Source organism: Neomelitea salexigens DSM 19753 (assembly GCF_000422345.1).
Lineage (GTDB): Bacteria > Pseudomonadota > Gammaproteobacteria > Pseudomonadales > Spongiibacteraceae > Spongiibacter > Spongiibacter marinus_A.
In genome coordinates this window covers 1-57,671 of record NZ_AULP01000007.1, presented here as the reverse complement: position 1 = coordinate 57,671, position 57,671 = coordinate 1, and the positions used below count along the sequence as shown (strand labels likewise).

Genomic DNA, 57,671 nt, shown 5'->3' with positions numbered 1-57,671 from the left:
AGCCTGAAGTCGGTCATTGGTCTGCGCGGCGAGAAGGAAGGCCCAATCCAGGCCAGCGACCCCGATGGCGGCCCCGCGCTGTGGAGCAGCTATATCAACACCGAGGACAGTGACCGGCGCTCCTATAGCTTTGAATTGCAGCTCAATGGTTCCGCCTTTGAGCAACGCCTGCGTTACACCGCCGGGCTATTTGCGATGCAGGAAACCAACAGCGAGAACTTCACTGTATCGAACGTGTTTCGCGGCATCGATTCGCAAACCTTGGCTGAGCTGGCCTTGGGACAGTCGCCCACGCGCCCGGCACCAGGCGGCACCGTGCCATTGGTCGGCTTTGTCGGCGCGCCCCTTGTTGTCTCTGATTTCGAGCTGGAAAACACCACCCTCGCCGCCTTTACTCAAGCCTCCTTTGATATCAGCCAACAGCTGGAACTCACACTGGGCTACCGCATAACCGAAGAGCACCGTCAGTCCGAGCTGACCACCACCGAGGCCGATATGGCGGCAATCGAGCAGCGCCTACTCGGTAGCGGCTTGTTCGGCAACGGCACGAGCGTCGGCGTGTTTGGCCCCGGTGCCGGCGGCTTTTTCCCCTATCTCGGTCCCCTGGGCTGGCGAGACGACCCAGTGAGCATTGCCGCAGCCCTGTTCCCGGACGCCAATGGCGATGCCCTGCACGACTACCCCTTGGACCCGAGTACCCGTCGCAAAGATATTGGCGACGAAACCTTTAGCCAGGCAACGCCAATGGTGTCTTTGGCATATACCCTGCCCGAGCAATGGCTGGACGGCGAGCTGCTAAACAGCGCGATGCTGTATGCCACCTGGAGCCGCGGCTTTAAGTCGGGCTTTTTCGAACCGCGCGGTATTGATGGTCTGCAAAGGATCAACCCAGAGGTCGTCACCAACCATGAAGTTGGCTTTAAAATCGATGCCTTTGAGCGCAGCCTAAGGCTCAATGGTGCACTGTACCATATGGACTTTGACGACCAGCAACTCATTGCCGTCGGATCAGACTCTGCCCAAAACGTTGTTGTGGTATTCGGCAATGCTGGCCAGTCTGAAATTCGCGGCGCGGAGCTGGAATTGTTATGGCTTCCCAGCTCGGCGCTGCAAATTAACGCCAGCCTCAGTATCAATAATTATCGGTATATAGAATTCACCGAGCTGGATCTGCAGTCGGCCATTGTTGGCCAAGAAAAATTTGTTGATCGCAGCAATGAGACCTTTCCTGTCTCCCCAGACAAGTCAGCCTCGCTTGGCGTGCAATACACCTGGTCCGGCGACATCGGCATAGTGACCTCTCGCCTCGACCTCAGCTACAAAAGCGACGTTTTCTACGGTTTTGATCCGGCATCCTATGCCGCCTACAAGGACTCGCCGGAAAAAGCCGGGCAGCCCGCGTATGCATTGCTGGATGGGCGCCTTACCTGGCAAAACGCAGCGGGTGATCTCACCGTTTCGGCCTGGGCAAAGAACCTCACTGACGAGCGCTATCGCATCGGTGTCGTCGCCGTTGCCGACTCATCCGGCACTTACAACGAGGCCTGGGGCGAACCCCGAATGTTCGGCCTAGATCTTCGACAATTGTTCTAACACTGTCAGCACACTATCTATAACAAGGAGAAAACCATGCAAAGCTTCAAAGAAAAAGTCGTTGTAGTTACCGGCGGCGCCAGCGGCATTGGCCGCGCACTCGCCAATGCATTTTTAGAGGAAGGCGCCAAAGTGGTGATCTCCGACGTGGAGAAAACCGCACTGGATAAAACGGCAACCGAGTTAGCCGCCAAAGGGGGCGTGGTGCGCGCGATTGTCACCGACGTATCCAAACCCGAATCCGTCAACGCACTGGCCGATGCGGTGTTCAGCGAATTTGGTGCCTGCCACGTGCTGTGCAACAACGCCGGGGTTAGCGTGCCCAATAACAATGTGTGGGACACCACGCCCAACGACTGGCAGTGGGTATTAGGCGTGAATCTGCGCGGCATCGCCCACGGCGTTCAGGCCTTTGTGCCACGTATGCTGGAGTCCGGTGAAGAAGGCATTATTATGAACACCAGCTCTGGGGACGGCGGCATTTCACCGCTGGCAGACCAATCTGTCTACGCCTCGAGCAAGGCCGGGGTGTCGATCATGACAGAGTGCCTGAACGCGCAGCTTGTCGGCCAGGAAAGCAAATTACGCGCCTGCATCTTCTATCCGTCCGGCGGTATCTTGCCAACGGGCATCTGGACCACACGCCGCAACCGCCCCGCTGAGCTCGCGCGAGAAAAGCCTGCCCCCGAAGGCGCAGAAATGACCTTCGACGAGTTTATGGAGGGCATGAAGCAAATTGGCGTAGACCTGCCGGTGCAAGACCTGGACGAATTGGCACGGTTTGCTCTGGATGGGCTGCATCAGGGCGACTTTGTGATTATGATTGGCCGCGAGTCGATGGAAGAGACACTGGTGGAGCGCGCGCGCAAACTCGCTCGTGGGGAGTGCCCGATTGAGCACGGCTTGCACGCATAGTTACTGAAACCACGCCCACCCCACGTGTAAGAATACCCCATGTGGATGCGCCGCCGGTGCGCCCACATGGGAAACCACAGCAACCGGGAGGGCGCCATGTTAACGCGCGTAGAACACAATTTTGGCCGCGGCCCCGCGGCCTGGCTACACGGCGGAAAGGGCGAGCAGCCGCTGCATTTCGCTGCCGCAAACGGCTTTCCCGTTGCCAGCTACCAGTTCTTTCTACGCCACTTTGCCGATGACTTTTCTCTGCTTGGCATGGAAAACCGCGGAGCCTGGCCGCACGCGCAGCCACCGCGTGGTTTTAACTGGCAAGATCACGCCGACGACCTGATTGCCTTTCTCGAGCACCAACAAACAGCCCCGGTCGTGGCACTGGGACATTCCATTGGCGCATCGGTAAGCGCCCTTGCCGCCGCGCGTCGGCCGGATTTATTCAAGGCACTGGTGATGTACGACCCCGCCACCTTGCCCGGCCGCCTACTACCTAAGTTTCCAAAGCTGATTTCCCCGTGGGTCACACGCCATACCGCCCTCGTCAAACGCACACGCGGGCGGCGGCAGCAGTGGACTGACCACCGCGAATTCATCGACTACCACGCGCAAAAATCTGTATATAAGCGTTTTTCGGAGCAGGCTTTTATCGATTACGCAAACGCTGTACTTAGCCCTAGCGACGATGGCTACCAACTGAATTATTTACCCGAGTGGGAAGCGCATAATTTCAGCCATGTAGACTCCCCCTGGCAGGCGTTAAAAACCATTAAGGTGCCAACGCTGTTGCTACGCGCCGAGCACAGTTACCTCTACCCACCCAGCGTATTTGAGTTTCACGCGCGGCGGTGTTCGCCCAGTGTCGACCACTCTGTGATCGCCGGCGTCGGCCATATGGCCCTCCAAGAGGATGACGAACAAGTTGCCGCCATAACCCGGCGCTGGTTGAGCGAGCAACAACTGCTGTAGATCAACGCTGTCCGCACTCGGCATTCATTTTATCGCACTGGCCTTGCTACACTGAGCCCCTTTCCACAGCGAGGTGAACCATGACGACCATCATTCCGCAGTTCATTAACGGCGAGTACCTGCCGGGACAATCCGCCGAGTCGCAAAGCATTGTCGACCCCGCCACACAGCAGCACCTTGCTACCCTTCCCTACAGCAGTGAGGCCGACATTGAACGCGCTATTGAAGGCGCCGAAAAGGCCTTTGCATCGTGGCGGAAAGTGCCAGTACCCGAACGCGCACGGCTTATGTTGCGCTATCAGCACCTGCTTAAAGCCCACCACGATGAACTAGCCGAGATACTGGCCCAAGACAATGGCAAAACCTTTGAAGATGCCAAAGGCGATGTCTGGCGAGGCATTGAAGTTGTCGAGCAAGCCTGCAATATCCCCAGCTTGCTGATGGGCGAAACCGTTGAGAATGTCGCTCGCGATGTCGACACCTACAGCATCACCCAGCCACTGGGTGTTTGCGTAGGCATTACGCCGTTTAATTTCCCGGCGATGATTCCACTGTGGATGTTCCCCTTGGCAATCGCCTGCGGAAACACCTTCATTCTCAAGCCCTCTGAACAAGTACCGATGACCGCGCTGCGACTTGTTGAACTCTTTGAGGAGGCAGGCTGCCCTGCAGGCGTCTTGCAAATGGTTCACGGTGGCAAACAACAGGTCGACGCACTACTTGATGCGCCGCTGACCCGAGCGATTTCCTTTGTGGGCTCTGTCCCCGTCGGTGAGCATATTTATCGCCGCGGCTGCCACCAGCTCAAACGCGTGCAGTGCATGGCCGGTGCCAAAAACCACATGGTGATCATGCCCGATGCCGACAAAAATACCGTGATCAATAATTTGCTGGGCGCCGCTGTCGGTGCTGCGGGTCAGCGCTGCATGGCGATAAGTGTGGCGGTATTCGTGGGCGATGCCATTCAGTGGCTGGACGAACTTACAGAGAAACTCCGGGCCATTCGCCCCGGACATTGGAAAGACCCCGAGGCCGGCTACGGGCCCTTAATCAGCCCGGCGGCCAAACAGCGCGTGGAGGCCTTAATTGCCGCCGGCGTGGATGAGGGTGCAAACCTGAAACTCGACGGCCGCCAGTGCCAGGTTGCGGGCTTCCCCGACGGCAACTGGCTTGGCCCCACCGTGTTTGCCGATGTCACCACCGATATGCGCATCTATCGGGAAGAAATTTTTGGCCCGGTACTGTGCGCCATGCAGGTCGCCAACCTCGACGAAGCCTTGGCGCTGGTCAACAACAGCCCCTTTGGCAACGGCACGTCGATCTTCACCGCTTCTGGCGCCGCCGCTCGACGCTATCAAAGTGAGGTTGAAGTGGGCCAAGTGGGTATCAACATTCCCATTCCCGTCCCATTGCCATTCTTTTCATTCACCGGCTGGAAAAAGTCATTCATGGGCGACCTGCATGCCTACGGCAAACAAGCTGTTCGGTTTTACACCGAGACAAAAACCATTACCGCGCGCTGGCCCGAGGATGACGCCAGCTCAAGTGCGCCGAATATGACCATTTCTCTGAAATAATTGGCGGGGTCGCCAAAAAAGGCGGCCCCGCTAAAACAAGATGAGCTTTACTTGATTTTCAAACTCAGCGAGCAGGCGGTCGCCGTCGCTGGGTGAGTCCCGCGACACATCGAGAATATCAGGGATCAGGCTAAGGCCCAGCGAGACAATGGCAGCCACGGCGGCATACTTGCTATCGAGATCGAAACGCTCAAACAGCCCGCGTCGATGGAAATCGGTCGCCATATCTTCAACAATTTCACGAACCTCGTTGCGAATTGCCCCTCGCAACAGCGAAGAGCTACCGGCGCGCTCCCTCGCAATAAGAATAAACAGTGGCTCGTTACCGCGGATATACCCAAAGGCCGCTTGCACAGAAGCCTCGATAACCGCCTCTTCTGACTCAGCATCGCGAACACCCTTCAAGACTTGGCGCAACGTGCTACCTACCTCGCTAACCAAGGCCAACCCCAGCTCCTCCACCGAGGAAAAGTGGCTGTAAAACGCCGGGGGACTCAAACCACAGGCCTTGGTGATCTGTCTCAGACTGATACCAGACAAACCACTCTGATCTTCCGCCAATAGGTTCAGGGCCGCATTCATCAACTTTTCCTTGTTCCCCTTGCGACTCTGTTTGGGCTTGCTCTCGCTCATTTTCTCCTCAACTGTGAACGCATTTTTACAAATGTTAACACCATCACACGACTACCGCCCAACAACATTCACACAAACCGTTGATAACACAACAAAAATAGCCCATTTCACGTAACCACCAGTGCCCCGCACAAAATCTTGACACCCGTTAAGTTAATGAACTAAAGTCCATCTTAACACTTGTTAACTTTAATAAGAGGCGATTTCGGATGTCTGCAAACACTTCAAAATGGCGCGACCCAAAGCGCTACCTGTGGGCCATAGGCCTTTTGGTTCCTCTGTTCCCCATCGTTGGCGCGGCCATCTACCTACAAACGGGGCAAATCTGGGGCTGGTGGTTTGCGCCAATAATGGTGTACCTGGTGATACCCGCCATGGACTTCATTATTGGCACTGACCGCTCCAACCCACCAGAGAGCGCTGTCGCGCAGCTCGAGGCAGACCCCTACTACCGCTATATCGTGTATGCCTACATCCCTCTGCAGTATGCCGGTACTCTGATCGCGGTGTGGTTTGCGTGCACCGAACTCGGCCCCTGGGGCATTGCTGGCGCCCTGCTAAGCTGTGCTTACGTGAACGGTATCGGTATCAACACCGGCCATGAGCTCGGTCATAAACGCGATGCGCTTAGCCAGTTCCTGGCAAAGCTGGCCCTGGCTCCAGTCGCCTACGGCCACTTTTATGTCGAACATAATTTCGGTCACCACCGCAAAGTAGCGACACCCGAAGATCCTGCCAGCTCGAAGATGGGTGAGAGTTTTTGGCGCTTTCTGCCCCGTACCGTCATTGGCAGCTTGCGCTCAGCATGTGAAATTGAAAAACAGCGCCTGGAGCGCAAAGGCTACGGATTCTGGACTTGGCGCAATGACGTACTTCAAGCATGGTCGATGACCATTGTACTGTTCGCGGCATGCACCCTCTGGCTGGGCTGGCCTGCCCTGGCGTTTTTGGTGATTCAAGCGGCCCTTGGCGCGTCGCTATTGGAAGTCATCAACTATGTAGAGCACTATGGCTTGCTGCGACAGCAAGACGAGAAGGGTCGCTATGAGCGCTGCCTGCCCAAGCATTCGTGGAACAGCAACCATATCGTCACCAACCTATTGCTCTACCAACTGCAACGCCACTCCGACCACCACGCCCACCCCAACCGTGCATTTCAAGCGCTGCGCCACTTTAACGATAGCCCGCAGCTGCCCTCTGGCTACGCCTCGATGATGATACTCGCCTATTTTCCACCGCTGTGGTTCCGCGTGATGGACCCTAAAGTTGTCGCCCATCACCGTGGCAATCTGAGCCAAGCGAACCTGCACCCACGCAAGGCGCAGAAGCTGAAGCAGCGCTACCAGAGTACTCAGGGCCTCGCCGCCTAACACAATACGAAAACAACCGTCGCCGCCGCACAGGCGGCGCCTTGGTTTTTAATTATGGAGAATCATAATGATAAGAAAGACAGCACTATATAGCGCGCTATCTATCGGACTCTGCCACAGCCCGCAGCTTTTTGCCGCACAGCTGGAAGAGGTAATCGTTACCGCACAGCTGCGTGAACAAAGTCTGCAGGATGTACCAGTTTCAGTCAGCGCTATCGGTGGCGAAAAACTGATGGAAGCCGGGCTGGCAAAAATAGAAGACCTGCAAGCCTACGTCCCCAACTTTACGATGACCGAATCCAGCATCGGCACCGATATTTATATTCGCGGTATCGGTTCAGGTGAAAACCAAGGCTTTGAGCAATCGGTTGGTATGTACGTGGATGGTGTGTACTACGGCCGCGCCCAGTTGGCGCGCGCGCCCTTCCTCGACCTCGAGCGTGTCGAGGTATTGCGTGGCCCACAAAATATCCTGCTGGGTAAAAACAGCATTGCCGGCGCTATCAATGTCGGCACCGCCTCGCCCAGCCAGGAACCCGAGCTGTTTATCCAGGGCACCTACGAGCCTGACCTCGGTGAGCGAGTGATTGACTTTGTAGCCTCTGGCCCACTGACCGACGCACTGAGCATGCGCTTTGCAATGCGCCAGCGCCAGATCGACGGCTTTGTGGAAAACCAGGTTCTCGACCGCGATGAGGCCGAGCGCGACGAGGCAACCTATCGACTGAAAGTCGGCTGGGATCCCGGCGATGACTTCAAGGCCATGCTGAAACTGGAAATTGGCAGCTTCGATGTGGTGGGGCGTCAGTCGGAGATTATTAACGACACGCCCTCTGACTCAGACATCTTTATCTTCACCGGGCGCACCTATGGTGAGATTCTCAACAACACCGTATTCCCGGACTTCGGCGCCGCCAGCGGCGTTTTCGCTGCCCTGCCAGCGCCGGTGCGCAACCTGCTGCAACTGCAGGACAACGGCTCTATTCTGAATATGCAGGCCGATGACTCGGTGCTCGACACCAAGGCCGATCGCAAGCGCCACGCCAATGGCGACTTCAGCTATAACGATACGCAAAACGTCACCCTGAATATGGACTGGTATAAAGATGGGCACACCTTCTCGTCGATTACCGCCTACATGGCTTACCAGTACGATGAGGAGTGTGACTGCGACTTTACCGGCTCACCCCTTTTTCAGGTGGTCATGGAAGAGGAATACGAGCAGTTCAGCCAGGAGTTTCGCTGGATATCCCCCGCGGGCGAGAACTTCGACATGATCGCTGGCACGTACTTCCAGTACAACGATGTCTACTTTTTCGACTCCATTGTTCTGCCCTCAACGTTGGTTCCCCAGCTGATCAATGCTGCCGACCTACTTGAAGGCGGCGCACGCGGCGACATCGACCCCGGTGCCAATGGCAGCAGCGGCTTTGAACTACTGGGTATTGGCGATGCGGGTAACTCGCTGATCGATATTCGCTCACCGCGCGATTTTAAAAGCGACTCGATTATTGCCTCGGCCTTTATGCAAGGCACCTGGATTATCAACCCGAGTTGGCGCCTGACGTTGGGCGGCCGCTATACCTACGAGAAGAAAAGCGGCAGCAGAAAGCTAGAGTTTGGACTGCCGGATGGCTCTCGCCTGCCCATCGGTGAAACCGACACCGCCGCCGCCGTGACCTTTGCCGCCGAGCGCCACGACTTAAAAGGTAAGCGCACCGAGTCACAGTTTGCACCACTGGTAAATATTCAGTGGGATATCAACGACGCGGCAATGAGTTATTTCTCCGCTCGCCGAGGCTTTAAATCGGGCGGCTACGATGCCCGCTCAAACTCCTCGCCTAGTGCCGACCCCACACCGAGTAACCCCAGTGCCGTTGGGCCTAACCCGCAGGTGTTAATCGGTAGCTTTGAGTATGAGGAAGAGCGCGCCACGTCCTACGAGTTAGGTTTAAAAACCACCTTGTTCGACGGTGTTGCCGAGCTAAATACCGCACTGTTTTACACCCAGTTCGACGATCTTCAGGTCAGTGTGTTTGACGGCACCCTGGGCTTCAATGTCGGCAATGCTGCCAGTGCGGTGACCCAGGGTATTGAGTTCGACGGCCGTATCGCACTGAGTGAAAACCTAATGCTTGCCGGTGGCTTAGCGTTTTTGGACTTCGAGTTTCAAAACCACGAATTCGGCACCTGTATTCAGGATCAGGCCCCCGACAACCCCAATGGCATCAACTGCGATTACTCCGGTAAAACCAACCAGTATGCCGCCGACTTCTCGGGCAACTTATTGCTCGCGTACGAAAGTGCACTGGGTGACAGTTTAATGCTGCGGGCAAACCTGGATGCCATCTTCAGCGACGAGTACCACCCATCGCCAAACCTGGATGAGCGCGTAAAACAAGACGCCTTTATTCAGTACAACGGCCGCGTATCACTGTCTGCGGCAGACGGCACCTGGGAGCTGGCGCTGCTGGGCAAAAACCTCACCGACGAGCTGGTAGTGCTGTACGCGGTTGACACCCCCGTGGCCAAGAAAGTCATCGCAGGCACCACCAGCCACCACGGTTTTACCAACCCACCCCGGACGCTTGCCCTGCAAGCCTCTTACCGCTGGTAAGCCGCCGACAAGCTCAGCGCAAACTGTCGTTGAGCTTGTCTAACACCTTCTGACCGGGGCAAAGCTCAGCCTCGGTCAAAGCCTGCAACGGTGTCTTGCTGGTACCGATGATTTCATGCAGGTCCTGGGAATCCTCATCCATATACAACAGCCCGGTGAGAATTTGCTCTTTGGCTCGGTAATCCTTTATCAAGCGCAACGCTGAGCGTCGACTGTTTAAGTCCAATTCTGGATCTGCCTTACGAAGCTGTACCACTGAGCCGTCGTGCAGCGTTACCGCCTTGCTCTCACCTTCGGCATAACTGGTCGAAATTTCCTGCTTAAAGGGAACATAATCCACCGTCCCCGTTGCCGCCAAGTGATCGCGCACATACTCATAACCCTTGGTCGAAGCCGGATTATTATTAAAGGTGACACAGGGTGAGATCACATCGATAAAGGCGAAACCACGGTGACTGATCGCTGCCTTGATCAGCGGCACGAGTTGCTCGCGATCCCCCGAGAAGCTTCGCGCAACAAAACTGGCACCGAGCTGCAAAGCGATGCTGGCCAGGTCGATGGCCTCAAAGGGATTGGGCTCACCTTTTTTACTGGCCGAGCCAACATCGGCGGTCGCGGAGTCCTGCCCCTTTGTCAAACCGTAGCAGCCGTTGTTCTCGACCACGTACATCATATTCACATTGCGACGCACGGCGTGGGTGAACTGGCCCATACCAATGGATGCCGAATCGCCGTCCCCGGAGACGCCAACGTAGATTAAGTCGCGATTCGCCAGATTGGCGCCGGTCGCGACTGATGGCATCCGGCCGTGAACCGAGTTGAAGCCGTGGGAATTCCCGAGAAAGTAGGTGGGTGTCTTCGAGCTGCAGCCAATACCGGAAAGTTTGGCCACCTTGTGAGGGGCAATGGACAACTCGAAACAGGCCTGCACAATCGCTGCGCTAATCGAATCGTGACCACAACCCGCACAGAGTGTCGACAGCGCGCCTTCGTAATCCTTGCGAGTAAAACCCAGCTCGTTAATCGGCTGCTCTGGGTGGCGGAAACTCGGGCGTAAATACGTCATTACACAGTCTCCTTTGCGGCGCGCAGCGGTTGTACTTTGTTCTCGTCAAGGTGGCGGCAAATATCGCTCTCAATCTGCCGAGCGGTAATCGGCATGCCGCCATAGTTTAAGATAGGCACTAAGCGGCGCGGTGAGACCAGGCATTCGTTGACGATTAAGCTGCGCATTTGTGCGTCACGATTTTGCTCAATAATAAAAAGTTGCTTGTGGCTATCAATGAACGCGACCACACCATCGTCGAAGGGAAAGGCCTTTAACCGCAGCGTGTCGACGGCTATACCTGCTCGCGACAGACTGTCTACCGCCTCTCGCGCCGCCTCGTGGCTGGTACCGTAGTAAATCACTCCCACATCCGCAGCGCCGCTCGCGTTGCACACCTCCGCACAGGGAACCTTGGCGGATGCCGTTTGCCATTTCTTAAGCAGGCGCTGCATATTCAATTCGTATTGCGCACTGTCTTCGGTGTACACAGCGTACTCGTCTCGGGAGGTGCCGCGAGTGAAGAATGCGCCCTTCTCCGGATGGGCTCCGGGATAGGTGCGATAGGGTATACCATCGCCATCGGTATCGAGATACCGGCCAAAGCGCTCAGACATCGCCTCTAGTTGCTCGCCGCTATACACCTTGCCACGGCGGTATTCGCGCTGGTCATCCCAACTCAACGGCGGCGACATACTGTCATTCATACCCAGATCCAAATCGCTCATCACAATCACTGGGGTCTGCAACTCTTCGGCTAAATCGAAAGCCTCCGCCGTCATGGAAAAGCACTCCTGCGCCGTGGCCGGAAACAGCAGCACGTGTTTGGTATCGCCGTGGGAGGCATAGGCGCAAGCCATCACATCCGATTGCTGCGTTCGGGTCGGCATACCTGTAGATGGCCCGGCTCGCTGAACATTAATGAGCACACAGGGAATTTCGGCAAAATACGCCAGTCCCAAAAACTCACTCATTAGCGAAATTCCCGGGCCACTGGTTGCCGTAAATGCGCGGGCACCGTTCCAGCTGGCGCCAATCACCATGCCAATTGCCGCCAGCTCATCTTCAGCCTGCACGATGGCGTAGTTTTTATTGCCGCTGGCGGGGTCAATGCGCAAGCGCTTGCAGTATTTATCAAAACCATCGACGACCGAGGTCGAGGGCGTAATGGGGTACCAGGCCGCAACACTTGCGCCACCATAGATGGCCCCCAACGCCGATGCCGTGTTCCCGTCGATAAGGATCGCGTCTCCGACGGCGTCGCGACGCTCCACGCGAATGCCCAGCGGGCAGTCGATGTTCTCCGCAGCGTAGTGGTAACCCAACTCCAGGGCCCGCACATTGGAAGTAATTAGCTTTTCCTTGCCCTGAAACTGGTCGGCCACCAGGCCGGTAAGCACATCAAACTCGATATCCAGCAGCGCGGCGAGCGCCCCCACGTAGACCACATTACGAAACAGTTGCTGCTGACGCGGGTCGCTAAATTCTCGGCGGCACAAATCGCGCAGCGGAATACCAATGAAGGTAATATCACTGCGCAGTAAACGCAGGTCGAGAGGCTTGCTGGAGTCATAGAGGAAGTAGCCCCCGGACTCTAATTCTTTGATGTCTTTCGCCATGCTCTGCGGATTCATGCAGACCATCATATCGATGCCGCCACGGCGACCGAGAAAGCCCTTCTCGTTCACCCGCACCTCGAACCAGGTTGGCAGCCCCTGAATATTCGAAGGGAAAATGTTTTTCGGGCTCACCGGCAGTCCCATACGGAACAGCGCCTTGGCAAACATATTGTTGGCACTCGCCGAGCCGGTACCGTTCACGTTGGCGAACTTGATGACAAAATCATTGACCGCTTCGATACGCTTCATGGCTGTGCTTCCTCGCCGGCTTTGCTAACGCTGTAGTAAAACTGCTGCATATCCCAAGCCGCAGTAGGACAGCGCTCAGCGCACAAACCGCAGTGCAGACAGACATTTTCGTCTTTAACCATGGCCCTGCCAGTTGCGAGGTTGTCGGATACATAAATGGCCTGATCAGGATTGTTCGCGGGCATCCGCAGTTTCTGGCGCAGTGCGCTTTCTTCGTCGTCGTTAACAACAAAACTCAGGCAACTGGTGGGACAAATATCCAAGCAGGCATCACATTCAATGCACAGTTTCTCGGTGAAGACGGTTTGCGCATCGCAATTCAGGCAGCGCTGCGCCTCGTGAAAGGCTGTTTCGGCATCAAAGCCTAACTCGACCTCCAAGCTGCGGTCGGACAATGCTTGATCCAGGTTGGCATGAGGAACGCGATAACGTGCGTCATCCTCAATTTGATTGTCGTAGCTCCATTCGTGAATACCCATCTTCTGGCTGACTAGGGTCACCCCCGGCGGCGGGCGCTGTGTCACCGGTTCGCCACGGCAAAACAGGTCAATGGAGATCGCCGCTTGATGGCCGTGGGCAACCGCGGTAATGACATTTTCCGGGCCAAAGGCGGCATCGCCACCAAAAAACACATTGGGCAGCGTCGACTGGAAGGTGTCCTTATCAACAACGGGCAGTTGCCACTGATCGAACTCAAGACCAATATCGCGCTCAATCCAGGGAAACGCATTCTGCTGACCGATGGCGACCAGCACATCGTCGCAAGCCATATCGACTGGCGGCTCGCCGGTGGGTATCAGCTGCCGCTTGGCGTCTTCGTACACGGCTTTCACTTTTTCAAAGCGCATGCCAACCAGCTTGCCATCTTCAACAAGAAACGCCTTGGGGACATGGTTGTCGTAGATCGGAATGCCTTCCTGCTGGGCGTCTTCCTTTTCCCAGGGTGAGGCCTTCATCTCTTCAAAGGGGCTGCGCACGACCACGCGCACGTCTTCGCCTCCCAAGCGACGGGCTGTTCGGCAGCAGTCCATGGCGGTATTCCCGCCGCCGAGTACCAGCACTCTGCGCCCAACTGCCTGCACATGACCAAACGCCACACTGGCCAGCCAATTGATACCAATATGGATATTCGCGTCGGCGGCTTCGCGACCAGAGATATCTATATCGCGTCCCATGGGCGCGCCGCTGCCAACAAACACAGCATCGTAATCGCTCTGTTCAAGCAGCGCCTTCAAACTGTCAACATAGTGCGTAAAGTGGCTGACCACCCCCATATCTAAAATAGTATCGACCTCTTCATTCAGCACCGACTCAGGGAGCCTGAACGCCGGGATCTGGCTGCGCATGAATCCGCCACCCGCTGGCTGCTCGTCAAATAAGTCGATGTTGTAACCAAGAGGCATGAGATCGCGGGCAACCGTCAGCGACGCTGGCCCGGCCCCCACCAAGGCAATTCGCTTGCCGTTTTTCTTTTTCGGGATAACCGGCAAGCGGTCCTGGATATTCGCCTTATTATCGGCAGCAACGCGCTTCAACCGGCAAATGGCAACAGGTTCCTCTTCCACCCTGCCGCGCCTGCACGCGGGTTCACAGGGGCGGTCGCAGGTGCGCCCGAGCACACCGGGAAAGACATTCGACTCCCAGTTGACCATATACGCATCGGTATAGCGCTGAGCGGCGATCAGGCGAATATATTCGGGAACGGGGGTATGAGCAGGACAGGCATATTGGCAATCTACCACCCTGTGGAAATACTCTGGGTCGTTTACGTCGGTCGGTTTCAATGTTCCCCCTAAATACTATTCTTATTCGGGTTTGAGGAAGCGAAAACGTCTTGTTAGTGGCGATTACAGCATAGCGATATCAAAAATTCATTAGAAAAATGGCGCCATAAATATAATAGAAGGGTAAATTTTTGAGTCAGAGTCCACACACTTCACCGAAGTGACAGAAAAGGTGAACTTTTTGAACTACGGTATTACTAAACCGGTATGACGCGGCAAACCAACTCCGCGATTAATAGCAAGGAGGCGACAATAATACCCACGCAACGCTGGAGAGCACGATGAAGAGACAAGACGATAAAGCGCCCTTTTACAAACCCCTAGCCATTGCCATCACCAGCGCCATTATGTTGAGCGCTTGCGGTGGAGGTTCTAGCAGTTCTGGCGGCTCAAGCACCACCACATTTTCCGTGACCGATGCCCCGGTCGACGATGTCGAGGCAGTAAAAGTCACTTTCACACGCATTGACCTTAAGGCCGCGTCTGGCACCGAAAATGACGTCTCCATCACCTTCGATGAGCCCGTCACCATTGAAAACCTGCTCGACCTGACCGGTAACGCTTCAACACCTATTCTCTCAGATGCGAGCATTCCTCCCGGCGACTACAACCAGCTGCGTATTTTTGTTGATGGCGGCTTCCCCAACTCAACGGTCACCCCAGAGGGCGGCAATGAAACCGACCTGTATATTCCAGGCCAACAAAATGGCAATAGCAACGGCAACCCACAGTTTCTGCGCCTTGTGTCAGGTTTCACGGTCGCCGCGGGAAGCAAGTCAGATTTCACTATCGACTTTGTTCTACGCAAGGGCCTGACCAAACCAGCCAACCAAGACTACTACTTACTCAAGCCAGCCATGCGCTTAGTAAATAACCTCGAAGTGGGCAGTATCAGTGGCTCCGTCAGCTCGACCGTAGTCAATCACCCCGAATGCTTGCTAAACGAGGGCAATGGCGCGGTCTACCTTTACGACGAAGACCTGACCACGGGTGAGGCTATGCCGGAGGACTACTTCGATAGCGAATTGGCAACCGGCGCACGACCTATTGCCAGTGCCGAAGTGGGACAGAACGAAAGCGGCGAATTCACTTTCACCATCGGTTTTGTTGAGGCACGCGAAGCACCCTACAGTGTCGCCTATACCTGCGAACCCGCAAATGACGAGCCAAGTACTGATGACGATATCAACTTCACGGAAGTGCAATCGACCACGGTCACTGCCGGCGAAGAAAGCACGGTCAGCTTCACCGTGGAGCCCGAAGTCGTCGTTGAAGAGCAGCCCGCTCAGGAAGCGGAATCTAACCCTGCTTAGGATAGGAACCAACCCCGTGCTCTTGGCTTCTAACCCGGAGCACGGGGAGAGACTCAGCTCGACTTCTTAACAAACTTACTAATGATCACAATGCGCGTGCCATTTACACGCCCTTCAATATGCTCGGGGTTGTCGCTAAGGGAGATATTGCGAACGGCAGTGCCGCGCTTGGCAGTAAAGCTGGTGCCTTTGACGTTAAGGTCTTTAATCAGGGTAACGCTATCTCCGGCCTGAAGTACCGCACCGTTGGCGTCGACGGTTGCCACTTGGTCGCTATCGGCTAGCCCTGCGTCGGCCCATTTCTGAAGGGGCTCATCAAGAAACACCATATCCAGCAGGTCTTGCGCCCAGGGCTCACTACTCAGGCGATGTAACATCCCGTAGGAGAGCACCTGCACAGCGGGCTCAGTGCTCCATATACTTTGATTCAGGCAGTGCCAGCGCGCCGCTTGCAGGGCATCTTCACCGGTAATCTGCGCATGGCATTCACCACAAACCACCACCGACGCCGGCTGCTCTGAACCGCTGAGCTCATACGCGCTGAGCCCATCACTACTGCCGCACAGCTCGCACTGTCCCTGGCTGCGCTGCATTAACGCCTGATCGATTGCCATGATTGCCTCCAAGCAAAAGCCGCGCATTATAAACGATCTGCAACAGCTGCGGTGAAGGCGACGACAATCAGCCAGCGGCGCGGTCGCTACTGTCTGCGTCAGCACTGCCGTCGACGGGTGTCAGCACCGGCGTGTCGTGTTTTTTAACATGGCTGGCGCCGATAAACTGGCCTCCCGACTCAATGGCCAGCTCGCGCACCCGGATATCGCCATTCACCTGCCCTGACGCCACAATTTCAATGTAGTCAGCATCGACCTTGCCATCGAGCCTGCCACTCACCAGCACGCGCTTGGCTTTTATATCGCCCTTAAAATGCCCGCTCACACCAATGGTTACATCAGCCTGCGAGGTGATATTGCCGTCTACCGAGCCATCTAGGTGAAAGCTGTCTGTTAACTCGAAGTCCCCGACGAAATGGGTCCCCGCAGCGATAATCGTCGCTCGGGTAGGGCTATCTGATCTCTTACTGTTTTTGCTAATGAGTCCCACTTTATCCTCTCCTCGCGCGTGAAAAGCCCGTCATAATTTTCCAGCGACCACTCCATAAAACTTCTCGGAGCGAGACGCCGATGCAAGTGGCGAACTTCGTAGTGCAAATGGGGAGCGCTGGACAAGCCTGTATTCCCGCTGTAACCAATTAGCTCTCCCTGCTTTACATAGTCGCCAACGGCCACTGTCGACTTACTTAAATGCCCGTATACCGTGGTAAAGCCAAAGTTATGGCTCAATTTCACCATCTTTCCGAAACCGCCATCATTGTACCCTGACCACTCCACGACACCATTGGCCGTGGCATACACTGGGGTACCAACGCGGGCGCGCAAATCTGCCCCGCCATGCAACTTCATTTTCCCTAATACGGGGTGCTTTCGCATACCGTAGAAGCTCGTGACTTTGGCTTCCTCCAGAGGGTAGCCACTGGGGATGGCGGTGAGCATATAGCGCTTTTCCTGCGCTGTTTGGCTTGCAGTGTCTAAGCGAAATTCAATCTCCGCATCCGGATTGGGAGACAGCCCCATCATCGCCTCAATGCTGCCTAATTCTTCGCCCATCATCGACAGGGCTGCCACTTTTTCCTCAACGGAATTTTGCAGTCGTTGCTGCTCTTGCAGTAAGGCGGTATTCTCTGCGCGAATTTCGGACTGCTGAACATGAAGCCGAGAAAGCTCCTGGTCCATTGCATCGAGCTTATTGCTGAGTACGTAGATAGACAGAACACCGCCGGCAAATAACAGCCCAAGCACAGCAACAAAGCCCGTGGCAAAATGCCTAATAATTTGTGGTACGCGATAATGCCGCGTTCGCTCAAAACTCGTAACGGTTATTTGGTAGTGATCCCGCATAGCCAACCTGTCATCGCTGCACCGATTTAGGGCGCAATTAGTCGGGGCGCCCCAGCGTGTCCACCTGCTCAAAAACCGCGAGCAAGATCCGAAAAATGAGGCAATACTACACAAAGACTGACCATCGGGACAATCTTCGCGACCACCGCCCGACAGATCCAAGGCCGTTGCGGTGCGCCTTCGCTCACCAGCAACGCACGATATGTGCCAATAATGACAGAACGATTACCCTTCCCTATGAAGCAACTGCCATTGGTCACCAACCCTGTCTACAGCTATTCCTTTGATCAAAAGCACCGCTTTCCGATGGAAAAGTTTGGCCTGCTAAATCAGTATTTGGCCAATCAACATATACTCTCTCCAAGCAACGTCTATCGTCCGGGAAAAGCCCGGCCTGAGCTGTTGCAACTCGCTCACTGCGGGGAGTACATCACCCGTTTCACCAAAAATACCCTGGACAAACAGGCCGCGCGGCGCCTGGGGCTCCCCTGGAGTGAAGGCTTGGTTACGCGCAGTTGGATCTCGCCGAATGGCAGCTTATTGACTGCGCAGCTGGCCCTGCGCCACGGCATCGCCTGCCACCTCGCTGGAGGCACTCACCATGCCCATCGCGACTTCGGCTCTGGCTTTTGCGTATTCAACGACTTGGCTGTCGCCGCTAAAGCCCTGCTCGCCCAAGGCCGGGTGAAGCGGCTGTTGATCTTTGATTGCGATGTTCATCAGGGCGACGGCACGGCAACCATTCTCGCTGACGAGCCCGCCGCCTTTACCTGCTCCGTGCACGGCGCAAAAAATTTTCCCGCTCGCAAAGCCCGCAGCGACCTGGACGTCGAGGTGGCCAGCAACTGTGAAGATGATCAATACCTGAGCACTGTCACCGACACTCTGGAAACGGCATTGGCCATCGCCCGCCCGGAGTTGGTGCTTTACGATGCTGGAGTAGATATCTATGCCGGCGACCCATTGGGCCTGCTAAAGGTCAGTGAAAACGGCATTCGCCAGCGCGATCGCATGGTCATCGAGCGCTGCCGCTCGGCGGGCATCCCGGTGGCAACAGTGATTGGCGGTGGTTACGACGACGACCGCCAGGCGCTGGCCAGACGACACGCCATCGTTGTTGAAGAAGCCCACCGCCGCTTTTTGCAAGAGCAATAAAAAGGGCGGCTAACAAGCCGCCCTGCAGAAGGTCGCTGAAAAGCTTACGGGATCAAACCACCCAGTAGGCCTTGCAGGGTATCCGTCAGCAGCGCCAGCGGGTCTGCCCCCGGCTGCTGAGAGACTGCCGACTGAAGCTGATCCACTGCTGAACAGAGTACAGCCAGCGGCGTCCCCTCAAGCGGGCAGGCGCCACCACCACTTAACGCCGACGCAATGGGGTCCAGCAGCAAGTCCAGGGGCGTGCCAGTCAGCCCACCGTCACTACCGCCGCCCTGCAACGCCGCCGCCAGCGACTCGAGTGGAGCAAGCAGAGCATCGAGGGGCGTACCCGTGGGACCAGCGCCAGAACCGCCGTCATTCACACTGTCGCTCAGCACGTCACCCAATGGGGTCAAAATAGTATTCACACCATCGAATAGCTGCGCCGCGGCACCGCCAAACAACTGATCAAAGGTGGGTGCCAGCACAACCGCCAAACCACCGAGAAGCTGTGAACTTAGCGCCTCAACACCGCTATTAATCTGATCGGACACAACCCCTTGCTGCCCGGCCTGCTCTTCGATAAACGTGACCGGAACAATGCCGGTCAGTACATTTTTTAGCAGGTGCTCAACGGTCTGCGACACGCGAAATGCCGTCAATACGCCGTTGCCACTGTCCAGGGCCACCACGGTATTATCAAGGTCGGCGAAGGTCACACTCAGGGTTGTCAGCGCGCCACCCAAGACAGGCGCCGACATCACCTCGGCCGGCAAATTGCTCAAACCTTCTTCGAATGCATCGCTTAACTGGCCGGTGAGTACGGTCAGTGCAGTCAGGTCGAGATCGCCATCACCACTGCCGCCGCCACCGGCATTCAGCAGGGGTGCAAGGGCTTCACCCAAGGGCGCCAGAGGTGTTCCGGCAAGTGGGTTGTCACCGCCCGGGCTGGCGCTACCGTCGCAATCACCCTGCCCTGCAAGCGACATTAACAACCCCGGCAAATCAGCCAGTAGCTCGTTGCTCGCCAGCTGCACATTCTCCGCCGCTGCCGCAAAGGCTTGCTGCGGATCCGCCGCCGACTCGGGGTTTACTGCCGCGAGCACCGCGTCGAGGATATCGACGGTATCTTGCGCGACGACTTGATCCAGGCAACTGATGCTGGCTTCTAACGGTGTGCCTTCAGCTGCCGATGCCAAGCCACCAAACACCTGCTCAGATAGGGGCTGCTGAATCACGTCCAGCGGTCCTTCTACTCCCTGATAACGGGCCGCTTCATCTCCGCCATCATTCGAGCCGCCGTTGTCGGAACCCGAGCCGCCGCCATCAGGCCCACCATCATTGCCGCCATCACCCGAACCGCCGTCACCGGCGCCATTACCACCATCTTGAATACTACCGGGGTTATTACTGCTACTGCTGCTCGAGCCTCCGCAGGCACTGAGTGCCAGACTGACACTGAATGCGAACACAAAGGCGCGATTGAATGAGGATAATTTCAACATAGGCTTTACTCCCTTAAGTCGCCATTAGGTACAGAAAGGCTCTGCACCCGGCGCCGATCATTGTTTTCCCTTCCCGACGCCACACTGTATTCAACCAATACGGCACTGTTTTCGATGTACGGAAAAACCGAGTTATTCATAGTCGCGGGCAAAAAAAAGGCGACCTGTTGGCCGCCTTTTCATCATTGACGCGAAGCGCCTAGCCCAGGCCGCCCAACAAGGGGCCCAGAATGGTGTCGAGCAAATCTGTCAACAAATCCAGCGGGTTACCGCCACCACTAAGGCCGGATAACAGCCCGTCAACCACGGTGCAGAGCGGGTTCAGAGGCGTTTCTGCCACGGGGCAAGAACCACCACCGCCCAACGCTGAAGCCAGCGGGTCGAGCAACAGGTCAAGAGGTGTGCCAGTCAGGCCTTCGCCACTACCGCCACCAGTCAGGGCAGCAAATACACCTTCCAGGGGTGCCAGCAAGGCATCTAGAGGTGTGCCAGTTGGGCCAGCACCTGAACCACCGCCTGAAGCCAGACCGCCAGTAATCGCCTCACCAATCGGTGTCAGCAGCATGTTCAAACCACTAAACAGCGGATCCAAAGCACCGCCGAACAGCGCACCGAAAGCAGGATCCAGCACCGCGCCAAGACCGTTGTCCAACTGCGCCGTTACCTGACCGATACCATCTTTAATTTGGCTACTAACCGCACCCGGTTGACCAGCTTGCTCTTCGATGAACTCAACGGGAACAACCTGGGTCAGCAAGTTGCTGAGCAAGTTATCCAGAGTCGTCGCGATAGCACCAGCCGTCTCGTCGCCGGAGGCATCGTCGAGGGCTCCGATAGTCGTATCCAAATCGTTAAAGGTCGTTTGCAGAGTGGTCAGCAGACCGCCAAGAACTGGCGCGCCGGCCACTTCTGCGGGCAGGTTGGCCAAGCCTTCGTTAAACGCTGAAGACAGTTGGTCTGTAAGCGCCTGCAGCGCCGTCAAATCCAGGTTTTCACCATTGCCAAAACCGCTGCCGCCTGCTGCAGTTAGCAGCGGAGCCAGCGCGTCACCCAGCGCAGCTAAGGGAGTGCCTGCCAGCGGGTTGCTGCCCATCGGTGCGCCACTCGGGCCGGTACAGTCGCCCTGTCCTGCCAGGGAAGTCAGTAATGCAGGAAGGTCAGCTAACAGCTCGTTCACAGCCAGCTGAATATTGGTCGCAGCATCTGTAAACGCTTGCTGCGGATCGTTAATAGAGTCTGGGTTAACTGCTCCCAAAATACTATCGAGCACGTCAACCGTGTCTTGAACAACGACTTGATCCACGCACTGCACAGCCCCCTCCAAAGGGGTACCCTCAGCAGCGGAGGCAATTTGCCCCAGCACTTGCTCAGACAGCGGCTCTTGAACCATGTCTAATGGGCCTTCTACACCTTGGTAGGTCGCTTGCTCGCTCGAGCCACCTGAGCTCGATCCACCACCGCCGCCACCGCAAGCGGTAAGAAGTACCGCTGCGCTTAGGCCGAGCAGGCCAGCGCGATTAAATTTATTAAGTTTGAACATGTTCTGTAACTCCGTAAAAACAGGTATCGAGGTGCCTGCCAACAATAGGGGGAGAGTTGCGCATTCACACCGCCATGCCAACGCCGAAGCGCCTCATCCACTGATGGGGCATGTGCGTACATTGAATCAGTAGTGGGAAATAGGCGAAGTAAGGGAAAACCGAAGTAGACGCGGAAAACCCCGTACTTTTTGAGACCTGCATCACAAAAAAACGAGTTAACTCAGCTGCCACTCCGCTCACTGTGACACAAACCCACAGCTCACACGCTTCCCTTCTTCGCGGCAGCCGCCATAATACCCTTTTGGCAAAGGGAAGGGCTATGACCATTAGAAACACCGTCTGGGATCTGCCCACCCCGTTCACCCAAAGGCTGAGTGTTGGCCGCGATGATATTGATGGCCTCGGCCATGTGAACAACGGTGTGTACGTGAGCTGGTGCCAGCGAGTTGGCTGGCAACATTCCGTGGAGCTTGGGCTAAACCTGGACGACTACCACCAGCTCGATGCCGCAATGGTTATTCGGCATGCGGCGTATGACTATATCGCCGCAGCTTTTTTAGATGAAGAGTGCGAAATGGCCACGTGGTTAACGGCTAACGACCAGTGCCTGACGATGGAGCGACGCTTTCAATTAAGACGCTCTCGCGACGGCGTTACCCTTCTTCGGGCCCGCTGGCAGCTGGTATGCATTCGGTTGAGCAACGGCAAGCCGCGTCGCATGCCGCCAGTATTTAACGAGCGCTACGGGCCAGCGGTTATCACCACAGAAACGTAATTCACAGCCTCCAGATAGCGTGTAGAATGTAGCAACCCCACACAATAAAGAGAGACACAAGTGAGCCAACAATACGCAGAACACCCCGCTATGTTTCGTAACAAGCCATTCGGCTTCATTCTCGCGCTGCTGTTGGTGCCCGTTGGGATTGGCATTTTGATCCTGCTGTATTGGTACCTTAAGTGCAAAGCCACTCGCCTTGAAATCAATGGCAACGAGATCGTGCTTGAGCAGGGCCTGCTGAACAAAGACCGCACCGAGCTCAACATGTCGAGTATTCGCACCGTTAAAATCAGTCAGTCTCTAATGAACCGTTTGTTCGGCGTTGGTACCCTGAGCATCTTTACGGCGGGTGACAAGGCCGAGGTACAGGCTAGCGGTATGCCCCGCCCTGAGGTATTCAGGGAGCTGGTAAAAGCCGGCCAAGTTGACGAACAATGAGCGCAGACCGCCAGCAAGTCTTAAAAATTGGCGGCCTACTACTTGGATTGCTGCTCCTGCTGGGCGCTGCGACAGCCATGATGCTGCCATTAGTTGCTGGCTTCATTGACCAGCACTTCACCCCAGGCCTCGACTTGCGCAATGCCGCCGTCATCGCTTTTTTTGTCACGGTGGCCACCTTAGTCGTGTTCGCTTTTGCGGCAGGGGATGGCCTGCTCGGTGAGCTGCAATTCATTCTCGGCGGCTTTGTGAGCTTCTTCCTGATATTTTGGTTATTCATTGCCTGGATATTTTAGTGTTGCAACTCAGCGACCTGATCGCCCTTATTATTCTCTGCATCGTGCTCTACCACCTCTGGGCATCGGTTGGCATACGAGAGCGCTGCCTGATCGCGGTGAAGCGACACTTGGTCGCACAACACCTGCAGTTACTCGATGAAAATATTGCGCTCCGCGCACTGTGGTGGAAGCGCAACCGCAGAGGGCGGATCCAAGTGTGGCGACGCTATCATTTCGAATTCAGTGCTCAAGGTGACGAGCGCTATCAGGGCCGTATCATTACTCTGGGCAAGCACATCGAAAATATTGAGCTCCAGGCACACCGGCTTCCTGACGAGAGACTCCACTAGCTATGCACGGGCACACACCCTATTCTGAAGACCAACGGGTAAGCGCCCGCACCCTGCTAGAGCTAGTGCCCTACCTCCGCCCCCATATGCCGCGCATAGGCCTGGCACTGCTGTGCCTCATCGCGGCAAAGCTGGCCAGTGTCGGCCTGCCCTTTGCCTTAAAACATATTGTCGACTACCTAGACACCAGCGGGCTGAACGCACTGACACTCGCGCCCATAGGCCTGCTCTTGGCCTACGGCGGCCTGCGCTTTGCCAACGTATTATTCGGTGAGCTGCGCGACACCCTGTTTGGTCGCGTTACTGAGCGTGCGATGCGGCGCATTGGTCTGTCGGTATTCAAGCACCTGCACCAACTGGATCTGGATTTTCACCTAAACCGCCGCACTGGCGGCCTGTCTCGCGATATCGAACGCGGCACCAATGGCATCAGTTTTTTACTGCGCTTTATGGTGTTTAACATCGTGCCGACATTTATTGAGATCGGCATGGTATTGGTACTACTGGGCTGGCAGTACAGCGTGTATTACGCCCTGATCGTATTCCTCGCCGTGGTGAGTTATGTCGGGTTTTCCGTGGTTGCAACGGAGTGGCGCACCGGCTTTATCCGCCGCGCCAATGTTGCCGAATCGCGCAGCAGCAGTCGCGCTGTCGATAGCCTGCTCAACTTCGAAACCGTGAAATACTTTGGCAATGAAGACTACGAAGCCCAGTGCTACGACAACGAGCTGGCGCAGTGGGAGCGCGCGAGACGACAAAATCGTCTCAGCCTGTTTGCCCTGAACGCCGGACAGGCCTTTATCATTGCAACCGCGATGACATCGGCAATGCTGCTGGCCGCCAAACACACCCTGTCCGGCAGCATGACCATCGGCGATTTTGTGTTGATTAACGCCTTTATGATGCAAATCTTCATGCCGCTGAATTTTCTGGGTTTTGTCTACCGCGAAATGAAAGGCTCAATGGCGAATATTGAAGCGATGTTCGCCCTGCTGCGCCAACGTGCCAGCGTTACCGATACGGCCGACGCACCCGCACTATCCATTCGTGATGCGGAGCTCGAATTCAGCCAGGTTTGCTTTGCTTACGACCGCGATCGGCAGATTCTCCGCGATATCAGTTTCCGCCTGCCGCCCCGCAAAAAAGTCGCCATCGTCGGCAGCAGCGGCGCGGGCAAATCCACCTTACTGAAGCTGCTATTTCGTTTTTACGATGTCGACAGCGGGCAAATTTTAATCGATGGCCAGAACATCGCCACTATCAGCCAACAGTCGCTGCGCAGCGTTCTCGGCATCGTCCCCCAGGATACCGTGCTATTCAATCAGAGCATCCGCGACAATATTCGCTACGGTCGGGTCGATGCCTGCGACGAAGACATCGACGAAGCCATTCGCCTTGCCCACCTGGAAGACTTTATTCAAAGCCTACCCGCTGGCGCCGACACCCTGGTGGGCGAGCGTGGCCTAAAATTATCGGGCGGCGAGAAACAGCGTGTGGCCATTGCCCGGGCACTACTCAAGGGCGCGCCGATTATTGTCTTTGATGAAGCCACGTCATCACTGGACAGCAAATCCGAACAAGCCATCCTAGCCGCTATGCGAGACATCGCCAGACAACACAGTATGCTTGTGATTGCACACCGGCTGTCGACCATTGTCGATGCCGACACCATTGTAGTGCTGCACGAGGGCCGTATTGTCGAGCAGGGTAATCATCAACAATTGCTTGCAGCCGAGGGCCACTATGCTCAACTATGGGCACTACAACAACGCCAACGGCAAGGCGACTAAGGGCCGAGAAAAGGCTCGATACACAACAATAAAATTCAGCAAGGGGTAGCACTATGCACCAGCTTTCCGGCCAAGATGCCATGTTCATCCATACCGAGGCAGCGGGCATACCGCAGCATATCAGTAGCCTCGGCATCTACGATCAATCCAGCGCCGATGGCGGCTTGGTTCGCTTTAAGCAGATTATTGAGTTAATTAGCGCCCGGGCGCCGCTGTCACCGATCTTCACCCGTCAACTGCAGCGCGTGCCCTGGGGCTTGGACCAGCCTTGGTGGGAGGAAGTCGAAGACCCCGATGTCGAACGCCATATCCACCACATGGCGCTACCCAAGCCAGGTGACTGGCGGCAGCTGTGTATTCTCGCTGCCCGTATCCACTCGCGTCCGCTTGATATGGAAAAACCGCTCTGGGAAATGTACGTCATCGAGGGCCTGGACAACGTCCCCGGACTCCCGGAGAACTGCTTCGCAGTGCTGCTAAAAGTTCATCACGCTGCTATGGATGGCGCCACGGGGGCGCGTCTGTTGCCCTTGCTGCATGACCTCAGCCCAACCGTTGAAGATATCCCCGTGCCCGACGCTGAACATGAATCCATGCTTTCTCGCGGCGACATACTTAAGAAGGCCGCGGCAAATAATCTGCGCAAACCGCTTAAGACCGCCAAATTGGTGGGCAATTTGGTGCCCGCTTGGCAGCGTATACGTCGCGGCAGGAAAGAGAATGACTTCCGAAGCCTCGACGACAAGCAGCGCACGCGCTTTCAGGGGAAACTGTCCCCTCACCGCGTGGTCGACTCTGTCAATTTTGACTTCGCCGAGCTACGCAGCATCAAACAGCGCTGCGAGGGCGCCACGATTAATGATGTGATGCTGTGCATCGTGTCGGGCGCGCTGCGTCACTACCTCAGTGCCAAGGGGGAATTGCCGGAAAAAACCCTGGTTGGCGGCTGCCCCATTGATGTGCGCAGCGCCGCCGAGCAAAACAGCGGCGGAAACATGGTCGGCTTTATGACCGTGTCACTGTGCAGCACTATCGCCGACCCCATGGAACGACTGACCCACATTCAGCAAGCCTCGCTGGAGTCCAAAGCCTATGCCAACGCGCTGGGGCCCCGTGTCGCCGTGGATGTCACCGATGTATTGCATGGCGGCGTTCTGCAGCTCGCGCTACGCGCCGCCTCAAGCACGGGCCTGTCCGAGGCAGCGGTAATCTTTAACACAGTGATAACCAACGTTCCCGGCCCGCGCGAGCAACTGTATTTTTGCGGTGCCCGCTTAGTGAATGGCATGAACTTTGGACCGCTGTTGCCCAACGTCGGCCTGTTCCACATTGTCTATTCCAGCGTGCAAAACAAGCGCGGTATCATCGCCCTGTCGTTTACCGCCTGTCGCGATATGATGCCCGACCCCGACTTCTACGGGCAGTGCATTCAGCGCGCTTACGACGAGCTGCGCGAAAGCGCATTAGCCAGTACCGCCGAGCCGGCATAAGTTACCGCGAGCACGCATTACAGCACTATGAACAATAGCCACGACCTGCGGCTCATCATCGAGTCGCGCATTCCGATTATTGTTATCGAAACCTGGGAGGAGCGCCGAGCACTGACCCTGCTGAGCAAACTCGGCGTACAACTCGCGAAACCGCTCTATGCCTGGTCTGCAAGCGACGGCTTGCGGCGTGCCGACCTAGTGGACTCACCATCGCTGCCGCAAACAACGTCACCGGAAGCTGCGCTCAAACATATTCGCGCCGCCAATTCACCGGGGCTATACGCCCTGTGTGACTTCCATCCGTATTTGGTCAATGAGCCACTGAATGTGCGCTTGATAAAAGACATTGCCATGCAAGCTGAGGCGGCAAAGCAGTGCCTTATTTTTATCAGCCATGCATTGCAGATTCCTGCGGAATTCAAGCGCATGACGGCGCGCTTCACGCTATCGATGCCCGAAGACCACAAACTGCTCGCCGCGATTCATCGCGAAGCCCAGCAATTTGCTAAAGACAAAGGACGTAAGGTCCGCACCGATCGCCGCGCATTGGACAAGCTGGTCAGCAATCTTAGGGGGCTACCACTGCAAGACGCGCGAAAACTGGCACGTGGCGCCATTTACCAGGACGGCGCCATCACCGAGTCAGATATTCAGGCCGTCAACAAAGCCAAGTTTCAATTGCTAGATATGGACGGTGTTCTGAGCTTTGAATACGACACGGAGAGTTTTGCCCATGTCGGCGGCCTGCTGCAGCTGCGCGACTGGCTTCAAAAGCGCGAAGCCGCATTTCTACAAACCCAAGCGGATGCACCCAAGGGCATTATGTTGGTGGGTGTTCAGGGTGGTGGCAAAAGTCTGGCCGCCAAGGCCGTCGCCGGTATGTGGGGCCTGCCCTTGCTGCGCATGGATATGGGGGCACTGTTTAACAAGTATTTTGGCGAGTCTGAGCGCAATGTCCGCGAGGCGCTTGCGCTAGCCGAAACCATGTCACCCTGTGTGCTGTGGATAGATGAAATTGAAAAAGGCATTGTAGCCGATAGCAATGATGGCGGCACCGCCAAACGGGTGTTGGGCACCCTGTTAACGTGGATGGCAGAGCGTCGGCAAGCTGTTTTTGTTGTGGCCACCGCCAACGCCATCCAACACCTGCCGCCCGAATTGATCCGCAAAGGACGCCTGGATGAAATATTCTTCGTCGACTTGCCCAAACCGGCAATACGCGAAGACATCTTCACCGTTCACCTGGAAAAGCGCGGCTACTCAGCCGACAATTTTTCCTTGGAGGTACTCGCTGAGGAAAGCGCAGGGTTTACCGGCGCCGAGATTGAGCAGGCTATTGTCGCCGCTGGCTACACCGCAAACGCCCGCGATGAAGCGCTAAGCACAGCCCACATCGTCGGTGAACTGGGCAACACTGTGCCGCTATCCATTACAATGAGTGAGCGTATTGAAGCCCTTCGCCAATGGTGCAAGGAGCGCGCGGTACCCGCGGATTAGCCCCCAAGCTACAAACCGGGCTCGCGCGCCGCGACCTCACGCAGCACAGGTAGCAAGCCATAGGCCTCAAACACGGCTTTGATCTGCTCATCATTGCCGGTGCGTTTGCTCTTGTTGCGCCGCTTTAACGACACCTCCTGACTGCCTGCGATCACTGGAAAACGCTGCATCCATACCCCACGGCCTTCTAACATGGTGCACACGGTACCCGCCTTCAGGCTCATGGCTTTCAACCATACGTCGTCGGCATTGGGAGCCAAGCGGGAAAAGGCCTCAACGTCGTCAATACTGTCGTCAAAACAACCGGGGAAATACAGCACACCACCCACGCCAGTGGGGAAAATCATTAGCGAGCTGTCGCGGTCATCATTGCGCCGCCACCATTGCTTATAGGGCAACAGTTCGCCCTTTTCATCTAAACGAATGCGGTGGCCGCGCGTGCAGTGAATTTCATTGGGCGCTTGTAAGTGAGCGCGATAGAGTTGGTCGACCATGTCCTGCGGGTAAAGAATATCGTCGTCAACCGTGAGTAGTAACGCCTCGGGGTATTTCTGCAGGGCGTAGAAGAACTTGGTATAGGGGCCAAGGTCTTTTTCAACAAACTCGATGTCCAGCCCGCGCGCGCATTGACGCTTTAGAATTGCCGGAATGTCGGCATCGCTGAACTCCTCGGCAGATAACCACAGCACGATTCGATCCGGCTTGTGGGACTGCTGAAGCAGACTCTCAATCGTTAAGTAAACATCGTGAATGCGCTTGCTGAAACTGGTTAGCGAAACAACGATGGGGCGCGGCGTATTTTCCGCCACACCACGTTCTGTGCGATGCAAGGCATCGGCCTCAAAGCGCTGGGTTAAGGCCTCAACCCGGCGGTCAATCGCCTCGGCCAATGCGCGTTTTTGGCGCTTTTCCTGGCGGAGTTTTTTCAACATTGTGTAATGATTCCCGTAATCTCTGTCAGAGCGATGGCGTCGCCCAGCTGTGTCACTGTATGCTGCGCACTGTATCAAACCGTGAACAACTATGCCCTTACTTGCTCTACAACACCTCTGCTGCCCCATTGATGGCGAGGCCATGCAGCGCAGCGACCAACAGTGGCGCTGCCCGCGCGGTCACAGCTTTGATATTGCTCGCCAAGGTTACATCAACTTGCTGCCGGTACAGCACAAAAAATCCAAGGACCCCGGCGACAGCAAAGCCATGGTCAATGCGCGCAAGCAATTTTTGGATCGCGGTATATACCAGCCCATTGCCGATGCCATCACGCAGCTATTGCTCGACGAATTCGGCGAGGCAGCGTCATGCAGCGTCTTGGACGCCGGCTGCGGCGATGGCTACTACCTCAACAATCTCGCACAGGCGCTGGCCGACCGAGGCGGCAACGTCACGGCAACGGGCTTGGATATTTCAAAGTGGGCGCTGCGTTGCTGCCTGCAGCGCAACCGCTCACTAAACGGCATTGTTGCCAGCAATCGCAGCGTGCCGCTGCCCACCGCCAGCCAGAACATTGTCCTCTGCGCCTTCGGTTTTCCGGTGTACAGCGAATTTTCACGGCTACTGCGCGACGGCGGCTACTACTTACAGGTGGACAGCGGCCCCGACCACTTACTGGAATTTCGGGAAAAGCTGTACGCCGAATTGCGGCGCAGCGAGCCACCGAGCCTGGATAAGGCAGAACAACTTATCGGCCCCTTACACAGGCGAGTGCGCGTCCACCAACAAACCCGCGCATTGTCACGCAGCGAGCTTGAAGAGCTGCTAAGCATGACACCCCACAACTACCGCGCCACCCACGAGGCTCGGCAAGCGCTGTTAAGCAGTGCACCGATGTCACTAACCCTGGATGTAGAGCTGCGGTTATTGCGCTGCCATGGCGCTTTTGGGGAAGACCCGGGGAATGAATAGGGCCGCCCGCGGTCTATTGATCGCGGCGCATTGCTAGACCACGGCCCAGCAGCGCTTGAAAATGGCACAAATGCCCCCACCATCGGGCACATAAGAATATTGTCACAGGTAGACCTTTAATGACCGAACACCAACAAATCAGCCAGCTCTACGACTGGTTGAACAGCCAGATTATCGGCCAGCAGCAACTCACCCAGCGCCTGCTTATCGCCTTGTTGGCAGACGGCCACCTGCTGGTTGAAGGCGCCCCCGGCTTGGCGAAAACCAAGGCGATCAAAACCCTCTCCGATGCAATAGAGGGCAGCTTCCAGCGCATTCAGTTCACCCCGGACCTGCTACCTGGCGATGTCACCGGTAGCGAAATCTATCGCCCCGAAACCGGCGTGTTTGAGTTCCAGCGCGGCCCCATATTCCACAATCTGTTGCTGGCCGACGAGATCAACCGGGCCCCGGCTAAAGTGCAATCCGCACTGCTGGAAGCCATGGCGGAAAGGCAGGTCAGCGTCGGCAGCCACAGCTACGCCCTGGACTCCTTGTTCTTGGTAATGGCAACCCAAAACCCGCTTGAGCAAGAGGGCACCTACCCACTGCCAGAGGCCCAGCTCGACCGCTTCCTGATGCATGTCAATGTCGACTACCCCAGCGCAGAAGCCGAGCTGGCCATACTGCGCAGCGTACGCAACGAGGCCCAGGGCGAGCAAAGCGCCGCCCCGCAAATTAGTCAGCAGGCGATATTTTCGGCAAGACAGCAGGCTTTGGATATTCATATGGCCGATGCCGTGGAGCAGTACATCGTGCAACTGGTCGTCGCGACGCGCAATGCTGGCCAGTGGGATCAACAACTCGACCAGTGGCTCGATGTCGGCGCCAGCCCGCGAGCCACCATCGCCCTGGACCGCTGCTCCCGTGCCCATGCCTGGCTGGCCGGCCGCGACTACGTTAGCCCGGACGATGTCCAAGCTGTTGCCCACGACGTGCTCCGCCACCGTTTAATTATCAGCTTTGCCGCCGAGGCAGAGGGCGTTGCCCGCGACCAATTGATAGACCGACTGATTCATTGCGTACCCGTTGCCTAAACCGCTATGGCCAAAGCGACGTCTTCAACAGAATCGATGAACTACGTAGTTCGCGGTGCGAGTGTTAACCGCGCTGCGCTGATAGCCGCCAGACTGACCGCACGGCAACTTCGCCTGCGCCAACAACGGCGCCACGTCGCCCGACAAACCGGCAATCACCCGGCGCCCTTCAAAGGTCGCGGTTTAAGCTTCCAACAACTGCGCGCTTACCAAGGCGGCGACGAGATTCGCCACATCGACTGGCGGGTAACCGCGCGCACCAACAAGCCGCACACCCGCGTGTTTGAGGAAGAGCGAGAGCGGCCGATTGTTATTTGCCTGGACCAGCGTCGGCCGATGGCCTTTGGCAGCCGCCACTGCTTTAAGTCGGTCATGGCCTGCCACGCCGCAGCGCTGCTGGCATGGAATGGCCTGGACAGCAATGATCGAGTCGGCGGCCTGATTTTTTCCGACGATCGCCACAACGAGTTCCGGCCTAAGCGCAGCAGCCGAGCAGTACTGCATTTGTTAAACAGCGCCTGCGAGTACAGCGAGCGACTACTCCAAGCACCCGCAGAGGATAAACAACAAGCCCTGTCCTCAGCGCTGGAGGAGCTTCGGCGTATCACCAGGCCGGGCTCGTCAGTGTTTATCTTGAGCGATTTTCACGACTACGATGACGAGGCCCACAAGCAATTGCTGCTGCTGTCACGTCACAACGACATCGTCGCGCTGGGTATCAATGACCCGCTCGAACTGCGCTTGCCACTGCAAGGCGCGCTGCCCCTCAGCGATGGACGGCAGCGTTCGGTCATTAATATCGACCAACAGCTACAACAGCACTACCGCGACCACATTGCACAAGCCCAGCAAACGCTTCAACAACAACTGCGTCAGCTAGGCATTGTTCTATTACCACTGAGTACCGATGACGACCTACTGGAAATCCTCAGCAGGGAGATCCGGCTAACATGACGCCAAGGCCCACAGACCCATTGGTCCAGCTCGCCGACATTCACCTACCGCCACCGCCAGCTGATTTTCCCTGGGCCTGGGGCTGGTTTGCCCTGCTCGGACTGGCATTATTGCTCGCCCTCGCCAGTGCACTGTATTGGCGTCGCCGCTACAACCGTAACGCCTATCGCCGCGCCGCGCTGGCCGAACTCGAAAAGCTCGCGCAGCAAAACGATGATAGCCTCTACGCCGCAAGCGCCAATCAATTGCTGCGCCGGGTCGCCTTACAGCTCGATGGTCAACGCGCCGCCACTGCGCGAGGCGACGCCTGGTGCGAGCTGTTAAATAGTTACTGCAAGCACCCTGTATTTACTACCCAGCAGTTTGCCGAACTGGAGACCGCCGCTTATCAGGCAACGGCCCAGTTGACTGATCGCGACGGGCTGCATCGGTCAGTAAGCACATGGCTGCGCACGCACAGGAGATCAAAGGGATGCTGAGCTTACAGTGGCCATGGCTGTTGTTGCTGCTGCCCCTGCCACTCATCGTTAGAGCACTAAGCAAGTCCGCAAGCGAGCAGGCCGCGCGGGGCGCACTGCGAGTGCCGTTTTACCACCAGTTAATGCAGCTTCGCGACCGAGAAAGCCTAAGCATAAAAAACACCAAAAGCCCCCTTGCCATTGCACATTGGCTGCTCTGGCTCAGCCTGCTTGCTGCCGCCAGTGGCCCACAGTGGGTAGGCAAGCCTCAGGCGCTTCCCAGCACCGGCAGGGATCTAATGCTGGCGGTCGACATCTCAGGGTCGATGGCTCAACAAGACATGAAAGTTCAGGGCAGCACCCTGCCTCGCATTACCGTCGTGAAAGCGGTCGTCAACGAATTTGTCCGCCAGCGCCAAGGCGACAAGCTCGGACTCATCTTGTTCGGCTCGCGCGCCTACATTCAATCTCCGCTCTCTTTCGACTTGGCGACTCTCGGCCAGTTAATGGACGAGGCCCAGGTTGGTTTCGCTGGCAAACAAACCGCCATCGGCGATGCCATTGGCTTTGCCATCAAACGACTGCGCAAACGTCCGGAAAACAGCCGCGTGGTAATTTTATTAACTGACGGTGCCGACACCGCCAGCACTCTACCGCCTTTAGAGGCGGCCGCCGTAGCCCAGCGGGAGAATATCCGCATTTACACCATTGGTGTTGGGGCAACGGAAATGGAAGTGCCAGGGCTTTTTGGCAGTCGGCTGGGGGCGCGAAAAATTAACCCCTCTGCCGACCTTGATGAAAAAACACTGCGGGAGATCGCCCACCAAACCGGAGGCGAATATTACCGCGCGCGCAACACAGAAGAACTGCAAGCGGCCTACAATGCCATTGCCGCACTAGAGCCAATTGAGCAGGAACAGCAACAAATTCGGCCGCGACGCTCCCTCCTCCACTGGCCATTGACCGCTGCGCTAATAACAGCGCTGTCGATTGCCCTGGCGCAAAGGAGATCGCAATGATAACGCTACACTGGTTGCGTCCCGAGTGGGTGTGGAGCGCACTGCCAATACTACTGTGCTTGTGGCTGCACCTTCGCCAGCAGCGCTCGGCGCAGCAGTGGCAGCAATTTATCGACCCGAGCTTATTGCCCCACCTCCTTGAGCAGCCGCAAGGCCGTTATTCTCAGCGCCTGTGGCCAGTGTTCTTGGCGGGGTTGTTGTGCTGGCTAGCGCTGATGGGGCCGAGCTGGCAACGCCTGCCCAGTCCCGTACTGGAAGACCGGGGTGGTTTGGCGATTGTGCTGGACCTGTCACCGTCCATGCTTGCCGAAGACCTACAACCATCGCGACTGCAGCGGGCAAAATATGCCATACGCGACCTGTTGGCACTGCGCGCCGACGGCCAAACAGGCTTGGTGGCCAGTGCGGGCGACGCCTTTGTGGTCGCGCCGCTCACCGATGATGGCAACACCCTCAATACGCTGCTGCCCTCCCTCCACCCAGCTATGATGCCTGTGCAAGGCAGCAATCCCCTTAGCGGACTCGTCCAGGCGCAGCAGCTACTCGACAATGCGGGTAGCCCCAGCGGCCACATTCTTCTTATCGGCGATGGCTTTTCTGCGCAGCAGCTAAAGGGACTGGAGGGCTTTGTCGAGCAATCCTCTTACCCGGTTTCGATTATCAGTGTGGGCAGTGAACAGGGCGCGCCTATCCCCCTGCCGGAAGGGGGATTTTTAAAGGACTCACAAGGCAACACTATTGTCGCCAGTATGCCAGAAGCTTTGATGCAGGCCTTGGCCCGCAAAGCCGGGGGGCAGTACATTAACTTGAGCGCACCCCGCAGCGACTCCGCCCTGCGCAAACTGGCAGCGGGCAGCCAACAATTTGAAGAAAGTACGCAGCAGCAAACCTTCGAGCAGTGGCAAGACGGCGGCCAGTGGTTAGCCGTGCTCCTACTGCCCTTTGCCCTGCTGGCCTTCCGGCGCGGCGCCCTGCCGTTTATATTCCTCGCGATACTTACCCTGCCCGAGCACGGCTATGCGCTGGACTGGCAGCACCCGTGGAAAACCGCCGATCAACAAGCAATGCAGCGCTTTCAGGAGGCGCCCGCAGAAGCCGCCGAACTATTCCGCGACCCAATGTGGCGCGGTAGCGCCCACTATCGCGCCGGCAACTATGCCGAGGCGGCGGCGGCATTCGCAGAGCGAGACTCCGCTGACGCTCACTATAACCGCGGCAACGCGCTGGCCAAGGCGGGAAAACTGGACGAGGCCTTGAAGGCCTATGATCAAGCGTTACAGCGCCAGCCCGACATGGCCGATGCCAAAGCCAACAAGGCATTAGTAGAACAATTAACAGAGCAACGGCAACAAGCTGGCGGCCAAGGACCTGAAAACCAGGCCCCTGAAAGCCAGGGTTCTGAAAATCAGGACTCTGAAAACCAAGGACAAAACGACTCCGCTGCGCCGAACCAGGAAAGTCAGGGCGGCGACCAGCAAAGTAACAACGCGGCGGCTGACAACAATGCCGCCAACGCGGGCAAAAACAGCAAAGACCAAAACCAGCAACCGTCAGCTGGGAAACAGCAAGCCCCCCCACCAGAGGATCCAGGCACCGACGATTCCGGCGCCGCACCTGCTTCAGAAAACACGGCGAACCAGAAGGCTCTCGCCGAGCAGCACGCGCAACAGCGCGGTGAGAATGACGACGCGCGAAACGACGCCGTCGCCCGGCAAAGCGACGGCACTACGCCCCCAGAAAATGCCGAAGCAGCGTCTGCTGGTGGTGCCGTTCAGGCGCCGCTGTCAGAGGAAGAACAAGCACAAGAACAGTGGCTGAGAAATATTCCTGATAGCTCAGATACGCTGCTTCGCAACAAATTCCAATACCAATATGATCAGCGCCGCCGCCAAGGCGAGCTGCCGGAGGCCGAAAACTATGCCCCGTATTAAGTATCTAATGACCTTGTGGCTGAGCGTTTTTGCGCTTTGCTGTAGCGGTCTCGCGCAGGCTGAGACCACAGTGCGTGCCACGGTTGACCGCAATCAAGTCGCCTTGGAGGAAACCCTCAACCTCACGTTGTCAGCCGACAGCATTTTATTCAGCGGCGAGCCCGATGTAAGCGAGCTGAGCAATGACTTCCATATTCTGAACCGGCAGCAGAGCAGCCGCACCAATATCGTCAACGGAAACATTAGCAGCAGCCGCCAGTGGGACTACACGCTTGCCCCCAAGCGCGAAGGCGACCTGACCATACCCGCCATCACCATGGGCAATAAGCAAACCAAGGCTATAAGCATCCATGTTACGCCGCCGAACAGCACGCGGCGCCAGAACACCGACAATCGCCAAGTATGGCTGGAAGCGGATATCACGCCGCGTCGCGGCTATGTTCAGCAAATACTTGAATACAGCGTCAAGCTATACAGCTCGGTGAATTTTCTCGACGCCACCCTGGATCCCCTGGACGTCGACAATGCCCTGGTCGAGTCACTCGGGGAGAGCCGTTACCGCCAACGCATTGATGGCCGCAGCTTTCAGGTTATTGAGCGCCGCTACGCCGTTTTCCCCCAGCGCAGCGGCACATTGGAGATACCTGCCTTGACGCTGCAAGCGCGTGTGGAAAGCTACCGTCCTTCACTGCTAGACCCAGGCCGTCTGCTGATACGTCGCAGTCCGCCCATGGAAATTGATATTCAATCCCCCCCGATAGACTTCGACGGCGCACTGTGGCTGCCCGCGGGCAACGTAGAGATATTTGAAGAGTGGAGCAGCGACCCCGAACAACTGCAGGTGGGCGAGTCGATTACCCGTCGCGTGGATATTCGCGCCGAGGGGCTGATGGCAGCGCAGCTACCTGCACTGCCTCGCTACGACCTGGCAGGGGCCAAGCTCTACCCTGACCAGCCGATTCTGCAAAATAACAAAGATGAACAAATACTGGTTGGCCTGCGCAGCGAATCCACGGCGATTATCGCCAACGAAGCCGGGCGCTACACCCTCCCGGAAATAAAACTTGCCTGGTGGAACACCCGCACTAACCGCGCCGAGCTGGCGGTATTACCCGCACGTGAGTTAATTGTAAGCCCCGCACCGGGCGCGCCCGGCGATGAGGCTGCTGAGGCCGCCACGTTACAGCCTGAACCCTCAGCAGCCCCGCTCAGCAACGCGACAAACACCACTGCAGAGACTGCACTGACGCCCTACCGGATAATTATTGCCCTATTAATTTGCACCAACCTTCTATGCCTGTGGGCGCTGCTCCGCCGTCGAAATGATACTGCCGGGACTCCCCAGCGGGATGCTGAGCAGAAGAATGATCAACAAGAGAAGGCGGCTTACCAAAGGCTGAAAAAGGCCTGCAAACAGCGCGATGCCAGCGCCGCGAGAGCGGCGCTGCAAGACTGGGCCTCTCACCAGCAAGACGGCTATCGCAATTTGGCGGAGCTCGCCGCTCACGAACCCGCCTTTGCCACTCACGTTGACAATATCAACGCCGAACTTTATCGCGCCGCCGAGCCCTGCGTGGATTACGCCGCGTTGCTACAAACCGCAGCGACCTATAGAAAGCAGCAGGCCGAGAGTCCCGCCAAACCGGCTCTAGCGCCACTGTACAAAAGCCTATGAGCACCACTTATGTTTTGGCATCGTCGCGGCCGCCGACAACCATCACACCGCCAAGAATCACCAGCGCAATGCCAATCAGTGTGAGCGTATCTGGCAGCAGCCCCCAGATCAGCCAATCCAGCACCCCCCCAAAGACCACCGCAAAATAACTGGTCGGCGCGAGCACCGATGCCGACGCATAACGATAAGCCCAGGTGTACAGCAGAAAGCACAAATAGATCACCACCCCCATATACAGCAACCAAGGGTAGGCCGAGAGATGCACGTCGCCGCCCTGCCAGAGAAAAAACGGCACGCTGACCATCAGCGACACAGAAAAGTAATAGAACAAGATCCGATTTGCTGGCTCAGTCGACGCCAGCATACGCGTGGTGATCATAGAGATGGCCAAGCCCAAGCCCGAGCCCAACGCGACCAAATGCCAGATACTCAACTCTGCAAAGCCCGGCCGCAGCACTAACACCACCCCGGCAAAACCCAGCAGTAACGGCGGTAAGCTGCGACGGCTCACCGGCTCTCGCAACGCCAAAAATATTAGCAGCGGCACCATCAACGGTGCGCTATTACGAAGCAGTGTGGCTTCTAACAGTGAAATTTTACTGAGCGCAAAAAAGTAAAAGTAGAAGCACGCGACTCCGCTTAAACCTCTCAAAAAATGCATGGGCAGGCGCTCACTACGCAAGCTGGCAACGCCGCCGCGCGCAACACTGGGCAGAGTAAAAACAAAGGATATGCTGTACTGGGCAACGATCATTGCCGATACCGGCACCTGCATTCCCGACAGATGTTTACCGACCGCGGCAACGGTCGCCGACAGGAAAACGGTGAGCAGGGACAAGCCGACGCCAATGGCTAAGCGCCGCCTGTCTTGCGAAAATCGAAAAGGAAAATCTGCCACAACACCGCCCAATATACTGAGAATAAGGCTGCGCTATGGCCCAGCCGCCGAACACTATAAATAGCGCTGGCGACCTTTACCAGAACAGAGAAGCGGGCGGCGCTATCGCCGCCACGGATTTAGTGGCCGCACTTACCTTCGCCACACTTGCCTTCATTACGGGCTTTATTGCCGCCACATTTACCCTCGCCACACTTGCCTTCGTCGCTGGCCTTATTGCCGCCACATTTGCCTTCACCACACTTACCTTCGTTGCTGGCTTTTTTACCACCGCACTTGCCCTCGCCGCATTTACCTTCGTCGCTGGCCTTTTTGCCACCACACTTGCCTTCGCCGCATTTACCCTCAGCGTGCTTACCAAAATCCACTTGTTGATAGCCACTGCTCAGCGATTGCGCACTGAAGGGGTTGCCGCTATCGCTCACCGCAGCAGAAGCAAGACTTGAAGCGAACATGGCGGCGGTCAGTGCTGTCATTTTTGATTTATTCATGGATGTACTACCTCGTTTAGAAAGTTTAATTGACGCCAGCGAAAAGCACCTGCGTTACAGCATAGATGACTCACAGAGGAAGTTGTTACAGCGAATTAATAATTTTTATTGGCACCACTGAAATATTTCCACGCGGTGTAACAATGACGAGCGCGGTTCGTCTATGGCGCATACCTGTAAAAATAAGGATGCTCGCCATGACGCTTCTCCAGACCGCTACTGACACGGTCACTCGCCCACACAAGGGACTAGGGCGCCTGCTGACACCGCTCTCTGGTCTGCCGCCACTGTTGATTCGGCTCTATCTGGTACCAATATTTTGGATGGCAGGCAGCAATAAGTACCGCCATTTCGACGACACCGTCGCCTGGTTTGGCAACCCCGAGTGGGGCCTGGGGCTGCCCATGCCAACACTGATGGCAGGCTTGGCTACTGCCACTGAACTGGCGGGTGCCGCACTGCTGCTCGTTGGCCTCGCCACACGCTGGATAGCGGTGCCGCTCGCCGTTACCATGCTGGTGGCCGCCACCACCGTGCACTGGTCCTTTGGCTGGCAGGCGATCGCCGATGCGAGTGCCCCCTTTGCAAATGCCCGTGTTGACGCCGCAGCGGAAAAACTGGAGGCGGCAAAATCCATTCTCCAGGAACACGGCCACTACGATTGGCTGACGGAGAGCGGCAACTTCGTGATCCTCAACAACGGCATCGAGTTCGCAGCCACTTATTTCATTATGTTACTGGCCCTGATCAAAATGGGCGGAGGGCGCTACGTGAGTATCGATGACGGCCTCCACCGTTATGTGACGCGACAACGCCGCTAAAGATGTCAGCAATTTTACCGCCAAGCATTGCCGTCGGGTCGCGTTATCAGGGACACTACGGCCTACGTTTAGCTACAAAACGAAGGCCACTACGCGTGTCACAAGCAACGCAAGACGACGCCCTGCTCGAACGCCTGCAAAGCGGCGACAACGCCGCATTCAGGGACCTTATTGTTCGCTACAATCAGCGCCTGCTCATTGTGGCCCGCGCCATTATTGGTGATGTCTTTGCCGAGGATGTGGTACAGGAAGCCTGGACCTCAATATTCAGGGCGATAAACCGCTTCGAAGGACGTTCTGCACTATCGACCTGGATGATTCAGATCGTCAGTAACGAGGCCAAATCGCGACTTCGCAAGGAGAAGCGCCATATGAATGTGGCCGATACCGAGCAGCTTCCTGCGGCGCTCGCAGAGAACCGTTTCGCCGCCGATGGCCACTGGCAAATCCCGCCCGCTCATTGGGAGCTGGGCTCACCGGAGCGCCTGTTAGAGGAAGACCAGTTGCGCTGTTGTATCGAGCACACACTAACCTTGCTACCGGAGAACCAAAAAGCAGTGTTTATGCTGCGTGATTTAGAGCAAATGCCACTGAGTGATATTGCCGAACAATTGCTGCTAAGCGAAAGCAATGTACGCGTATTACTTCACCGGGCGCGATTCAAACTGCTAGATGTTGTCGACCACTTTCAGGAGACGGGGGAATGCTAAGCTGCAAGGAAGTAAGCCATTTGGCCAGTGAGCACCTCGATAACCCGCCGCGCGGCTGGGCCGGCCTGCAATTTAAAATGCACCTGATGATTTGCGGCCCCTGTCGGCGCTTTCGGCAGCATTTAGTAACAAGCCGGGACACCGCAGCGAGGTTAGCCCGTCAACTCTGGCAAGAGAATGACGACACCGCTACCCGCATTCTCGACAAAATCGACGAGTCAGCGGGCAAAAAGTGAACGGATTATAGCAGCGGGAATTCAACGCGGAACTCGCTGCCGCTCTCACCATCACTGATAACGCTGACACGGCCACCATATTCACTAACGAGACGGCGAATAGAAGCCAGACCGACGCCCTCACCCTCCGAATGAAATTGCTCGAAGAGAGCAAAGACACGCTTCTGCTGGGCGGCGGGAATCCCGCGACCGTTATCTCTTACAAACAGCGCGAGGCCACCCGTAGTAGGGTCGGGTAAACGACCAATATCCACCCGCAATGGGCGTTGGCCACTGAAGCGTTTGGCGTTGCGCAGTAGCTCTCTGACAACCAGGGTCATCGTTCCACCCGGCAGCACGGCGCGACCCAACCCAGGCGGCTGAATGCTCACAACATCGGCCATAGCCTCGTCGTCGATAATTCGCGATACCAAGCTGTCCAGGCTCAATTCCTCAACGGGCTCATTCATAGGCAGCTGGCTATAGCGCTGCAAGCCGGCATTTAAGCGCGACGCCTGGTTGCTCGCCTCACGGACTTTGCTTAACCACTGCCGGGCTTCCTCGCTCAGCTCCTGGCCAGCGCGCTCCTGCAAGCGCTTGCTGTATACATCGATAACTCTCAAAGGCTCGACAAAACCCTCGGTAGTAGCCCGCGAAAACTCTTCCAGCGCAGTATTGCTATCGCTGAGCGACTCATTGGTCTTTTCGAGAAGGGTTTTATTCAACCGCGCTTCAGCGAGTTCTTCGGTGCGCTGTGTAACGAGACTCTTTAAGTCCTCCGACAATCGCTCCACTTCTTCCTGTTTACGGCGGTTCTCAGCAATTTCATTCTGCAACTGACTATTCAGTTCGACCAACTGTGCATTACTCGGCAACGCCAAGGCTTTGGGGATCAGGGGCCACACCATTGTTGCCGTGCCGACAGAGGCGATGGCCGTTATCGCCTTTATAGTGCCGCTCAACCAATAAGCGCCGTACCAAACATTCAGAATATTCACTAGGTGCGTGGCGCCACAGGCAAAAATAAACACCGCGAACATCAAGAACATGTAGTTAAACTTGAGATCTTCACGTCGCTTGACGAGCACAATCAACGCAATGGGGATCGTGAAGTAAGACAGGGTAATTAATGTGTCGCTAAGAACGTGCAGAAACACCAGCTGTTCATTCCAAAGGTAGCAGTGACCATGGGGTGGCATTTCCGGCCCCAGGATGCTGCGCCAGAACTCATTCATGACTTGCCGCCTCGCTGTGGTAATGCGCTGAGTGTAGCCGTTTTACGCAAAATTACATTGTCAGCAAGCACACCGTCTAGGGTTATTGGGTAATCTACCTACCTTTGGTGGGATGGCTGCTATCGCCAGAGGGGTGACGAGCGGTGACGCACTCATAACACTGCTGGATATCGACCATATCCGCTTCCATATCGCCAGTGAGCACACACGGCGACGCGAAGCCAACCCTTTTTTCCGCGTAATCAAGATACACCGGCACAATGGGCACACCAGCCCCTGCGGCAATGTGGTAGAAGCCACCCTTCCAGCGCTCTACTGCCTTGCGCGTACCCTCCGGGGCAATAATTAGCACCATGTCATCGGTATTGTGAAATTGCTCAACCATATGCTCAACGAAGTTATGTCGACTTGTGCGCTCTACGGCGATACCCCCCAACCAACGCAGCAAACTCCCAAGCGGGCCGAGAAATAAGCTGTGTTTGCCCATAAAACGCACCTGCCGCCCCAGCGCGGCGCCAAGCGCTACCATCAAGAAAAAATCCCAATTACTGGTATGCGGCGCAACAACCATCACATATTTGCGCGGCGCCGGCGCAGGCATCTGAAAACGCCACCCTCGCAGCCGAAACACGCCACCGACCAAGCAGTGAATAGCTGCTAAAACCCGGGGATAACTGCACACCGTTTTACGCTGCGCTATCTCAGAAACATAGGAAGTCATGAGCCGCTCTACATCGTTATTGTTATTTGTCGGTCATTGCCGACGCTCAGAATCATACACAAGAATCTACGCCGGCGCTTGCCGCCCTGAGCTGCCCCCGCTATCCTCGCCAAAACACCATACTACGCGGCCTAGCTGTCGCGCCGCGACACCGGAGCCCAAAGTGAGCCGACTTTTTAAGCTACTGCTTATCCCCTGCTACCTGTACAGCTGCATTGCCATCGCACAGCACTCGAAACCCGTGGACCTGCGCGCACTGGACAACAATCCGGCTGACGCACAGTACAGTCGCGATTCAAAAGAAACCCTGCTCTACAGTTACGGCGAGATCTACTTCGACGACAGGGACGACCTGCTGGACAAAGCACTGGAAGTAAAAGAAGAAGGCGAAAACCTCGAAGCAAGGTCGCGAGGCCTGTTATTGATTCCGGGTGACGAACAAGATTTAGTCGACGCGCTCGAAGCCTTGGATGGCGCCACCACCAGCCTGCGCAGCCGCGGTGCGATTATTCTGGCAACATCAAGTGATAGTCCGTTTCACTACCGGGTGGGCAGCGAGCTGCGCGGCACTGCGCGCTTTTACTATGACGAGGGCGATGAAAATCGCCTGCGCTTTGCCGGAATAACCGGCCTGTTTGGCGGCCCTGACCTAGAATCCTACATGGATATCTCCGCCGTGCTTGAAAACCACGCAGGCATTAATTATCACTTCCGCTTAGACGCACTGCCGAATACTGAGTTTGGAATTTTGGGCAAGGTACAGGTCATCAGCTTGCTGGAGCGTCGCATCGATTACGATGACTACGAAAAGAATAAAGTGTTCGACTGGGACACCGACATTAAGAACCGCGTGCAAATCAATGCCGACCTCGGCATGCGGCATACCATTGGCCATGTCGGCCTGCACCTATTAGTAAAAGACTTGTATACCGAATCCTTGCGCGGGGCCAGCGGTGATATCTACCGACAACGCAGTCGGGTGATCGCCGGGATCGACTATCGACGCGCCTGGGGAGATGTGCAGATTCGGGGTGACCTCGTGCCAAGGGCACGCTTTGGCGAGGCACCACAGCGTCGCGACGTCAACCTCTCGGCGAGCTTGAACGTTACCCGCCGATTTGCCCTCGTTATGGGTTACAACTACGCCGAGCACCGCTACGAGCGGGATACCGGCAACGCCGGCATCCGATATACCCTCGGCCGCTCGCTGAGGGCGGAGATCAGCATGACGGCAGCAGGCAAACGCGAGCTTGGCGGCCATGCGTCACTGCAACTGCCACTCTAAGCCTGATCACCCTGTTTTCAGGGCGAAGGCTACCTCTAGGCAGCGGCGCTGCTAGGTGCCGCATTTTCGTCAGTAAGCTCCCGCTTGGCAGGAATGTGGCTCATGGCATGCTCGGTCAAGGCAGTGATGGTAAGCGAGGGGTTTACACCCAGGTTCGCGCCCAGCATGGAACCGTCACAGATATACATGTTTTGGTAGCCGAACACTCGGTTGCGATAGTCAATCACCCCCTCGTCAGCAGAGCGCCCCATCGCCGCACCGCCCATACAGTGCGCGGTGGCAGGAATATTAAAGAGCACCTCTGTAAGTAAACTGCCCGCCATTCCACCCAGCTTTTCCGCCGCCCGCTGGGCAAAATCGCTAGCCTGAGGAATATAAGTGGGAATGCGTTCGCCATGACTGAGCATTTTTTTGCTAAAGGGCCAGTACCAAGGGCGCCGGTAGCGCATATCGATATGCCCTTCCAGGGTTTGCATGCACAGAAAAATGATCGTTTGCGAGGCCATACCAAAGGGAATCAGCATGCGAATCCCCTGCAGGGGACGGGTTAGCAGAAGCTTGAGTACGGTTTTGATCCACACAGCGATACGCGTGGCGCTTGTATCGCCTCGCGTCATTGCCGTAACCAGCATGCCCATCGCGTCGGACCCTTTAGGGTAGCGCGTTGCTTCGATATGCGTGTGCTCATCCAGATACACCCCCGAGCCAATCGCAATGCCCTTATCCATTTCCGGATTGCCCGGCACACGAACACCAATCAACGACTCTGCATTGGTCCGTACCCGGCGACCCAATTGCGACGAAATATTTGGCAGCGACCCTTCGTCGCGCAGCTTGAACAACAAGTCTTGAGTGCCCAGTGACGAGGCAGCAAACACAACCGAGCGCACTCGCCAGCGGCGGACATTTTTGCGCCACAAAGAGGTACTGCTTATCGCCGTGACCTCATAGCCCTCCGAGCCTTGGGCATCGCCGAGTGGTCGCACATCAACGACCTTGCTCTCGGCAAATACTTTTGCGCCCTGCTTTTCTGCGAAATAGAGGTAGTTCTTATCTAGGCTATTCTTGGCATTGTGCCGACAACCCACCATGCAACCGCCACAGGCGATACAGCTGTTACGTGCCGGACCATCGCCACCAAAGTAAGGGTCGTCATAGCGGGTGCCCGGCTCATCCTCTTCGTTGCCAAAAAACACGCCCACCTGCGTTCGGTAGAACGTGTCACCACACCCCCAGTCGTCAGCAACCTCTTTCAGCGCGTGATCCGCGGGCCCAAGAATGCGATTTTCTGTAACCCCTAACATCGCCCTGGCAGAGTCGTAGTGACGGGGCATAACCTGCTTCCAGTTAGTCAGGCCCGCCCAGCTGCCGTCATCCCACACCGTTTCCTTGGGCACCAACAGCGTGTTGGCATAAGTCACCGACCCGCCGCCAACGGCGTTGCCCTGTAAGATCAACACATGCCGGAACCAGCGAATATTGAAGAAGCCTTTTAAGCCAAGCAGGGGGCGCCACAGCCAACGCCAAAAACGCCAGTTGCTGGCGGGCAGGCTGTCGGCATTCCAACGCTTCCCCGACTCAACCACGGCGACCGAATAACCCTTCTGCGTAAGCCGGTGAGCCGAAACGGAACCGCCGAAACCCGACCCCACTACCAAATAATCAAAATCGTAGTCTTGTTGTTTGCTCATTGTTCACTCAGCGCCGCTGCGCCGCTCTTTGGTAAAAGACTCTCAATCAGAACCGATGCCATTCTGACAATGCATGTTGTCACTTTACATTTGACAACGCGCCATGTCAAAATTTTACCCATGACAAATTCAAGCCCCGCACGCCGCCGTTCTTATCGCGGCCAAAGCCCCGACGCGCGACGCGCTGAACGCCGCCAGCTTCTTCTGCAAGCGGCACTGGAAGTGGTGTCTTCTCAGGGATACAGCAACGCAACCGTTCGCAGTCTGTGTGCGTCGGCGGGGTTAACAGAGCGTTATTTCTACGAGTCGTTTGCAAACCGCGAGGCGCTGCTTGGCGAGCTGTATCAACAGCAAACCGCCCTGCTTCGCGACGCGATGTTGGACGCCATTGCCGCTCCCGGCTTATCGACTGAGCAAACCATGCGCACCGGGTTAAGTGCGTTTTTTGAGACCCTGGAGAAGCAACCGGAGCTGGCGCGGGTCATCCTGTTTGAGATCTTTGGCGTGAGCAAAGCGATGGATACGCTCTACTATCAAGCGATGGAAGAGTTCGCCGAATTGATCGGTGAGCTTGCACAGGTGCTGGGTATTGCCGAGTTCAGCAAACCCGCCAATGACAGTATGATCTATGCAGGGCTGGTGGGCGCCGTGGTGCAAATGGCGCGGCGCTGGGTGTTAAATGGCTATCACGAAAGCCGCGAGTCGTTAATAGAAAGCAGCGTGCTGCTGTTCACCGCCGTATCGGCACATCACCAGCGTCAATCAACCAGCAGCTGATCACTCAATGCATCCAACTGTCGGCTCGCTTCTCGCCAGCCCGGCATGGCCGCATCCATCAGCGCGTAAAAAGCGCTACTGTGGTTCATCTCGCGGATGTGGCACAGCTCATGAACAATGACCATATCAATGCACAGTGGCGGCGCCTTCATCAGACGGGTATTCAAGCAAATACCGCGCCTTGAGCAGCTCCCCCAGCGCGAACGCATTGCCCTGACACGCAGCGGCGGCAGCGCCTGCGGCCACGGCAAGCTCGCTGACAGATGCGCTAGGCGAGTAGCAAAATAGTCGCGGCTGCGCTCGCTTAACCAGCGTAAAAACAAGTGGCGAATATTTTCCGGACTTCGATCTCTGGCTTTGATAACCAGCAAACGCCGCTCGGGAAAACTGCTCGTGCCACGCCCCGGCTCAACGCGCAATTGCCAACGCTCACCCAGATAAGAAAAATAGTCGCCACAGCGATATTGAGGGGCCGGCGCCGCGGGCACAGCCTGCTCAATACACGATCTCAGCCACTGGCCGTGACGGCGAAGCATGGCATCAATCTCACGCTGGGGAGTATGTTGCGGCACGCGAACTTCAACATCGCCGCTCGGGGAGACGCGCAACGCCAGGCGCCTGCGGCGCTGCGGCTGGCGACGCACCACGTAGCGCACCGACAAGCCCTCTAGCTCGAAGTGCCCCTGCTCAGTTGCTGGAGGAGTCACGCGAACCCGTCAACGCTGGATCTTGTGCAACGGGAAATTCGCAACAGAAAACCGCCCCGCCACCCGGGTTAGCCTCATAGGCGATATCGCCGCCATGGCCCTGCATAATCGTCTGGGACACTGACAGACCAATCCCCATCCCTCCCTCTTTGGACGTGACGAAGGGGCTGAACAACTGCTCTTCCACTTCCTTTGCGAGACCGAGACCAAAATCACGAACGCGAAAGCCAACTCGACCGTTGGCGAAAAACGTACTCACCTCAACGGGCCTGGCGCTTTGCGCTGCGGCTGTCGACTCCATCGCATTGCGGATCAGGTTCAGGGCGACTTGCTGAATTTGCACTTCGTCGCCATAAACCGTCGGCAGGTCATTGGCGCCCATAAACACTACGCGAGTGCGGTTGACCTTCGAATCCACCTCTGCCAGCGCCAACACGTCTTCCAGTAATTCATTCAGAGACAGCGTCGCCTTCGCCCCCGAGGGCTTTTTCACGTAGCTGCGCATTCGCTGAATCACTGCCGACGCGCGCTCGGCCTGCACGCCGATTTTAGTCAGCACATCGTCCAGCTTACTGCGCTGCGCCTCGGGTAAATCCGCCAGCAGGCGCTGGGCAACGCGGGCGTAATTACTCACTGCGGTAAGTGGCTGATTGACCTCGTGGGCGATACCCGCTGCCATTTCGCCTCCGGTGCTCAAACGCTCAATATGCGCCAGGTGCTGACGCTGGTGGTCTACCTCGTTCCTCGCCGCCTCCAGAGCCTGTTGATTCGCCAGCCACTCGCCAATATCGCGCAATACCAGCACTGCCCCACCCTCTGCGCTAGCGCTACCGCTCAACGCCACTTGCACCAGCTCGCCGTCCTTGCCGGTTAGCTCAACGTGGTTCTTGCGCAAGCTCACACCGGCTTCGCAGAGCAGCGACAAGGCTTGGTTTAAGCCGTCGTCGCCGGGGAACAGTTTCAGTGCCAGCAGCGGCTCGCCCAGCGCATCAGCCTGCGGCCAACCGGTGAGCTCTGCGGCGCGCGCGTTCATCGAGGAAACCCTTCCGGCGCTGTCGAGGCCAAAAATCCCCTCATCCACGGCGTTGAGAATGCGCTGATTCTCATCTTCCAGTTCGCTATTCCGCTTGGCGAGCGCTCGCTCCAGGCGCTGCAATTTGATGTGCGTGCGCACCCTTGCGAGTACTTCATCGGCCTGGAAGGGTTTGGCGATATAGTCGACACCACCAATGGCCAGGCCGTGTACTTTGGACTGACTATCGGTCAATGCCGAGAGGAAAATAACGACGATATCTTCGGTTTCGGGGTCCGCTTTTAAGCGCTCACAAACCTCAAAGCCGTCGACCCCCGGCATCATGACATCCAGCAGTATCAGCGCGGGCTTGGCGCGCTTTGCCGTGTAGAGCGCTGACTCACCGTCGCGCGCGGCCAACAGCCGGTAGCCACTGCCTTCAAGCGTCTTAAACAATACCTGGAGATTGGTGGGATTGTCGTCGACGAGCAGTATCTGCTCTCCGCCGCGATCAGGTGCCATCGACGGCGGCTCCTTCATTTACTGACTTGAACAATTGCCCTAAGCGCTCAAAGTCGAATTCACGCAGGAGGCGCTCGGCCTCTTCACTCAATTCGCGCTGCTCTGGATGACGCTTACGCAGCACCTCAAGCAGTTCTCGCAAGCCGGTGACATCACCGAGGTCTACGGCGTGGGCTAATTTTTCCAGCAATTCCTCGGGCAGCGGCACGTCCTCAGACGCTGATGCGTTCGGATAAACATCGATATATCCCGCTTTTAACGCCGCCGGCGCAACGCTCGCCACCGGTGAGTCGTCTGGCACGGCGGTATCGCAAAATCGCGCCATTACCTTGTACAGGTCCGCCATGCTAATCGGTTTGGGAAGGAAATCATCACAGCCGAAGGAGCGCGCTTCTTCCACCATTCCCTCGTCGGTGGTGGCCGATGCCATAATAATGGCAACATCGTGCTTCATTTCCTGCTTAATGATCCGCGTTGCTTCCATGCCGTCCATTTCCGGCATTCGCAAATCCATCAAAATAACGGCGGCGTCGCGCTCCTTCAAACGCTCTATCACCTCAAGTCCGTTCGCCGCTTCTCGAACGTCGTCGGTAATATCTTCCAACATGCCCAGCAATACCTGGCGATTCACCGCCACGTCGTCGGCAACAATCACCGCAGGATTACCCGATATTTCGGCTTCTTCAGCGACGGGCTCCGGCGTTTCGGGCGCATCTAATAACGGCGAGCTTTGCTCTGACACGGGCATTAGCGGGATGTGGAAGTAGAAACAGCTGCCAACACCTTCCTCGCTGCGCACATTCAAACTGCCACCCATCGCCTCTACCAAGCGCCGACAGATCGACAGGCCAAGCCCCGTTCCCTTACCGTCTTGAGGATTCACTTGGCGGAAGGGCTCAAAAACATCTCGCAGCTTGTCGGCGGGAATACCAATACCGGAGTCGCGAACCTCAAACTGCAAGCTATCATCAACTTCGTTAACGCCAACCTTCAGGCCCACCTGTCCACTGTTGGTGAACTTGACGGCGTTATCGAGCAGGTTAACCAATACCTGCCGCAGCTTTACGGCGTCGAATTGCAGCTTGCGCTCTACATCGTCGGCAACCTCAATGATGAACTCCAGGCCTTTCGACTTCGCGCGATGGCCGACAATGTCGCCAACACTGGCGATAACATCATCGAGGTCATTCGCTTCGCATACGATATTGATATTGCCACTTTCAATTTTTGCCAGATCGAGCACATCGTTAATCAAGTTCAACAAGTGCTTGCCGCAGCTTTCGATCGCGCGTAAATACTCTTTGCTGTCTGGCGGGAAGCCCTGCTCTTTTTGCAATAATTGCGCGTAGCCCAGTACGCCATTAAGCGGTGTGCGCAGCTCGTGGCTCACACTTGAAAGGAACTGGCTCTTTGCATGGAGCGCATCTTCGGCGGCGATACGCGCATCCACCAAATCCTGCTCCATACGCTTGCGCTCGGTGATATCGGTCATGATCCCCATCGCGCGCAGGGGCTGATCATGCTCGTCGTTTTCTACAACGTCGCCGCGACTGTATATCCAGTGGTAATTCCCGTCGCTGTCGCGAACCCGAAACTCGACGCTATTCCCGGTTGCCAAACCCAACCAACTATCAACGGCAGAGGCGATAATCTGCAGATCATCCGGGTAGGCAATTTCTTTGAATGCCGCCACGGCATAGGGCTTGCTCGGTGGGGTGTAGCCCAGCGAGCGAAAGAAGCTGGCACCCACAGTCACTAAGCCAGTGCTTAGGTCGAGATCCCAGAGGTGGTTTTGGGCGGCATCCAAGGCTAATTGGAAGCGCCGTTCACTCAGTTTAAGCGCGCGCTCCGTTTGGGTGCGCTTCTCGACCATGAAGTTGGCATCTTCCGCCAAGTGTTGAAACTCGGCAAACGGCAGCCGCTCCACGTCGATAAATGTTGAACGCTTGCTGGCGTCGGCAAAAAACTGCTGAAAGATGTTGAAGCCGTGCGCACTGCGCCGAGCCAACCAGCGCGCCGCGATCATCGAGAACAACATCAGGCCAAAGGCGATGACCAAGATGAATAAAATATGTTCTTCTACACGGCTCTGCAGGGCGGAGCGCTCAGCCAACAGTTTGGCATTGAGCTCGTCCAAAAACACTGCCGAGCCCAGGGTCCAGCCCCAGGGCTGGTAGCGACGGATATAGGAAACCACCGGCTGCTGGCCGCCTTCCCGGTTTCGCCAACTTAGCTCGGTAAACAAGCTGTTGTTTTCGGCGTCCAAACCTTGGGTGGCGGCAAGCACATCGGGCATTGGCTGGCCCACTGCTTCGGGGTCATAGCCATTGACCAACTGCCGCCCATCGCCGTCCACCATAAACAGGATTGAGTTTTCGGTATCGACGGGCACAGCGGCTATACGCTCAACAACTTCTTTCTGTACGCGCGCAATCTCGTCATGTAGGTAAACACTCGCCCCCATGTACAAGCCAAGCGGCTCGAAGTAGTACACAAAGCTGAAGTTGCGCTCACTGGTGCCAGGGCGACTACCGTCAGTGACTCGGTATTCTACAAAGTCGTAATTTTTCTTTTGTGTGACCGAGCGTATCTGTTCGGCAAAGGCGTTAAGTACCTTGCCGTCGCTCAGGCGTTTATCACCAGCGGGATGCATGGGCGGCAAAATTGCCCGCCCGGCGGAATCGAAAAGAAAGAAAAAGCCGTTGTTGTCGTGAAAGCTGAGCGAGCTCATTGTGGTGCGCAAGCGGCTCAGCTGCTCCTTGCGGCTCTCACCCACATATTCCTTGCGCGTGTTCTCTATGAGCGACAGGCCAATGGCCACTTGGTGGCGCAGGTCGTTGTAAAGCTGACGGTTGAGCTGAGTGCGTCTAAATTCTAAGTATTCAACGGCCTTGTCGACCTCGCGACGCAGCAGTTCACGGCGTGACTCGATATAACTGTCGCGCCAATCCTCACTCTGCTGAGTGTAGCGTTCGTACTCTTTGGCGATCCAGATGTAACCCAGCACAGCCAGCGGAATTGCCGACAAGGCAACCAGGCTGAGGAGGTATATCTGAACTAAACTGCGCTTCGATTTCATGCGCACCCTTTCTTCTTCATATTGGTGGCCCGAAGGCATATAAACCAGAAGCTTATCGGCTCAGATCGCGCTTCGCCAGTATCGCAGTGAGGAATTTCTGCATGAAGCTGGCAAAACCCCATAGATTTCGGCTAATCTGGGCAACAGACGCCTGACAAAGCAAGGACGGGATAATGACAAAAGAAGCAACTGTCTACTTGGTTGAAGACGATGACGCTGTTCGCGACTCACTGCAAATGGTCTTGGAATCGGTAGGCTACCACGTTGCCGCGTACTCTCGCGCAGATGCCTTTTTAGAGGACTTCTCCACTGATATGGCCGGCTGTATGGTACTGGATATCCGTATGCCCGGCATGAACGGCATGGAGCTTCAACGCCAGCTGAACATGCGAAACTCCATTCTGCCGATTATCTTCGTTACCGGCCACGGCGATGTTCCGATGGCCGTTGAAGCCATGCAGCGCGGCGCTGTTGACTTCGTACAAAAGCCCTACCGAGAGGAAGAGCTGCTGGGCAAGATTCAGCAGGCGATCGCTGCGGACGCTGAAAACCGCGCCGACCTGGAAGAAAAGCACAAGATTATTGAGCGTCTCGCCGAGTTAACCCCGCGCGAGAAACAGGTCATGGAGCTAATGATTGAAGGCAAGGCCAATAAGGTCATTGCCTATGACCTGGATATCAGCCAACGCACCGTGGAAATTCACCGCGCCCGGGTGATGGAAAAAATGGGCGTGCGCTCACTGGCTCACTTGGTGCGCATGGTAATGGCAGCCGAAGACAACAACAGCGCAAACTAAGCCCCCCTCTGCGCGCCGGAGCGATGAGTTATCGCGTCGGCGCGTCACCGCCATTACTTAATAAGCTGTCGATATGTCGCAGCGCCGCCAGCAGCTCGGTCACAGGCAGATTCTGGCCGCGATAAAACTCCTCCGCCATTGGCGAAATATTACACGCCCCCGGCAGGCTCTGCTTCTGCTCAGCAAGAAAGCGCATTCGCGGAATAAAGATAAACTGCAACCACTGGTTGAACGACAAGGTATCCACGGCAAAGGGTTGCTCGCTGCGCAGAGCCTGCTCAGATGGCCGCTGGCTTTCCCAGTGCCCGATGCGACGCAGCTCAGCTTCAATATCAATCAGCGTTGCGGAAACGCGGTAATACAAACTCACAACTTTACTCTATCACTTGTTGGTAGGGCGGCATTGAGTCGAGCATTTTGCGGCCGTACTGACGGGTGACTATACGCCGGTCCAGAATGCTGATTTTTCCCCGATCAGACTCACTGCGCAGCAAGCGCCCACTGGCCTGAATAAGGCGAACCGCCGCATCCGGCACGGTAATTTCCATAAAGGGGTTGCCGTTATTGGCGCTTATCCACTCTGCCAGCGCCTCTTCTACTGGATCTTCTGGCACGGCAAAGGGAATTTTCGCGATCACCACATGGGAGCAGTATTTACCCGGCAAATCGACCCCTTCTGCGAAACTGGCCAAGCCAAAAATAACGCTACCCTTTCCGGCGTCCAGACGCTCGCGATGCTGCCGCAAAATATCATGCTTAGGCAATTCACCCTGCGCCAGTATCAAGCTGCGCAGCGACAAGGGCACTCCCTCATAGACCGCATTAAGCTGTTTTCGCGACGCGAACAGCACCAGGCTTCCCGCCGCCTTGTCCAGCAGCTGCGGCAGCATCTCAATTAATGCGTCGGTATGCGCTTGGGCATCGCCGGCATCGCAGTTCATCGCAGGCACATGTAATTGCCCCGCATCGGCGTGATTGAAAGGGCTGGGTACCACCTCAAAGCTGGCATCTTCGTATAAGCCAGCGCGCATACTAAAGCGCTTAAAACTGCCGAGCGCCGTAAGCGTAGCCGACGTCAATACCGCGCCATAACATCGCGACCACAGTGACGACTGAAGGGTCTTTGCCGCCAAAATAGGGCTGCTGTTAAGCTCCATATCCTTGAGCCCCTGACCGGCATCAACCAGAATCAGCCAGCGGGCAATAGGCGGCTTTTCCGTGCGGCTATCGCTGGCGTAGGACTGCCACAGGGCCAGCATATTCTGGCAGCGAAAGCGCATCGCCGACACATCCCCCAACCACTGTTCCAACTCGTCGCGGCGCTGCTCTAATGTGCCCTTATCCAAACCGTCCTGGAGGGTGTCGCTCATGGCCTCGCAATGCTGCACCAGTGCAGCAAAGGCAACGCGCAACTCGCGCGCTCGCTCAGCCAGTCGCTCGGGCACCCTGCCCTCTTCAAAGCGCAGCTGCTTATTGCCCTGCCGCTCAACGGCCCCCTCGAGCAATTCCACCAATATCGGCCTGAGCGGGTTCAGCGCCTCTCGCGCGGCAACGAGCAGGTTCAATAGAGAGTCAAACTGACCCCTGAGTGACTTTTGCATGGCCGGTATGGCCAGAATAGGCGCAATACTGCGCTCCGCTTGTTCCAGCCATCGCTCACTGGCGCCGAGGCGAAAGTTCGCACTGAAATGATTAATGACTTTATCGGGAAGGTGATGGGCTTCGTCGAAAATATAAATGCACTCTTCCGGCGGCGGCAGTATTGCGCCGCCACCCAACGCTAAGTCGGCCAGCACGAGGTCGTGGTTTGCCACAACCACCTCGGCTTGAGCCATCGACTCCCGCGCTTTAAAGAAGCTGCACTGCTTCACATGACTACAACGCCGACCACTGCACTGCGCGTGGTCGGTAGTGACGCGCTGCCACTGCTCCTCCGGCAATACACTGTCCCAGTTATCGCGATCACCGTCCCACTGACCACTCGCCAAGGTATCGGCAAAACGCGTATACAACGCCAGAGCGCTGTTATCCGGCGCGGCGCTGCGCTCATCAGGATAAAGCGGTAGGGTCGCGGCATCGCCACCACTGAGAATTTGGTCAAGTTTAGAGAGACACAAATAACGGCGGCGCCCTTTGGACAAACTCAAAGTGAAAGACAGGCCGCTGTGCTGAAGAATATCCGGCAAGTCTCGCTGCAGAATCTGCTCCTGCAAAGCCACTGTCGCGGTGGCAATCACCAGTGTTTTGTCGCATTCCCGCGCAATGGGTATCGCCGCCAACGCATAAGCCAGGGTCTTGCCCGTGCCCGTGCCAGCTTCCACCACACACAGGTGGTCCCCGCCGCTGCGCTTGTGGTCTTGATTGCGCTTTATTCCACCCAGCACTCGCGCAATATGGGCAATCATTAAGCGCTGGCCGAGGCGCGGCCGCAGCGATTTGCTGTCAAGAAACTGGCGGTACGCGCCCTGAATCTGCTGTTTTAGCGCATCACTCAGCACTATTGGCTCCCGACAACCTCACGCAGAGGTACTCTCTTGTAAAGCCAATTGGTTAATCAGCGGTCGTGCATAGATCTCTAGCGCCTTGCGCCGATAGTCGGGCGGCATATTGGCGAAGTGCTCGTCAAAGTGCGCCACCTCGGCGGCGGGCACATCCGCCGTGGTCACTGAGCGCCAGCGTTCGTCGTTAAACAAGCGTATGTACGCCAACAGGTTGCTACCGTGTAACCGGTAGTTGCCGATGATTTGGGCATCGATGGCCTGGGCAAGCTCGCTGGCATCGCTGTAGTCGCCACTCATCGGCGTACCGAAATGCACATGCACATGCCCCTTTTGCCCAACAATTCCCGTCGCGATGCTTTTCAGGTCCTCGTGCTCGGCCTTTTCATAGCTGCCATCCACTTCTATCTGGGCCAGCTCATGAGCTTTGGCTGCATCCAGCGGGTCCCATTCATAGCTGATGCTCACCGGCACAATATTCATCGCCGCAATAAATTCGGCGAAGCTCTCGTCGGCTTTACGCTGCGACATACCGATCATCTTTAGCAGCGCAACTTCAGTCGCATCGTTGCCGTCTTTTGCGCGTCCCTCCCGCTGAGCGATCCATATCGACGAGCGCTCTTGATGCAGAGAATGGCGAATGTAGCTGGACAGCTTCTTAAATGCGGCCAGCATCTGCCTTGGCCCCTTGGCACTGCGCTGCACGATGAAACTCTTATTGATACGCATCAAATCGGCAGCAAAAGCCTTGGACAACAAATTATCGCCGATCGCGATACGCACCGTGTCCATGCCATTGGTATGGAGCGCATAGTTCACAAATGCGGGGTCGAGAGCGATATCTCGGTGATTACTGATAAACAGGTAGGCCTTGTCCGCCGAGAGGTTTTCCAGCCCCGATACCGTGAATGCACTGGTGGAACGAGCGATCATGCTATCCATATAGCTTTTCACCCGCTGCTGAAAATCTGCCACAGAAACAACGCGCTTAAACTGCCGGCGCAAAATTGCACTGATCACCGGTCGCAGCAACTTTGGGAACCAACGGCTGGCTCTTGGCATGCGCAGCGCAGCAACGGCGTTGAGTAATTCATCATCAACTAACAGGCGATCCAGCACCTCCCGCACCTCACTGTCGCGGTAGGGCCGAATATCGGCAAATTCATCCATCGTATTCACTCATCGCAGACCTCGGCGGCTGCGTCGTCGCGCCGAAGCAGTATCCCCCATCGGGGGAGAGGTATTATTTGAGGGCAGAATTCTACCTCAATTGCTGAAAAGATGCGCAGCCGCGCCACGACAGTCCTAACGCGACATGAACGCAGCGCAATGACACACCAGAGCATGAAAAGAGCTTCCTATCGGCGCCGAAAGTCGCTTTAATCGGGCACTCTTTCAATAACTAAACAGCGAAGGATAAGCGAATGAGCCTGCAACGTTTCTCTCTGCAAAACCGTCGAGTACTTATTACCGGGGCCTCATCGGGCCTGGGTCACGGCATCGCCAAAGGGCTGGCCGAGGCCGGCGCGGAAATCATTGCCTGTGCCCGCCGCGAAGAGAAACTGCAAGCACTCGTGGAAGAAATTCGCACCGCAGGCGGCGTTGCCCATGCAGTCGCCATGGACGTCGCCGACCGCAGCAGCGTCAATGCCGCCTATGACCGCGCCGAAGCGCTGTCGGGAACGCCTGACATCATCATTAACAACGCCGGTGTTGCCGACCCGAAGAACTTTCTTAAAATTGACGACGCGTCTCGCGACTTCGTTATGGGCACCAACTTCAATGGGGTTTGGAATGTAGCGCAGGAAGGCGCCGCACGCATGGTCGCCGCCGGGCTACAGGGCAGCATTATCAACATCGCCTCGGTACTAGCGATTATGGCGCAGAGTGGCCAAACCACTTACTGCGCGTCAAAAGCGGCAGTCGCCCACCTCACTCAGGCAATGTCACTCGACCTAATGCGTCACGGCATTCGCGTAAACGCCATCGCACCGGGCTGGTTCCTAACCGAAATGAACCAAGACTTCTTCGCCACCGACGCTGGTAAAGCCTATATACAGCGCATGCCTGCAAAACGCCTGGGCAATATCGACGAGCTTGTGGGCCCGGTCATCTTGCTCGCGAGTGAAGCGGGATCCTTCATCAACGGCACCGTGCTACCTGTCGATGGCTCCATTCGCCACAGCGGCTAATGTGCTTTAAATACCGGTATTTTCAAAAATTTGAAACAAAACGCACATAAGGCTTGCAAGCCCCCAAAGCCATCCCTATAATGCGCGACCTGTCTTAGAGAACAAGACAACCAGTCAATTGCGGGGTGGAGCAGTCTGGTAGCTCGTCGGGCTCATAACCCGAAGGTCGTAGGTTCGAATCCTGCCCCCGCTACCAAAAAAGAAAAGGCGAATCATGCACTTAGCAGATTCGCCTTTTTTATCGCCTAAATAAAAGTCTCTCTGTGCCCATTCTGTGCCCACAGTGTGCCCATCACCAAATTTACTCTGCGGCAAGCGCAACGCACTACGACCTTCGGGCACCCTATTCGGCCAAAAGAAATTACTGTAAAACGTCAGGTATGACACTGGCGATACAGCGCACCTAGCGGAGGCAATAATTTTGGAAGAAGAACAGAACATCAAGTTTTCAGAACTGACTCAGGAGATAGCCGCTGGCAACACGTCCGTCAATATCGAAATATATCGACTCGAAGGCCAGCAAGGCTGGTACTTAGAGGTTGTAGATGAGCACGGCAACTCT

General features: G+C 56.4%; 50 protein-coding genes and 1 tRNA gene (1 of these 51 running past the window's edge). 30 read left to right on the top strand and 21 right to left on the bottom strand.

The window, feature by feature from the left end; translation table 11 throughout:
- The 4 genes from H573_RS0111410 to H573_RS0111395 all read left to right on the top strand — a co-directional run.
- On the top strand, positions 1–1,593 hold the 3' portion of the coding sequence (locus H573_RS0111410; RefSeq protein ID WP_027874392.1) for a TonB-dependent receptor. Its footprint begins 411 nt before the window's first position; the window shows 1,593 of its 2,004 coding nt (coding positions 412–2,004); its start codon lies off the left edge, out of view; its stop codon occupies positions 1,591–1,593.
- 36 nt (positions 1,594–1,629) lie between these two features.
- Complete coding sequence (locus H573_RS0111405; RefSeq protein ID WP_027874391.1) at positions 1,630–2,508, top strand: SDR family NAD(P)-dependent oxidoreductase; 879 nt, start codon at positions 1,630–1,632, stop codon at positions 2,506–2,508.
- A 96-nt stretch (positions 2,509–2,604) separates the two neighbouring features.
- Positions 2,605–3,471, top strand: a complete 867-nt coding sequence (locus tag H573_RS0111400; protein WP_027874390.1) for an alpha/beta fold hydrolase — start codon at positions 2,605–2,607, stop codon at positions 3,469–3,471.
- An 80-nt stretch (positions 3,472–3,551) separates the two neighbouring features.
- Complete coding sequence (locus H573_RS0111395) at positions 3,552–5,048, top strand: CoA-acylating methylmalonate-semialdehyde dehydrogenase (protein WP_027874389.1); 1,497 nt, start codon at positions 3,552–3,554, stop codon at positions 5,046–5,048.
- A 30-nt stretch (positions 5,049–5,078) separates the two neighbouring features.
- Here the strand turns inward: H573_RS0111395 and H573_RS17935 are convergent, their stop codons facing one another.
- Complete coding sequence (locus tag H573_RS17935; RefSeq protein WP_051171230.1) at positions 5,079–5,681, bottom strand: TetR family transcriptional regulator; 603 nt, start codon at positions 5,679–5,681, stop codon at positions 5,079–5,081.
- Between the two features lie 209 nt (positions 5,682–5,890).
- Here H573_RS17935 and H573_RS0111385 point away from each other — a divergent pair, with 209 nt between their 5' ends.
- On the top strand, positions 5,891–7,051 hold the full coding sequence (locus H573_RS0111385) for an alkane 1-monooxygenase (RefSeq protein ID WP_027874388.1): 1,161 nt from the start codon (positions 5,891–5,893) through the stop codon (positions 7,049–7,051).
- 67 nt (positions 7,052–7,118) lie between these two features.
- Positions 7,119–9,668, top strand: coding sequence for a TonB-dependent receptor (locus H573_RS0111380; RefSeq protein ID WP_027874387.1), 2,550 nt, complete (start codon positions 7,119–7,121; stop codon positions 9,666–9,668).
- A 13-nt stretch (positions 9,669–9,681) separates the two neighbouring features.
- Here the strand turns inward: H573_RS0111380 and H573_RS0111375 are convergent, their stop codons facing one another.
- Genes H573_RS0111375 through H573_RS0111365 form a run of 3 tightly spaced genes read right to left on the bottom strand, consistent with a single transcriptional unit; the run spans position 9,682 to position 14,365 of the window.
- Positions 9,682–10,734 carry a 2-oxoacid:ferredoxin oxidoreductase subunit beta gene (locus H573_RS0111375; protein ID WP_027874386.1) on the bottom strand — a complete coding sequence of 351 codons (1,053 nt, stop codon included), beginning with the start codon at positions 10,732–10,734 and terminating at the stop codon, positions 9,682–9,684.
- The gene (locus tag H573_RS0111370; RefSeq protein WP_027874385.1) at positions 10,734–12,581 is read right to left on the bottom strand and encodes a 2-oxoacid:acceptor oxidoreductase subunit alpha; all 1,848 of its coding nucleotides are present in this window, start codon (positions 12,579–12,581) and stop codon (positions 10,734–10,736) included. The genes H573_RS0111375 and H573_RS0111370 overlap by 1 nt, the downstream gene beginning before the upstream one ends.
- The gene (locus H573_RS0111365; RefSeq protein ID WP_027874384.1) at positions 12,578–14,365 is read right to left on the bottom strand and encodes an FAD-dependent oxidoreductase; all 1,788 of its coding nucleotides are present in this window, start codon (positions 14,363–14,365) and stop codon (positions 12,578–12,580) included. Before H573_RS0111365 ends, H573_RS0111370 begins: the two co-directional genes overlap by 4 nt.
- Before the next feature lie 281 nt (positions 14,366–14,646).
- Here H573_RS0111365 and H573_RS17930 point away from each other — a divergent pair, with 281 nt between their 5' ends.
- Positions 14,647–15,678 carry a DUF4382 domain-containing protein gene (locus H573_RS17930; RefSeq protein ID WP_051171229.1) on the top strand — a complete coding sequence of 344 codons (1,032 nt, stop codon included), beginning with the start codon at positions 14,647–14,649 and terminating at the stop codon, positions 15,676–15,678.
- Positions 15,679–15,731: 53 nt separating this feature from the next.
- Here H573_RS17930 and H573_RS0111355 read toward each other — a convergent pair whose 3' ends face one another.
- The 3 genes from H573_RS0111355 to H573_RS0111345 form a co-directional block, all read right to left on the bottom strand.
- The gene (locus H573_RS0111355) at positions 15,732–16,292 is read right to left on the bottom strand and encodes a PhnA domain-containing protein (protein WP_027874383.1); all 561 of its coding nucleotides are present in this window, start codon (positions 16,290–16,292) and stop codon (positions 15,732–15,734) included.
- A gap of 67 nt (positions 16,293–16,359) precedes the next feature.
- The gene (locus H573_RS19335; protein WP_084498035.1) at positions 16,360–16,782 is read right to left on the bottom strand and encodes a bactofilin family protein; all 423 of its coding nucleotides are present in this window, start codon (positions 16,780–16,782) and stop codon (positions 16,360–16,362) included.
- Positions 16,686–17,636, bottom strand: coding sequence for a M23 family metallopeptidase (locus H573_RS0111345; RefSeq protein WP_027874382.1), 951 nt, complete (start codon positions 17,634–17,636; stop codon positions 16,686–16,688). Before H573_RS0111345 ends, H573_RS19335 begins: the two co-directional genes overlap by 97 nt.
- 213 nt (positions 17,637–17,849) lie before the next feature.
- On the opposite strand from H573_RS0111345, the gene H573_RS0111340 reads away from it, so the two are divergent.
- A complete protein-coding gene (locus tag H573_RS0111340) occupies positions 17,850–18,791 on the top strand; it encodes a histone deacetylase family protein (protein ID WP_234701869.1) in 942 nt (313 codons plus the stop codon).
- Positions 18,792–18,835: 44 nt separating this feature from the next.
- Here H573_RS0111340 and H573_RS0111335 read toward each other — a convergent pair whose 3' ends face one another.
- Both H573_RS0111335 and H573_RS0111330 read right to left on the bottom strand, forming a co-directional pair.
- Positions 18,836–20,278, bottom strand: a complete 1,443-nt coding sequence (locus H573_RS0111335) for a hypothetical protein (protein WP_027874380.1) — start codon at positions 20,276–20,278, stop codon at positions 18,836–18,838.
- A 199-nt stretch (positions 20,279–20,477) separates the two neighbouring features.
- Positions 20,478–21,818, bottom strand: coding sequence for a hypothetical protein (locus H573_RS0111330; RefSeq protein ID WP_027874379.1), 1,341 nt, complete (start codon positions 21,816–21,818; stop codon positions 20,478–20,480).
- Between the two features lie 320 nt (positions 21,819–22,138).
- On the opposite strand from H573_RS0111330, the gene H573_RS0111325 reads away from it, so the two are divergent.
- Genes H573_RS0111325 through H573_RS0111295 form a run of 7 tightly spaced genes read left to right on the top strand, consistent with a single transcriptional unit; the run spans position 22,139 to position 28,440 of the window.
- On the top strand, positions 22,139–22,594 hold the full coding sequence (locus H573_RS0111325; RefSeq protein WP_027874378.1) for an acyl-CoA thioesterase: 456 nt from the start codon (positions 22,139–22,141) through the stop codon (positions 22,592–22,594).
- 60 nt (positions 22,595–22,654) lie between these two features.
- Positions 22,655–23,035: a PH domain-containing protein gene (locus H573_RS0111320; protein ID WP_027874377.1), complete on the top strand. Its 381-nt coding sequence runs from the start codon at positions 22,655–22,657 to the stop codon at positions 23,033–23,035.
- Positions 23,032–23,331 carry a hypothetical protein gene (locus H573_RS0111315; RefSeq protein WP_027874376.1) on the top strand — a complete coding sequence of 100 codons (300 nt, stop codon included), beginning with the start codon at positions 23,032–23,034 and terminating at the stop codon, positions 23,329–23,331. The genes H573_RS0111320 and H573_RS0111315 overlap by 4 nt, the downstream gene beginning before the upstream one ends.
- Positions 23,331–23,663, top strand: coding sequence for a DUF3301 domain-containing protein (locus tag H573_RS0111310; RefSeq protein ID WP_051171226.1), 333 nt, complete (start codon positions 23,331–23,333; stop codon positions 23,661–23,663). The genes H573_RS0111315 and H573_RS0111310 overlap by 1 nt, the downstream gene beginning before the upstream one ends.
- 2 nt (positions 23,664–23,665) lie before the next feature.
- Positions 23,666–25,453 (top strand): ABCB family ABC transporter ATP-binding protein/permease, encoded by a 1,788-nt coding sequence (locus H573_RS0111305; protein ID WP_027874374.1) that lies wholly within the window; start codon positions 23,666–23,668, stop codon positions 25,451–25,453.
- A gap of 53 nt (positions 25,454–25,506) precedes the next feature.
- On the top strand, positions 25,507–26,943 hold the full coding sequence (locus H573_RS17920) for a wax ester/triacylglycerol synthase family O-acyltransferase (RefSeq protein WP_036256624.1): 1,437 nt from the start codon (positions 25,507–25,509) through the stop codon (positions 26,941–26,943).
- A gap of 27 nt (positions 26,944–26,970) precedes the next feature.
- Positions 26,971–28,440, top strand: a complete 1,470-nt coding sequence (locus H573_RS0111295) for an AAA family ATPase (protein ID WP_027874373.1) — start codon at positions 26,971–26,973, stop codon at positions 28,438–28,440.
- A gap of 8 nt (positions 28,441–28,448) precedes the next feature.
- Here the strand turns inward: H573_RS0111295 and H573_RS17915 are convergent, their stop codons facing one another.
- Entirely contained in the window at positions 28,449–29,372 is a 924-nt protein-coding gene (locus H573_RS17915) for a glycosyltransferase family A protein (RefSeq protein WP_036256621.1), read from the bottom strand.
- Between the two features lie 91 nt (positions 29,373–29,463).
- On the opposite strand from H573_RS17915, the gene H573_RS17910 reads away from it, so the two are divergent.
- The 7 genes from H573_RS17910 to H573_RS0111255 all read left to right on the top strand — a co-directional run bounded on the left by H573_RS17910 (position 29,464) and on the right by H573_RS0111255 (position 37,458).
- Positions 29,464–30,345 (top strand): putative RNA methyltransferase, encoded by an 882-nt coding sequence (locus tag H573_RS17910; protein ID WP_051171225.1) that lies wholly within the window; start codon positions 29,464–29,466, stop codon positions 30,343–30,345.
- Positions 30,346–30,464: 119 nt separating this feature from the next.
- Positions 30,465–31,421 carry an AAA family ATPase gene (locus H573_RS0111280; protein ID WP_027874372.1) on the top strand — a complete coding sequence of 319 codons (957 nt, stop codon included), beginning with the start codon at positions 30,465–30,467 and terminating at the stop codon, positions 31,419–31,421.
- Between the two features lie 36 nt (positions 31,422–31,457).
- Positions 31,458–32,375, top strand: a complete 918-nt coding sequence (locus H573_RS0111275; protein ID WP_027874371.1) for a DUF58 domain-containing protein — start codon at positions 31,458–31,460, stop codon at positions 32,373–32,375.
- Complete coding sequence (locus tag H573_RS19065) at positions 32,372–32,854, top strand: DUF4381 domain-containing protein (RefSeq protein ID WP_051171224.1); 483 nt, start codon at positions 32,372–32,374, stop codon at positions 32,852–32,854. The genes H573_RS0111275 and H573_RS19065 overlap by 4 nt, the downstream gene beginning before the upstream one ends.
- Positions 32,848–33,852, top strand: coding sequence for a VWA domain-containing protein (locus H573_RS0111265; RefSeq protein WP_027874370.1), 1,005 nt, complete (start codon positions 32,848–32,850; stop codon positions 33,850–33,852). Before H573_RS19065 ends, H573_RS0111265 begins: the two co-directional genes overlap by 7 nt.
- Positions 33,849–35,783: a VWA domain-containing protein gene (locus H573_RS0111260; protein WP_036256618.1), complete on the top strand. Its 1,935-nt coding sequence runs from the start codon at positions 33,849–33,851 to the stop codon at positions 35,781–35,783. The genes H573_RS0111265 and H573_RS0111260 overlap by 4 nt, the downstream gene beginning before the upstream one ends.
- The gene (locus H573_RS0111255) at positions 35,770–37,458 is read left to right on the top strand and encodes a BatD family protein (RefSeq protein ID WP_161624257.1); all 1,689 of its coding nucleotides are present in this window, start codon (positions 35,770–35,772) and stop codon (positions 37,456–37,458) included. Before H573_RS0111260 ends, H573_RS0111255 begins: the two co-directional genes overlap by 14 nt.
- Positions 37,459–37,465: 7 nt before the next feature.
- Here H573_RS0111255 and H573_RS0111250 read toward each other — a convergent pair whose 3' ends face one another.
- Both H573_RS0111250 and H573_RS0111245 read right to left on the bottom strand, forming a co-directional pair.
- Positions 37,466–38,356 carry a DMT family transporter gene (locus H573_RS0111250; RefSeq protein WP_027874367.1) on the bottom strand — a complete coding sequence of 297 codons (891 nt, stop codon included), beginning with the start codon at positions 38,354–38,356 and terminating at the stop codon, positions 37,466–37,468.
- A 119-nt stretch (positions 38,357–38,475) separates the two neighbouring features.
- Entirely contained in the window at positions 38,476–38,847 is a 372-nt protein-coding gene (locus H573_RS0111245; protein ID WP_027874366.1) for an HvfA family oxazolone/thioamide-modified RiPP metallophore, read from the bottom strand.
- Positions 38,848–39,044: 197 nt separating this feature from the next.
- Here H573_RS0111245 and H573_RS0111240 point away from each other — a divergent pair, with 197 nt between their 5' ends.
- The 3 genes from H573_RS0111240 to H573_RS17900 all read left to right on the top strand — a co-directional run bounded on the left by H573_RS0111240 (position 39,045) and on the right by H573_RS17900 (position 40,614).
- Positions 39,045–39,668 (top strand): HvfX family Cu-binding RiPP maturation protein, encoded by a 624-nt coding sequence (locus H573_RS0111240; RefSeq protein ID WP_027874365.1) that lies wholly within the window; start codon positions 39,045–39,047, stop codon positions 39,666–39,668.
- A gap of 95 nt (positions 39,669–39,763) precedes the next feature.
- Positions 39,764–40,378, top strand: a complete 615-nt coding sequence (locus tag H573_RS0111235) for a sigma-70 family RNA polymerase sigma factor (RefSeq protein WP_027874364.1) — start codon at positions 39,764–39,766, stop codon at positions 40,376–40,378.
- On the top strand, positions 40,372–40,614 hold the full coding sequence (locus H573_RS17900; protein ID WP_036256616.1) for an anti-sigma factor family protein: 243 nt from the start codon (positions 40,372–40,374) through the stop codon (positions 40,612–40,614). The genes H573_RS0111235 and H573_RS17900 overlap by 7 nt, the downstream gene beginning before the upstream one ends.
- Positions 40,615–40,619: 5 nt before the next feature.
- Here the strand turns inward: H573_RS17900 and H573_RS0111225 are convergent, their stop codons facing one another.
- Together H573_RS0111225 and H573_RS17895 are read right to left on the bottom strand one after the other, a co-directional pair.
- Positions 40,620–41,828 carry a sensor histidine kinase gene (locus H573_RS0111225; RefSeq protein ID WP_027874363.1) on the bottom strand — a complete coding sequence of 403 codons (1,209 nt, stop codon included), beginning with the start codon at positions 41,826–41,828 and terminating at the stop codon, positions 40,620–40,622.
- A gap of 94 nt (positions 41,829–41,922) precedes the next feature.
- Positions 41,923–42,549 carry a lysophospholipid acyltransferase family protein gene (locus H573_RS17895; RefSeq protein ID WP_051171222.1) on the bottom strand — a complete coding sequence of 209 codons (627 nt, stop codon included), beginning with the start codon at positions 42,547–42,549 and terminating at the stop codon, positions 41,923–41,925.
- Positions 42,550–42,712: 163 nt separating this feature from the next.
- On the opposite strand from H573_RS17895, the gene traF reads away from it, so the two are divergent.
- Positions 42,713–43,834, top strand: coding sequence for a conjugal transfer protein TraF (traF, locus tag H573_RS0111215; protein WP_027874362.1), 1,122 nt, complete (start codon positions 42,713–42,715; stop codon positions 43,832–43,834).
- A 35-nt stretch (positions 43,835–43,869) separates the two neighbouring features.
- On the opposite strand, the gene H573_RS0111210 is transcribed toward traF, so the two are convergent.
- On the bottom strand, positions 43,870–45,525 hold the full coding sequence (locus tag H573_RS0111210; protein WP_027874361.1) for a GMC oxidoreductase: 1,656 nt from the start codon (positions 45,523–45,525) through the stop codon (positions 43,870–43,872).
- A gap of 120 nt (positions 45,526–45,645) precedes the next feature.
- Here H573_RS0111210 and H573_RS0111205 point away from each other — a divergent pair, with 120 nt between their 5' ends.
- A complete protein-coding gene (locus H573_RS0111205) occupies positions 45,646–46,302 on the top strand; it encodes a TetR/AcrR family transcriptional regulator (RefSeq protein ID WP_051171221.1) in 657 nt (218 codons plus the stop codon).
- On the opposite strand, the gene H573_RS0111200 is transcribed toward H573_RS0111205, so the two are convergent.
- Genes H573_RS0111200 through H573_RS0111190 form a run of 3 tightly spaced genes read right to left on the bottom strand, consistent with a single transcriptional unit; the run spans position 46,284 to position 51,622 of the window.
- Positions 46,284–47,009: a M48 family metallopeptidase gene (locus H573_RS0111200; protein ID WP_084498030.1), complete on the bottom strand. Its 726-nt coding sequence runs from the start codon at positions 47,007–47,009 to the stop codon at positions 46,284–46,286. The two genes, H573_RS0111205 and H573_RS0111200, sit on opposite strands and share 19 nt — an antisense overlap.
- Entirely contained in the window at positions 46,990–48,543 is a 1,554-nt protein-coding gene (locus H573_RS17890) for an ATP-binding response regulator (RefSeq protein ID WP_036256614.1), read from the bottom strand. Before H573_RS17890 ends, H573_RS0111200 begins: the two co-directional genes overlap by 20 nt.
- Positions 48,533–51,622, bottom strand: a complete 3,090-nt coding sequence (locus tag H573_RS0111190) for a cache domain-containing protein (protein WP_161624256.1) — start codon at positions 51,620–51,622, stop codon at positions 48,533–48,535. Before H573_RS0111190 ends, H573_RS17890 begins: the two co-directional genes overlap by 11 nt.
- A gap of 173 nt (positions 51,623–51,795) precedes the next feature.
- Between H573_RS0111190 and fixJ the strand changes: the two genes are divergently transcribed.
- Positions 51,796–52,419 (top strand): response regulator FixJ, encoded by a 624-nt coding sequence (gene fixJ / locus H573_RS0111185; RefSeq protein WP_027874357.1) that lies wholly within the window; start codon positions 51,796–51,798, stop codon positions 52,417–52,419.
- A 28-nt stretch (positions 52,420–52,447) separates the two neighbouring features.
- On the opposite strand, the gene H573_RS0111180 is transcribed toward fixJ, so the two are convergent.
- The 3 genes from H573_RS0111180 to H573_RS0111170 are packed head-to-tail and all read right to left on the bottom strand — an operon-like array spanning position 52,448 to position 56,087.
- On the bottom strand, positions 52,448–52,789 hold the full coding sequence (locus H573_RS0111180; protein WP_027874356.1) for a YqcC family protein: 342 nt from the start codon (positions 52,787–52,789) through the stop codon (positions 52,448–52,450).
- Between the two features lie 4 nt (positions 52,790–52,793).
- Positions 52,794–54,917, bottom strand: a complete 2,124-nt coding sequence (gene dinG / locus H573_RS0111175; protein WP_027874355.1) for an ATP-dependent DNA helicase DinG — start codon at positions 54,915–54,917, stop codon at positions 52,794–52,796.
- 18 nt (positions 54,918–54,935) lie between these two features.
- On the bottom strand, positions 54,936–56,087 hold the full coding sequence (locus H573_RS0111170) for a 1-acyl-sn-glycerol-3-phosphate acyltransferase (protein WP_027874354.1): 1,152 nt from the start codon (positions 56,085–56,087) through the stop codon (positions 54,936–54,938).
- Between the two features lie 254 nt (positions 56,088–56,341).
- Here H573_RS0111170 and H573_RS0111165 point away from each other — a divergent pair, with 254 nt between their 5' ends.
- A complete protein-coding gene (locus tag H573_RS0111165; RefSeq protein ID WP_027874353.1) occupies positions 56,342–57,109 on the top strand; it encodes an SDR family NAD(P)-dependent oxidoreductase in 768 nt (255 codons plus the stop codon).
- 119 nt (positions 57,110–57,228) lie between these two features.
- Positions 57,229–57,305, top strand: a tRNA-Met gene (locus H573_RS0111160).
- Positions 57,306–57,671: the final 366 nt, after the last annotated feature.

Excerpts from the sequence above, each read along its gene's own strand:
- H573_RS0111405 (WP_027874391.1), top strand. The coding sequence starts at position 1,630 with ATGCAAAGCTTCAAAGAAAAAGTCGTTGTAGTTACCGGCGGCGCCAGC.
- H573_RS0111400 (WP_027874390.1), top strand. The coding sequence starts at position 2,605 with ATGTTAACGCGCGTAGAACACAATTTTGGCCGCGGCCCCGCGGCCTGG.
- H573_RS0111395 (WP_027874389.1), top strand. The coding sequence starts at position 3,552 with ATGACGACCATCATTCCGCAGTTCATTAACGGCGAGTACCTGCCGGGA.
- H573_RS17935 (WP_051171230.1), bottom strand. The coding sequence starts at position 5,681 with ATGAGCGAGAGCAAGCCCAAACAGAGTCGCAAGGGGAACAAGGAAAAG.
- H573_RS0111385 (WP_027874388.1), top strand. The coding sequence starts at position 5,891 with ATGTCTGCAAACACTTCAAAATGGCGCGACCCAAAGCGCTACCTGTGG.
- H573_RS0111380 (WP_027874387.1), top strand. The coding sequence starts at position 7,119 with ATGATAAGAAAGACAGCACTATATAGCGCGCTATCTATCGGACTCTGC.
- H573_RS0111375 (WP_027874386.1), bottom strand. The coding sequence starts at position 10,734 with ATGACGTATTTACGCCCGAGTTTCCGCCACCCAGAGCAGCCGATTAAC.
- H573_RS0111370 (WP_027874385.1), bottom strand. The coding sequence starts at position 12,581 with ATGAAGCGTATCGAAGCGGTCAATGATTTTGTCATCAAGTTCGCCAAC.
- H573_RS17930 (WP_051171229.1), top strand. The coding sequence starts at position 14,647 with ATGAAGAGACAAGACGATAAAGCGCCCTTTTACAAACCCCTAGCCATT.
- H573_RS0111355 (WP_027874383.1), bottom strand. The coding sequence starts at position 16,292 with ATGGCAATCGATCAGGCGTTAATGCAGCGCAGCCAGGGACAGTGCGAG.
- H573_RS0111345 (WP_027874382.1), bottom strand. The coding sequence starts at position 17,636 with ATGCGGGATCACTACCAAATAACCGTTACGAGTTTTGAGCGAACGCGG.
- H573_RS0111340 (WP_234701869.1), top strand. The coding sequence starts at position 17,850 with ATGACAGAACGATTACCCTTCCCTATGAAGCAACTGCCATTGGTCACC.
- H573_RS0111335 (WP_027874380.1), bottom strand. The coding sequence starts at position 20,278 with ATGTTGAAATTATCCTCATTCAATCGCGCCTTTGTGTTCGCATTCAGT.
- H573_RS0111330 (WP_027874379.1), bottom strand. The coding sequence starts at position 21,818 with ATGTTCAAACTTAATAAATTTAATCGCGCTGGCCTGCTCGGCCTAAGC.
- H573_RS0111325 (WP_027874378.1), top strand. The coding sequence starts at position 22,139 with ATGACCATTAGAAACACCGTCTGGGATCTGCCCACCCCGTTCACCCAA.
- H573_RS0111315 (WP_027874376.1), top strand. The coding sequence starts at position 23,032 with ATGAGCGCAGACCGCCAGCAAGTCTTAAAAATTGGCGGCCTACTACTT.
- H573_RS0111305 (WP_027874374.1), top strand. The coding sequence starts at position 23,666 with ATGCACGGGCACACACCCTATTCTGAAGACCAACGGGTAAGCGCCCGC.
- H573_RS17920 (WP_036256624.1), top strand. The coding sequence starts at position 25,507 with ATGCACCAGCTTTCCGGCCAAGATGCCATGTTCATCCATACCGAGGCA.
- H573_RS0111295 (WP_027874373.1), top strand. The coding sequence starts at position 26,971 with ATGAACAATAGCCACGACCTGCGGCTCATCATCGAGTCGCGCATTCCG.
- H573_RS17915 (WP_036256621.1), bottom strand. The coding sequence starts at position 29,372 with ATGTTGAAAAAACTCCGCCAGGAAAAGCGCCAAAAACGCGCATTGGCC.
- H573_RS17910 (WP_051171225.1), top strand. The coding sequence starts at position 29,464 with ATGCCCTTACTTGCTCTACAACACCTCTGCTGCCCCATTGATGGCGAG.
- H573_RS0111280 (WP_027874372.1), top strand. The coding sequence starts at position 30,465 with ATGACCGAACACCAACAAATCAGCCAGCTCTACGACTGGTTGAACAGC.
- H573_RS0111275 (WP_027874371.1), top strand. The coding sequence starts at position 31,458 with ATGAACTACGTAGTTCGCGGTGCGAGTGTTAACCGCGCTGCGCTGATA.
- H573_RS19065 (WP_051171224.1), top strand. The coding sequence starts at position 32,372 with ATGACGCCAAGGCCCACAGACCCATTGGTCCAGCTCGCCGACATTCAC.
- H573_RS0111265 (WP_027874370.1), top strand. The coding sequence starts at position 32,848 with ATGCTGAGCTTACAGTGGCCATGGCTGTTGTTGCTGCTGCCCCTGCCA.
- H573_RS0111260 (WP_036256618.1), top strand. The coding sequence starts at position 33,849 with ATGATAACGCTACACTGGTTGCGTCCCGAGTGGGTGTGGAGCGCACTG.
- H573_RS0111255 (WP_161624257.1), top strand. The coding sequence starts at position 35,770 with ATGCCCCGTATTAAGTATCTAATGACCTTGTGGCTGAGCGTTTTTGCG.
- H573_RS0111245 (WP_027874366.1), bottom strand. The coding sequence starts at position 38,847 with ATGAATAAATCAAAAATGACAGCACTGACCGCCGCCATGTTCGCTTCA.
- H573_RS0111240 (WP_027874365.1), top strand. The coding sequence starts at position 39,045 with ATGACGCTTCTCCAGACCGCTACTGACACGGTCACTCGCCCACACAAG.
- H573_RS17900 (WP_036256616.1), top strand. The coding sequence starts at position 40,372 with ATGCTAAGCTGCAAGGAAGTAAGCCATTTGGCCAGTGAGCACCTCGAT.
- H573_RS0111225 (WP_027874363.1), bottom strand. The coding sequence starts at position 41,828 with ATGAATGAGTTCTGGCGCAGCATCCTGGGGCCGGAAATGCCACCCCAT.
- H573_RS17895 (WP_051171222.1), bottom strand. The coding sequence starts at position 42,549 with ATGACTTCCTATGTTTCTGAGATAGCGCAGCGTAAAACGGTGTGCAGT.
- H573_RS0111210 (WP_027874361.1), bottom strand. The coding sequence starts at position 45,525 with ATGAGCAAACAACAAGACTACGATTTTGATTATTTGGTAGTGGGGTCG.
- H573_RS0111205 (WP_051171221.1), top strand. The coding sequence starts at position 45,646 with ATGACAAATTCAAGCCCCGCACGCCGCCGTTCTTATCGCGGCCAAAGC.
- H573_RS17890 (WP_036256614.1), bottom strand. The coding sequence starts at position 48,543 with ATGGCACCTGATCGCGGCGGAGAGCAGATACTGCTCGTCGACGACAAT.
- H573_RS0111190 (WP_161624256.1), bottom strand. The coding sequence starts at position 51,622 with ATGAAATCGAAGCGCAGTTTAGTTCAGATATACCTCCTCAGCCTGGTT.
- fixJ (WP_027874357.1), top strand. The coding sequence starts at position 51,796 with ATGACAAAAGAAGCAACTGTCTACTTGGTTGAAGACGATGACGCTGTT.
- H573_RS0111170 (WP_027874354.1), bottom strand. The coding sequence starts at position 56,087 with ATGGATGAATTTGCCGATATTCGGCCCTACCGCGACAGTGAGGTGCGG.
- H573_RS0111165 (WP_027874353.1), top strand. The coding sequence starts at position 56,342 with ATGAGCCTGCAACGTTTCTCTCTGCAAAACCGTCGAGTACTTATTACC.